General features: G+C 60.3%; 42 protein-coding genes and 3 tRNA genes (2 of these 45 running past the window's edge). 33 read left to right on the forward strand and 12 right to left on the reverse strand.

What is annotated here, in order from left to right; all coding sequences use genetic code 11:
* From rluD to clpB, 3 genes are all read left to right on the forward strand, one after another.
* Positions 1-454 carry the 3' portion of a 23S rRNA pseudouridine(1911/1915/1917) synthase RluD gene (rluD, locus tag D0544_RS15650; protein ID WP_125017794.1) on the forward strand. 509 nt of this gene lie to the left of the window's left edge, so 454 of the gene's 963 nt are visible here — the last part of the coding sequence; the start codon falls outside the window, past its left edge; it ends in the stop codon at positions 452-454.
* Positions 444-1,199 (forward strand): peptidoglycan editing factor PgeF, encoded by a 756-nt coding sequence (pgeF, locus tag D0544_RS15655; RefSeq protein WP_125017796.1) that lies wholly within the window; start codon positions 444-446, stop codon positions 1,197-1,199. Before rluD ends, pgeF begins: the two co-directional genes overlap by 11 nt.
* 221 nt (positions 1,200-1,420) lie before the next feature.
* On the forward strand, positions 1,421-3,988 hold the full coding sequence (gene clpB, locus D0544_RS15660) for an ATP-dependent chaperone ClpB (protein ID WP_125017798.1): 2,568 nt from the start codon (positions 1,421-1,423) through the stop codon (positions 3,986-3,988).
* A 104-nt stretch (positions 3,989-4,092) separates the two neighbouring features.
* On the opposite strand, the gene D0544_RS15665 is transcribed toward clpB, so the two are convergent.
* Together D0544_RS15665 and D0544_RS15670 are read right to left on the reverse strand one after the other, a co-directional pair.
* On the reverse strand, positions 4,093-4,485 hold the full coding sequence (locus tag D0544_RS15665; protein WP_125017800.1) for a PilZ domain-containing protein: 393 nt from the start codon (positions 4,483-4,485) through the stop codon (positions 4,093-4,095).
* Positions 4,485-6,953 (reverse strand): DUF1631 domain-containing protein, encoded by a 2,469-nt coding sequence (locus D0544_RS15670; protein ID WP_125017802.1) that lies wholly within the window; start codon positions 6,951-6,953, stop codon positions 4,485-4,487. The genes D0544_RS15665 and D0544_RS15670 overlap by 1 nt, the downstream gene beginning before the upstream one ends.
* A 295-nt stretch (positions 6,954-7,248) precedes the next feature.
* On the opposite strand from D0544_RS15670, the gene D0544_RS15675 reads away from it, so the two are divergent.
* The 6 genes from D0544_RS15675 (at position 7,249) to D0544_RS15700 (ending at position 11,590) form a co-directional block, all read left to right on the forward strand.
* Positions 7,249-7,324 (forward strand) — tRNA-Asn (locus tag D0544_RS15675).
* 3 nt (positions 7,325-7,327) lie between these two features.
* Positions 7,328-7,404: transfer RNA gene (locus tag D0544_RS15680), tRNA-Pro, on the forward strand.
* Between the two features lie 5 nt (positions 7,405-7,409).
* Positions 7,410-7,485 (forward strand) — tRNA-Lys (locus D0544_RS15685).
* Positions 7,486-7,663: 178 nt separating this feature from the next.
* Positions 7,664-8,470, forward strand: coding sequence for a helix-turn-helix transcriptional regulator (locus tag D0544_RS15690; protein ID WP_164880948.1), 807 nt, complete (start codon positions 7,664-7,666; stop codon positions 8,468-8,470).
* 531 nt (positions 8,471-9,001) lie between these two features.
* Positions 9,002-10,648, forward strand: a complete 1,647-nt coding sequence (ilvD, locus tag D0544_RS15695; RefSeq protein ID WP_125017806.1) for a dihydroxy-acid dehydratase — start codon at positions 9,002-9,004, stop codon at positions 10,646-10,648.
* A 129-nt stretch (positions 10,649-10,777) separates the two neighbouring features.
* On the forward strand, positions 10,778-11,590 hold the full coding sequence (locus D0544_RS15700) for an HpcH/HpaI aldolase family protein (RefSeq protein WP_125017808.1): 813 nt from the start codon (positions 10,778-10,780) through the stop codon (positions 11,588-11,590).
* 96 nt (positions 11,591-11,686) lie between these two features.
* Here the strand turns inward: D0544_RS15700 and D0544_RS15705 are convergent, their stop codons facing one another.
* The gene (locus D0544_RS15705) at positions 11,687-12,868 is read right to left on the reverse strand and encodes an acetyl-CoA C-acyltransferase (protein WP_125017810.1); all 1,182 of its coding nucleotides are present in this window, start codon (positions 12,866-12,868) and stop codon (positions 11,687-11,689) included.
* Positions 12,869-13,264: 396 nt separating this feature from the next.
* Here D0544_RS15705 and D0544_RS15710 point away from each other — a divergent pair, with 396 nt between their 5' ends.
* The 10 genes from D0544_RS15710 (at position 13,265) to can (ending at position 28,346) form a co-directional block, all read left to right on the forward strand.
* Positions 13,265-14,953 (forward strand): fatty acid--CoA ligase, encoded by a 1,689-nt coding sequence (locus D0544_RS15710; protein ID WP_125017812.1) that lies wholly within the window; start codon positions 13,265-13,267, stop codon positions 14,951-14,953.
* Positions 14,954-15,132: 179 nt separating this feature from the next.
* Positions 15,133-16,899, forward strand: a complete 1,767-nt coding sequence (locus D0544_RS15715; RefSeq protein WP_207905905.1) for a DUF1302 domain-containing protein — start codon at positions 15,133-15,135, stop codon at positions 16,897-16,899.
* Positions 16,900-16,925: 26 nt separating this feature from the next.
* A complete protein-coding gene (locus D0544_RS15720; RefSeq protein WP_125017813.1) occupies positions 16,926-18,296 on the forward strand; it encodes a DUF1329 domain-containing protein in 1,371 nt (456 codons plus the stop codon).
* Between the two features lie 735 nt (positions 18,297-19,031).
* Positions 19,032-21,701 (forward strand): winged helix-turn-helix domain-containing protein, encoded by a 2,670-nt coding sequence (locus tag D0544_RS15725; RefSeq protein WP_164880949.1) that lies wholly within the window; start codon positions 19,032-19,034, stop codon positions 21,699-21,701.
* A gap of 167 nt (positions 21,702-21,868) precedes the next feature.
* Positions 21,869-22,516: a YiaD family glycine zipper/OmpA-like lipoprotein gene (locus tag D0544_RS15730; RefSeq protein ID WP_125017817.1), complete on the forward strand. Its 648-nt coding sequence runs from the start codon at positions 21,869-21,871 to the stop codon at positions 22,514-22,516.
* 142 nt (positions 22,517-22,658) lie between these two features.
* Positions 22,659-24,206, forward strand: a complete 1,548-nt coding sequence (locus D0544_RS15735) for a 2-isopropylmalate synthase (RefSeq protein ID WP_125017819.1) — start codon at positions 22,659-22,661, stop codon at positions 24,204-24,206.
* Positions 24,207-24,221: 15 nt separating this feature from the next.
* Positions 24,222-25,115 carry a hypothetical protein gene (locus D0544_RS15740; protein ID WP_125017822.1) on the forward strand — a complete coding sequence of 298 codons (894 nt, stop codon included), beginning with the start codon at positions 24,222-24,224 and terminating at the stop codon, positions 25,113-25,115.
* A gap of 4 nt (positions 25,116-25,119) precedes the next feature.
* On the forward strand, positions 25,120-25,596 hold the full coding sequence (rimI, locus tag D0544_RS15745) for a ribosomal protein S18-alanine N-acetyltransferase (protein WP_125017824.1): 477 nt from the start codon (positions 25,120-25,122) through the stop codon (positions 25,594-25,596).
* Between the two features lie 149 nt (positions 25,597-25,745).
* Positions 25,746-27,659, forward strand: a complete 1,914-nt coding sequence (locus D0544_RS15750) for a bifunctional metallophosphatase/5'-nucleotidase (RefSeq protein ID WP_207905906.1) — start codon at positions 25,746-25,748, stop codon at positions 27,657-27,659.
* 45 nt (positions 27,660-27,704) lie between these two features.
* The gene (can, locus tag D0544_RS15755; protein WP_125017826.1) at positions 27,705-28,346 is read left to right on the forward strand and encodes a carbonate dehydratase; all 642 of its coding nucleotides are present in this window, start codon (positions 27,705-27,707) and stop codon (positions 28,344-28,346) included.
* Here the strand turns inward: can and D0544_RS15760 are convergent.
* Positions 28,343-29,722 (reverse strand): phenylacetate--CoA ligase family protein, encoded by a 1,380-nt coding sequence (locus D0544_RS15760; protein ID WP_125017828.1) that lies wholly within the window; start codon positions 29,720-29,722, stop codon positions 28,343-28,345. The two genes, can and D0544_RS15760, sit on opposite strands and share 4 nt — an antisense overlap.
* 103 nt (positions 29,723-29,825) lie before the next feature.
* On the reverse strand, positions 29,826-32,228 hold the full coding sequence (locus D0544_RS15765; RefSeq protein ID WP_164880950.1) for a penicillin acylase family protein: 2,403 nt from the start codon (positions 32,226-32,228) through the stop codon (positions 29,826-29,828).
* A gap of 311 nt (positions 32,229-32,539) precedes the next feature.
* On the opposite strand from D0544_RS15765, the gene D0544_RS15770 reads away from it, so the two are divergent.
* Complete coding sequence (locus D0544_RS15770) at positions 32,540-34,528, forward strand: methyl-accepting chemotaxis protein (protein ID WP_125017832.1); 1,989 nt, start codon at positions 32,540-32,542, stop codon at positions 34,526-34,528.
* A 7-nt stretch (positions 34,529-34,535) separates the two neighbouring features.
* Here the strand turns inward: D0544_RS15770 and D0544_RS15775 are convergent, their stop codons facing one another.
* Genes D0544_RS15775 through D0544_RS15785 form a run of 3 tightly spaced genes read right to left on the reverse strand, consistent with a single transcriptional unit; the run spans position 34,536 to position 37,705 of the window.
* Entirely contained in the window at positions 34,536-35,102 is a 567-nt protein-coding gene (locus D0544_RS15775; protein WP_125017834.1) for a response regulator transcription factor, read from the reverse strand.
* Positions 35,103-35,106: 4 nt separating this feature from the next.
* On the reverse strand, positions 35,107-36,363 hold the full coding sequence (locus D0544_RS15780) for an ATP-binding protein (RefSeq protein ID WP_125017836.1): 1,257 nt from the start codon (positions 36,361-36,363) through the stop codon (positions 35,107-35,109).
* Between the two features lie 16 nt (positions 36,364-36,379).
* Positions 36,380-37,705: an amino acid permease gene (locus tag D0544_RS15785; protein ID WP_125017838.1), complete on the reverse strand. Its 1,326-nt coding sequence runs from the start codon at positions 37,703-37,705 to the stop codon at positions 36,380-36,382.
* A gap of 283 nt (positions 37,706-37,988) precedes the next feature.
* On the opposite strand from D0544_RS15785, the gene prfC reads away from it, so the two are divergent.
* Positions 37,989-39,578, forward strand: coding sequence for a peptide chain release factor 3 (gene prfC / locus D0544_RS15790; RefSeq protein WP_125017840.1), 1,590 nt, complete (start codon positions 37,989-37,991; stop codon positions 39,576-39,578).
* Between the two features lie 44 nt (positions 39,579-39,622).
* Complete coding sequence (locus D0544_RS15795) at positions 39,623-40,345, forward strand: ABC transporter permease (protein WP_207905907.1); 723 nt, start codon at positions 39,623-39,625, stop codon at positions 40,343-40,345.
* Between the two features lie 50 nt (positions 40,346-40,395).
* Here the strand turns inward: D0544_RS15795 and D0544_RS15800 are convergent, their stop codons facing one another.
* Together D0544_RS15800 and D0544_RS15805 are read right to left on the reverse strand one after the other, a co-directional pair.
* Complete coding sequence (locus tag D0544_RS15800) at positions 40,396-41,547, reverse strand: L-lactate dehydrogenase (RefSeq protein ID WP_125017844.1); 1,152 nt, start codon at positions 41,545-41,547, stop codon at positions 40,396-40,398.
* Between the two features lie 27 nt (positions 41,548-41,574).
* Complete coding sequence (locus D0544_RS15805; protein ID WP_125017846.1) at positions 41,575-42,945, reverse strand: GntP family permease; 1,371 nt, start codon at positions 42,943-42,945, stop codon at positions 41,575-41,577.
* Between the two features lie 211 nt (positions 42,946-43,156).
* On the opposite strand from D0544_RS15805, the gene D0544_RS15810 reads away from it, so the two are divergent.
* The 8 genes from D0544_RS15810 (at position 43,157) to D0544_RS15845 (ending at position 51,238) form a co-directional block, all read left to right on the forward strand.
* A complete protein-coding gene (locus D0544_RS15810; RefSeq protein ID WP_164880951.1) occupies positions 43,157-43,864 on the forward strand; it encodes a Crp/Fnr family transcriptional regulator in 708 nt (235 codons plus the stop codon).
* Between the two features lie 8 nt (positions 43,865-43,872).
* Positions 43,873-44,640 carry a substrate-binding periplasmic protein gene (locus D0544_RS15815; protein WP_125017850.1) on the forward strand — a complete coding sequence of 256 codons (768 nt, stop codon included), beginning with the start codon at positions 43,873-43,875 and terminating at the stop codon, positions 44,638-44,640.
* Positions 44,641-44,801: 161 nt separating this feature from the next.
* On the forward strand, positions 44,802-45,446 hold the full coding sequence (locus D0544_RS15820) for a substrate-binding periplasmic protein (protein WP_125017852.1): 645 nt from the start codon (positions 44,802-44,804) through the stop codon (positions 45,444-45,446).
* A gap of 123 nt (positions 45,447-45,569) precedes the next feature.
* Positions 45,570-46,118, forward strand: coding sequence for a hypothetical protein (locus D0544_RS15825; RefSeq protein ID WP_125017854.1), 549 nt, complete (start codon positions 45,570-45,572; stop codon positions 46,116-46,118).
* A 104-nt stretch (positions 46,119-46,222) separates the two neighbouring features.
* Positions 46,223-46,930: a response regulator gene (locus D0544_RS15830; protein WP_125017856.1), complete on the forward strand. Its 708-nt coding sequence runs from the start codon at positions 46,223-46,225 to the stop codon at positions 46,928-46,930.
* Between the two features lies 1 nt (position 46,931).
* The gene (locus D0544_RS15835) at positions 46,932-48,395 is read left to right on the forward strand and encodes an ATP-binding protein (RefSeq protein WP_164880952.1); all 1,464 of its coding nucleotides are present in this window, start codon (positions 46,932-46,934) and stop codon (positions 48,393-48,395) included.
* A gap of 167 nt (positions 48,396-48,562) precedes the next feature.
* Positions 48,563-48,892: a hypothetical protein gene (locus D0544_RS15840; RefSeq protein WP_125017859.1), complete on the forward strand. Its 330-nt coding sequence runs from the start codon at positions 48,563-48,565 to the stop codon at positions 48,890-48,892.
* 87 nt (positions 48,893-48,979) lie between these two features.
* Entirely contained in the window at positions 48,980-51,238 is a 2,259-nt protein-coding gene (locus tag D0544_RS15845; RefSeq protein WP_125017861.1) for a mechanosensitive ion channel family protein, read from the forward strand.
* Positions 51,239-51,242: 4 nt separating this feature from the next.
* Here the strand turns inward: D0544_RS15845 and nadC are convergent, their stop codons facing one another.
* Together nadC and D0544_RS15855 are read right to left on the reverse strand one after the other, a co-directional pair.
* Positions 51,243-52,118, reverse strand: a complete 876-nt coding sequence (gene nadC, locus D0544_RS15850) for a carboxylating nicotinate-nucleotide diphosphorylase (protein WP_125017863.1) — start codon at positions 52,116-52,118, stop codon at positions 51,243-51,245.
* 97 nt (positions 52,119-52,215) lie between these two features.
* On the reverse strand, positions 52,216-52,743 hold the full coding sequence (locus D0544_RS15855) for a retropepsin-like aspartic protease family protein (RefSeq protein ID WP_207905908.1): 528 nt from the start codon (positions 52,741-52,743) through the stop codon (positions 52,216-52,218).
* 340 nt (positions 52,744-53,083) lie between these two features.
* Between D0544_RS15855 and D0544_RS15860 the strand changes: the two genes are divergently transcribed.
* The 3 genes from D0544_RS15860 to D0544_RS15870 all read left to right on the forward strand — a co-directional run.
* Positions 53,084-55,372, forward strand: coding sequence for a DUF1631 domain-containing protein (locus D0544_RS15860; protein ID WP_125017865.1), 2,289 nt, complete (start codon positions 53,084-53,086; stop codon positions 55,370-55,372).
* An 88-nt stretch (positions 55,373-55,460) separates the two neighbouring features.
* Entirely contained in the window at positions 55,461-56,018 is a 558-nt protein-coding gene (ampD, locus tag D0544_RS15865; protein WP_125017867.1) for a 1,6-anhydro-N-acetylmuramyl-L-alanine amidase AmpD, read from the forward strand.
* Positions 56,019-56,133: 115 nt separating this feature from the next.
* Positions 56,134-57,671, forward strand: the 5' portion of a protein-coding gene (locus D0544_RS15870) for a methyl-accepting chemotaxis protein (RefSeq protein ID WP_125017869.1). It continues 472 nt past the right edge of the window; 1,538 of the gene's 2,010 nt are visible here — the first part of the coding sequence; its start codon is at positions 56,134-56,136; the stop codon falls past the right edge of the window.

The raw sequence follows: 57,671 nt of genomic DNA on the forward strand, positions 1-57,671 counted from the left end.
CGAGGCGGTGACCATCGGCGTAATGACGGCCGGTGGTACGGTCGATAAGCCGATCGGGCGACACTCGACCCAACGCACCCGCATGGCGGTGACCGCCACCGGCAAGCCGGCGGTGACCCACTACCGGGTGCTCGACAAGTTCCGCCACCATACCCATATCCGGGTCGGGTTGGAGACCGGCCGTACCCACCAGATCCGTGTGCACATGAGCCATATACACTTTCCGCTGGTGGGCGACCCCCTTTATGCGGGGCGCCTGCGCCTGCCTCCCGGTGCGACCGATGCGCTGAAAACGACGCTACAGGGCTTTCATCGGCAGGCGCTGCATGCCTGCCAGCTGGGGCTCTACCACCCTAAACGGGATGAGTACATGGAGTGGCAGGTGCCGCTGCCCGCAGACTTCCTGCACCTGCTCTCCGTGCTGGAGGAGGATCTTCGAGCCCATGCCGACTGAGTTGCTGCACGGACGTTACCTTGAGGCCTCCTGGGAGGCGCCGGCACGGGTGCGTGCGCTGGTGACGACCCGGGTTCGGGGCGATAGCCAGCCGCCCTTTGACCGCTTCAATATTGCCGACCATGTGGGCGATGACCCCCTGCAGGTGGCGCGCCAGCGTGAACGCTTGTGCCGCGAGCTTGGATTGCAGCGCCTTCCCCAGTGGTTGCGCCAGGTGCATGGGACCCAGGTGGTTAAAGCCCAACCGGATGGTATCGTGCGGGAGGCCGATGCGGTGTTCAGCGATGAACCGGGGCAGGCCTGTGTGGTGATGACTGCCGACTGTCTGCCGGTGTTTCTCTGCTCCGGGCAGGGGGATCGTGTCGCGGTCGCCCACGCCGGTTGGCGTGGGTTGCTGGCCGGGGTGGTAGAGCGGACGGTGGAGTGCATGGGGGTGGCCCCTGACACACTTTACTGCTGGCTGGGTCCCGCCATTGGTCCGCAGCGTTTTGAGGTGGGGGCCGAAGTGCGCAGCGCCTTTTGCGACCAGTACCCGCAAGCAGCCAGCGCCTTCGTGGCCAGCGACGCCCCGGAGGAACGCTATTTCGCCGATATCTACCGGCTCGCCCGACAGCGGCTAGAGGCGTTGGGTGTCTCACGGATCAGTGGTGGAGACTACTGCACGCTGTCGCAACCCGACCTCTTCTACTCCTATCGGCACGCCCCCCAAACCGGCCGCATGGCCAATATCATCTGGTTCGACTGAGTCCAGGGGCTCGCGCCAGGCGCTTGCTATCGGCGTAGACGCTTCGCCGTCAATCCTTTCGCACCCATTGTGTGCCTTGCCCCGGTTACCGACTTGAAAAGTGCGCCGGTGGCTACCATATAGTCTCTAGAATACAGCGGGCTAGGGTGCCGCTCGTCAGGACTTGAGTGGTAACAAGATCGGTAAGGCGCCCACGCCATCGGTGATATATGGTGAGGAATATGAGAATCGATCGACTAACCAGTAAATTACAAAGTGCCCTGTCCGACGCCCAGTCGATTGCGGTGGGGCGTGACCATAACTACATCGAGCCGGTGCACCTGATGGTGGCGATGCTGGACCAGCAGGGCGGCTCGATCCGACCGCTGCTGCGCCAGGTGGGCTTCGATGTCGACAGCGTTCGCAAGCAGCTGGAGCAGCAGCTGGAGCGGCTGCCCCAGGTGCAGCAACACGACGGCGATGTGCAGATGTCCGCCAACGTGGGGCGCCTGCTCAATATTGCCGACAAACTGGCGCAGAAGAATCAGGATCAGTTTATCTCCAGCGAAACCGTGCTGCTGGCGGCAATGGAGGACAAGGGCCCCCTGGGGGAGCTGCTGAATGGCCAGGGGGTCAGCCGCCAGGCCCTGGAGAACGCCATCACTAATATGCGCGGAGGGGAATCGGTCAACGATCCCAATGCCGAGGACAACCGCAAGGCGCTCGACAAATACACGATTGATCTGACTGCACGGGCTGAACAGAGCAAACTGGACCCGGTGATCGGCCGTGACGATGAGATCCGGCGCACTGTGCAGGTGCTGCAGCGCCGCACCAAGAACAACCCCGTTATCATCGGCGAGCCCGGTGTGGGTAAAACCGCTATTGTGGAGGGACTGGCCCAGCGTATCGTCAATGGCGAGGTGCCTGAGGGACTGCGCGACAAGCGCATACTGGCGCTCGATATGGGCTCCCTGCTGGCGGGCGCCAAATACCGTGGCGAATTTGAGGAGCGACTCAAATCGGTGCTCAACGAACTCGCCAAACAGGAGGGGCGTATCATCCTGTTTGTGGACGAGCTGCACACCATGGTGGGAGCCGGCAAGGCGGATGGTGCCATGGACGCCGGTAATATGCTCAAACCTGCCCTGGCGCGGGGCGAGCTCCACTGTGTGGGGGCCACCACCCTGGATGAGTACCGCAAATACATCGAGAAGGATGCGGCGCTGGAGCGGCGCTTCCAGAAGGTGCTGGTGAATGAGCCCACCGAAGAGGACACCATTGCCATTTTGCGGGGCCTCAAGGAGCGTTACGAGGTGCACCACGGGGTCGATATTACGGACCCGGCGATCATCGCCGCCGCCAAACTCTCCCACCGTTACATCACCGACCGGCAGCTGCCCGACAAGGCGATCGATCTGGTGGATGAAGCCGCCAGCCGTATCCGTATGGAGATGGACTCCAAGCCGGAGAGCATGGATCGGCTCGAGCGGCGCCTGATCCAGTTCAAGATCGAGCGTGAGGCGCTGAAGAAGGAGGAGGATGCCGCCTCCCGCAAGCGGCTCGACAAGCTCGATGGGGAGATTGAACGCCTGGAGCGGGAGTATGCGGACCTTGATGAGGTCTGGAAGTCGGAAAAGGCCGCCCTGCACGGTTCCCAAAAGATCAAGGAGGAGCTGGAGAAGGCGCGGGTCGAGCTGGAAGCCGCCCGCCGCAACGGCGATTTGGGTGCCATGTCTGAACTCCAGTACGGTCGTATTCCGGCCCTGGAGAAGCAGTTGGATCTGGCCAGCCAGGCCGAGATGAACGAGATGCAACTGCTGCGCAACAAGGTAACGGAGGAGGAGATCGCCGAAGTAGTCTCAAAGTGGACCGGCATACCGGTGTCCAAGATGCTCGAAGGTGAACGTGACAAACTCTTGCGAATGGAGGATGCGCTGCATAAACGCGTTATCGGTCAGGATGAGGCCGTGGTCGCGGTTTCCAATGCGGTGCGACGTTCGCGGGCCGGCTTGTCCGACCCCAACCGGCCGAATGGATCCTTTATGTTCCTCGGCCCCACCGGGGTGGGTAAAACCGAGCTCTGTAAGGCGTTGGCGGAGTTCCTGTTCGATACCGAAGAGGCGATCGTGCGCATCGACATGTCCGAGTTTATGGAGAAGCACTCGGTGGCGCGGTTGGTGGGAGCGCCTCCCGGTTATGTCGGCTACGAAGAGGGGGGCTACCTGACCGAAGCGGTACGGCGACGTCCCTACTCCGTGGTGCTGCTCGATGAGGTCGAAAAAGCCCACCCCGATGTTTTCAATATCCTCCTGCAGGTGCTCGACGATGGTCGTTTGACCGACGGTCAGGGGCGCACCGTTGACTTCCGTAATACGGTGGTGGTGATGACCTCGAACCTCGGCTCCGACCTGATCTACAACCTGGAGGACAGCAACTTCGAGACCATCAAGTCCACGCTGATGGAGGTGGTTGGCCAGCACTTCAGGCCCGAGTTTGTTAACCGGGTGGATGAGCTGGTGGTGTTCCATCCGCTGGCCAACGAGCAGATCGCCGGCATCGCCGAAATCCAGCTCGACCTGCTGCGCGATCGTCTCAGGGAGAAGGAGCTTGGCCTTGAGGTCCATGAGGATGCGATCAAGCGGCTGGTGGAGATCGGCTTCGATCCGGTGTACGGTGCTCGCCCCCTTAAGCGGGCGATCCAGCAGTGGATCGAAAACCCCCTGGCTCAGCAGCTGCTGGCCGGGAAGTTTGAGCCGGGTAAAACCATACATGTGTCGGCAGAGAACGACGGCATGAATTTTTACTGATCGAGCAGCCCCCGCAATGGGGAGTGCATAAAAAAAGGGAGCCCCGAGAGGCTCCCTTTTTTTATGCTTTAACCCCTGCTGCAGCGGTCTATGGTGATCGCAGGTTAGTCCAGGGGGGTGCCGGAGAAGGACATGATCTTATGGATGATGGCTCGATCCTTGTCGCTGATCTCGATCAGGTGGAAGCCGGTCCAGTAGTGGGAGGGGGTGCTGCTCTGCTTGCACCAAAGGCTGTCGACCCCCATGTGGATCACGTCGGTCTCCTCGACGGTCTCCTGCAGGTTGATGCGGCACTGGTAGATGGTATTGGTTTTAATCGGCTCGCTGCTCATCAGCATAAAACCTTCGCTGGAGATATCCACCAGGCTCCCCATATAGAGCTCGGTGTTGCAGTCGTACACATCCAGACTGTTTTGTAGCTTGATGCGGCTTTCTTTACGGTTTTCCTGCATGCCATCTGTCTCGCTGTCGTTATCGGTGCGGGGGGCTTGCGCCACTATTTACCCATAAAGAGCTTCAGAATGTTGTGGATCTTCTCCATCGCCCGGTCCATCAGTGGCGCCCGCTCGATGCTGGCAAAGCGGGCGCTACCAATAGTGATCTCGGTGGCGAGGGTGAAGATCGGTTTGACGGCCGCCTTGTTGCCTGCGCTGTCCACAAACATGTAATTCAGGGTGGTGGGGCTGAACCAGCTGAGCTTCAGGCGCTGTAGGCTCTGGTCGGGCTGGACGAAGTCAAACCAGGTACCAAACTCCACCTGCTTGAGTCGACTGATCAGGGCTGGGTCTACATCGACATCCTCAAGGACCTCGATATCCTCCGCCTCCTCCTCATCGAGGGGGAGCCCTCCCAGGGAGGCGACCGCAGCCGCCTCAAGTTGCTCTTCAACCGGCGGCGGCTCGGGGGCTTCCACCTCTTTGCCCTGCTCGGCCCTGAGTGCGGCCCGCTGACAGAGCACCAGGGGTTTGACCAGCCCCTTGATGTCCTCCTCCTGATGACCTCCGAGGTTGATCAGGTGCTGCTTGATATTGGTGATCAGGTGCGGCTGTGTCTCCTTTAGCCGATCCTTATCCTCTACGTTGAATTTAGGGGCAACGCTCCAGAAGATGTCGTCGGTGATATTGAGCGCCCGCTGCCAGGCTTCGCTCTCCTCACCGTGGCGCAGCAACAAAAAGACCAGTACATCGTTCCAGGCCGACAGTAAAAAATGCACCGTGGCCTTGGGTGGCTGCTGCTCCCGGATCCTCTCTTCCAGGGTGGCGCGCGCTTTTTTACGAGCCGCCAGCAAACGGTCGCGCCCCTTGGTGGCCTCCACCGCCCGGCGCTCGATGATTTCAGATTGCCGTTTGAGCAGGTTAATGAAACTGTTGAAGTCCTTGATCAGCTCGTCAAAGAGGCCGATCTCCCCCGCGTAATCGTTGATCACCCGCTGCACCACGTACTGGATCTTGGCCAGCACACCGCGGTCGTTCTGCTCATCCGGTGCCCAGAGTACGGCGGCCTGAGCCATGCTATTGAGCAGGCGCCGCGCCGGGTGCTGGTGGCGGACGAACATCTCCTTGTCGGTGAGTGCAATCTTGAGATAGGGGGTGTGCAGGTGGCTAAGTGCGGTTTTGCAGATATCCGGCAGGTTTTCGTCGTCGAGAATGAAGTCGAACAGCATCCCCACCAGGTCGATGATGTCGGCATCTTCCGGTGAGATGTTGCGGTTGGCCTTGCCGTCGGAACCGAGGTGCTTGACCAGACTGTCCTTGAAGGCGTTAACGGTCTGGGGGGTGGTAAAGGGGGTGCCGTCGGATTCGATATTTTGCTTTTGCAGTGCGGTCAGGGCGTTGAGCAGGTCATCGGTGGTGTAGGGGGCCAGCCCCTCTTCCGGTGGAGAAAATGCGTGGACGCTACGGAAGTTGGCCTCCGGGATCTCCAGCGGCATCTTGTTTTCACGGCGGTTGGAGATCAGGTCGCTGATGGCACTGAACAGCTGGTCACTCACCGCGGGGTCCATATAGCTGGCCCCCTCCATCGCGGCATCCTGCGGAGTGCTGTCATCGTAATTGTGCGGGATGTTGCTCGCCAGTGGGCCGCGGTTGGGTGGGGCCGGTTGGCCGGCTCCCGCAGGAGTAGCGCCAGGGTTAGGGTACAGCCTGGAGGGGCTGCTCTGTGCCTGCGCGGGTGGCCGCTCCTTCCCGGGAGCGTCCCCCTTGCCCGCCTCAGCAATATCCAGATGGCGTTTGGCCCCCTGACTCTCGGCGTACTGGCGCGCCGAAAACTTGAGGTTGGGCAGTACGTCGGCCTGTATCAGGCGCTTGTTGAGGTCGTCGTAGATTTTATCCAGCTCGCTCATGACGTATTCGTCAAACAGGCGGAACAGAATCTCCTGGATGCGCTTGTGGGTCTGGAGCGCCTCCAGTGCCCGGCAAAAACTGGTGGCAATCTTTTTGGGGGCGACCGGGTTGGTCTGTTCGGTGACTTTAACACCGTTGATGATGATCGCCAGGCGTTGGTTGAGGGCGTAGAGGGATTCGGTGCAGCGACCATTCACCTTGGTCGCCATATTGGTGACCACCAGAGACTCCTCGTACACCTCATTCTGGACCAGCGACATCTCGTCGGCATCCAGCTCGGGAGCCGGGCCGGGTTGCTTGCCCTGGGGTTTGAGCTCGATAAAGTCGCTGAACAGCTGGGAGATCTCCTGATGGAAGACCCGTTCTGCCTGGGGGCGCTTGAGGCGGATCTCACGCATGCTGTCGAAAAACAGGGTTTGAATGGAGTTGTTCTCCGCCTTTTCGGCGGCATCGAACAGCGCGTCGTCGATGTGCTCGAACATCTCTGCCAGGGCACTGGCCGTGCTGTTCATGGTGATCTTGCGGCAAGCCTGAATGAGTTGCTGAAAGCGTGGCTGGATATGATCCAGGTTTTCCATGCGGCTTTGCAGACTGACTACCTTGGGAGGCTCAGTTTTGCTCATAGTGTTCCCTGTTGCATTACCGGACTCTCTCTATAAAAGTCTCTTTTTTATCGTAGTCCATTATATGGTCGCCAAAGGCGATGAGCCCGTGACGGCCAATACCCCAGTGATTGAGTATATGCCTTAATAACTTTGGGCTCTAGCGCTCTTTAGGGCGGCAATAGCCGGCTTTCCGGTGGCTTAATAAATGGAGGGGGAAGGAGAAAAAGGGGGTTGACTATCGGACTGGCTCAGGTAATATGCGCGCTCCAAGGTTGAGGGGCCTCGAAAACGCGCCCTAAATCCTGGAAATCGTTCCCTGATAGCTCAGTTGGTAGAGCAAATGACTGTTAATCATTGGGTCGCTGGTTCGAGTCCAGCTCAGGGAGCCACTTCGGGGTATAGCGCAGTCTGGTAGCGCGCCTGCTTTGGGAGCAGGATGTCGGGAGTTCGAATCTCTCTACCCCGACCATCTATGGGTCGTTAGCTCAGTCGGTAGAGCAGTTGGCTTTTAACCAATTGGTCGGGCGTTCGAGCCGCCCACGACCCACCATATTAAAAAGGGGAATCGCACCGCGGTTCCCCTTTTTCTTTTGCGCGACAGTCTCACCCTTTCCCTCACTGCCCTCCCGGTTTGTCAGAGCCGCACGGCACACGCCCGCTGCTGGCCCGACACGCGGATAATCACTACACTGGCCTCTCTTATAGGGGCTGAGCTTAAGTGAGAGATGATGACGGAGGCCTTTTTACACGACTGGTCCAGCAGCCGTAACGAGCAGGATGCCCTGGATGCGATGATCGAAGTTTCCCGGGTCCTCGACTGCTCGGGTGTAATGATCACCTACTCTCCGACGGGCTGGTTGCCCTCGAATGAGCCTGGGCTGATTCACCGGATACTGCAGTCGGGCATGGATGAGCGCCAGCTTCAGCACTGGATGGGCCCCGCCGCAGGCCAGCGTCTGCAGGTCAGCCCGTTCCATCGTAAATTTGACCCCATCCGCCGGCGGATGGTGAAGCAAACACTGCCGCGCTGCTTTGATCTTAGGGCCTTGATGGAGGGCGATTGGGGACCGCTGACGGCTCGCCAGCAGTTGTGGTGCAAGCACTTGCTTAGCCATGGGATCAGGGAGGTGATCTCGGTGCCGGTGCAGATACCGCCGACCGAGTACTGGAATATGACCCTGATCTCCAACAGCCCGCATCAGGGCAGCCAGGCGGTCAGTGCGCTGCAGCGGGCGGGACTGACCTACTTTACCCACGGCCTGGTCCAGTTCTGTATCGAGCAATTGCACTGGCGTGAGTCCGGCTCCCGGGACCGGCAGATGTCGCTGCGTCCTCGCGAGCGTGACTGCCTCTACTGGGCGGCCATGGGCAAGTCGGCCGCCGAAACCGCCGAGATCCTCGACCTGAGGACCGAGACAGTGCGTAAATACCTCAAGGCGGCACTTTCCCGGCTGGATGCCCGTAACAAGGTGCAGGCGGTTACCAAGGCGGTCCAGTGGGGGCTCCTGGCGCTGAGCGGTGACGAGCCGAGCTAGCCCCCCCGCTCTGCATTTTCCCTTCGATCCCTTCCCCGGCGTAAACCCCTGAGAGTTGTCGTGCTTCTGTTTCCTGTACCCCCATATAGGGGTGCGAAGAATCCGGGGCGGCTCATTAGTATGTTGGTCACTGATCATGCGCCTGCATTATCCAGGGAGCAGACCAACATGCTTAGCCGTTGCCTCAATAGTGAAGATCGCCACCCCCAGGCGAACAAACGCCATCAACGCGTAGATGGCCGATGGGCGGGCAGAGTGGAGACAACGCTTGAGACCCTGCGCAGGAGATGGTGCGGGATATGGCCCTGGGTAACTCGCCGCGGTGGCAGAGATGACCCCCGACCGGGTTCGGGGCCGTCTCAGGAGCGTTGCAGGCTAAGGGAAACGGTTGTAGAGAGATAAACCAGGGAGTGAGGGGGTTGCGACCTGGGCTTCCTCCCCCCGGAGGCCTGGGCGAAAGCCCTGCACAATAACCCTAACAAAACGGCCGCCATGCCCATCCGCTGGGGGCGCACAAAACGGGAGATACCCATGTCCAAAAAAAACAGTGACATTATCCACTCCAGCCCTAACCAGCTGGTGAACGCCTTTCGTAAGGGGTTGATGTCGGGCGCCGGCTACGACACCGACAACCTGAAGAAAAAGCCCCTGATCGCCATCGCCAACTCCCATACTGAGATGACCGCTGGTCATAATCACCTGGGCCGGCTGGCGGACAAGGTAAAGGAGGGCATCCTGATCGAGGGGGGGGAGTACGCCGAATTCAATGTCCCGGCCCCCTGCGATGGCATCGCCATGGCCCACGATGGTATGCGCTACGTACTGGCCCAGCGTGACCTGATCGCCGATATCGTGGAGACCCATGTGCGCTCGCAGGCCTTTGATGCGGTGGTCTTTATCGCCGGTTGCGACAAGATCAACCCCGGTATGATGATGGCCATGGGGCGGCTGGACCTGCCGAGCATCTACCTGGCCGGCGGGCCTGGCCAGATGAATATCCGTAACGTACCGCGCTTCAGCTCCTCCATCGACCACAACGACTTCCACAATGACCCGGAGCTGTTGCTGGAGACCTTTAATTGCAGCACCTGCGGTGCCTGCGAAATCATGGGCACCGCCAACACCTTCCAGTGCCTGGCCGAAGCCATGGGCATCTGCTTGCCCGGTAGCTCCAATATTCCCGGCTGGCACTCGGACAAGCTCAAGGCGGCCCGTCATACCGGCCAGCGTGTGGTGCAGATGTACCGCGAGGGGCTCAACGCACGCCAGCTGCTGACCCAGGCCTCACTGGAGAACGCCGCCAGGATGCTGATGGCGATTGGCGGCTCAACCAACGGTACCCTGCACCTGCCTGCCATTGCCCACTCCGCCGGTGTTGAATTGACCCTCGAACATTTCAAGCAGGCCAGTGAGCAGATTCCTACCCTGTTGGCGATTAGCCCCAACGGCCCCTGGGGAGTGCAGGACCTGTGGGCTGCCGGCGGAATGCCTGCGGTGCTCAAGGTGATGCAGGCGGACCTGGATACCAGCACCAAAACGGTGACCGGCGGCACCCTGCAGGAGGTGATTGATGGTGCCCGTGTATTGAACTCCAAGGTGATCCCGCCACGGGAAACCCCCCATCGTCCGACCGGTGGCATCAGTGTGCTGCATGGCAACCTCGCTGAAGGGGGCGCGGTGGTGAAGCAGGCGGGGGTGATCGAGAGTATGCTCAAGTGCACCGGTCCTGCGGTCTGCTTTGATTCCGAGGATGAGGCGCTGGCGGCGGTTCAGCAGGGGCAGGTGAAGGAGGGAGATATCATGGTGCTGCGCTATCAGGGGCCCAAGGGGGGACCCGGTATGCCGGAGATGCTGGGGGTTACAGTTGCCCTCAAGGCCGCGGGCCTGTCCAAGACCGCGCTGGTGACCGATGGCCGCTTTTCGGGGGCCACCTGTGGACCCTGCATCGGCCATATCTGCCCGGAGGCCTCCGATGGCGGCCTGATCGGCGTGGTCAAGGATGGTGACCTCATCGAGATCGATATCCTCGGTGGTAAGCTCAATGTCGAGCTGAGCGATGAGGAGATCGCCCGCCGCCGGGAGGGATGGCAGCCGCTGGTGAAAGAAGTTGGGTATGGCTTTATGGACCGTTATCGCCGCCACGTTCGCCCCGCCAGCGAGGGTGCGATTCTGGATTAAGGCGCCCCGTGGGAGCCTGTTTGGGCCGTCGTGGTAACGATCTGACGGCCTGACCGGGCTTCTCTATACAGACAACGAATTACGTATCTTGTATCCAGTGTACCGGATCTGCTGGGCAGAGGAGGAATGATGACCCGTTTGCATAAAAGTATCGTTAAGCGCCTGCAACACCAGGAGACCCTGCTGGGTGGCTGGGGCGCGATCCCCAGTGCCCTGTCGGCGGAGATTATGTCGCGTCTCGGCTTCGATTTTGTCTGCATCGATATGCAGCATGGCCTGCTGGACTACCAGACCGCCCTCAGCCTGCTGCAGGCGGTGGATGTCGCCGGCGCCTGTCCGGTGGTGAGGGTGCCCTGCAACGACAGCGCCGCCATTGGCAAGGCGCTGGATGCTGGCGCCCTGGGGATCATAGTCCCGATGACCAATAGCGCCGCAGAGGTGGAGGCGGTGGTACGCGCCGCGCGCTATGCCCCTGAGGGGGAGCGCAGCTTTGGTCCCATGCGGGCCGCCCTGGTCCATGGGCCGGAGTACGCGTTGGCGGCCAACCGCGATATCGCCATCTTTCCCATGATTGAAACCGCCGAGGCGTTGGATAACCTGGAGGCGATCGCTTCCGTCGAGGGGATTTCGGGGTTGTTTGTTGGCCCCTACGACCTCTCCCTCAGTTTGGGTCTGGAGCCCGGAAACAATGATGGCACCCCCGAATTTGACCAGGCGCTTGCGCGGGTTCTGGAGGTCTGCCAGCGTAAGGGAATCGCCCCGGGGGTGATGGGTAACGAGCAGCTGGCGGCCATGCGCGCCAGGCAGGGGTTCCGGTTTGTGGTGGTGTCCACGGATGTCACTGCCCTGGCCACCGCACTGGCCACCGCGCTGGGCAAGGTACGCGCGGAGCTGGCGGGGGAAGAGGCCGTCAGTGCGGATGCGTCCAAAGGGGTCTATTAGCGCGGTGCGCTGCAACGGCCGATGGAGTGCGCGGTCGGCACAATAAAAAAGGGGCATATGCCCCTTTTTTATTGGTCATGGTGTCGACCGGGGTGCTTACACCAGCTCGATCGCCATCGCGGTGGCCTCTCCGCCGCCGATGCACAGGGAAGCGACGCCGCGCTTCAGGCCGCGCTGCTTGAGGGCGTAGATGAGGCTGATGAGAATGCGTGAGCCGGTAGAGCCGACCGGGTGGCCCTGGGCGCAGGCACCGCCGTGCACGTTGACCTTGCTGTGGTCCAGGCCGTGCTCGCGCATCGCCAGCATGGTGACCATGGCGAAGGCCTCGTTGATCTCGTACAGATCCACCTCATCCTTGCTCCAGCCGGTATTGTCGAACAGCTTCTTCATGGCGCCGACCGGCGCGATGGTGAATTCGGAGGGGTGCTGGGAGTGGGTGCTGTGGCCAACAATGCGCGCCAGCGGCTGGAGGCCGCGTTTGGCGGCTTCGGACTCGGTCATCAGTACCAGCGCAGAGGCGCCATCGGAGATGGAGCTGGCGTTGGCCGCCGTAATGGTCCCCTCCTTGGCAAAGGCGGGACGCAGTCCGGGGATCTTGTCGATGTTGGCGTTGTGGGGTTGTTCGTCGTCCACCACCAGGGTTTCGCCGGCGCGGCTTTTCACGCTGACCGGAACGGTTTCATCCTTGAGGGCGCCGCTGTCGATGGCGCGCTGGGCACGGCGCAGGGACTCGATAGCGAAGGCATCCATCTCTTCCCGGGTAATGCCATAGCGATCAGCAACTTCCTGGGCGAAGGAGCCCATCAGGCGACCGGTTTCAGCGTCCTCGAGACCGTCCAGGAACATGTGGTCCTTGACCTCGCCGTGGCCCATGCGCAGACCCTGGCGAACCTTGGGGAGTATATAGGGAGCATTGCTCATGCTCTCCATACCGCCGGCGACCATCACGCGGTTACTACCGGCTTTGATCAGGTCGTGGGCCAGCATTGTGGCCTTCATACCGGAGCCGCACAGCTTGTTAATGGTGGTGCAACCGGTGGCATCGGGCAGCCCCGCTGCTCGTGAAGCCTGGCGTGCGGGGCCCTGCTTGAGGCCAGCGGGCAGTACGCAGCCCATGATGACCTCTTCCACATCAGACGCCTCAATTCCGGCACGTTGCACGGCTTGGCGAATGGCGATAGCGCCCAGCTCCGGTGCGCCAACGCTGGCGAGGCTACCCTGGAAGCCGCCCATGGGTGTGCGTGCACCGCTGACAATAACTACCTTATCTTCTGACATCTTACTCGCTCCTGTATATCAAGGCTCGTCACGGCTCTGGGCCGCGCGGGCTCTAACGTTTCGGGCTGACTCCAGAGCAGCGCTCGAATGATCTAGGCAACCCGCAGCGGGCCTGGGCCGCTGGAAGGGGTGGCTGATTCTAGCAGATCCCTCAAAGGCGTCTGCTTTGTGGTAGCCGGACACTAGCCACTATGGCTGGAGGCGGCAATCCCATGTCGCGCATAGTAACAAAGTCGAAGCATTCGGGGCCCTGAATCCTCCTTCCCAGGCTCAAAATCATACTTTATGGCGATAGGGTCGGTTGATGGGCGAGGGCTATAGTGACCCTCTAAGAGCAGATTCCAGTCCGGCCCCAGCGGGGGTCGGGCAAAATAACAACAAGATAGAGTTGATCCTATGTCACAGACTCGAGTGTTGGCGCCGACTCCCTCGGCCTATCCCTTCCCCTTACTTATCAAGCAGTTACTGCTGTCTGGCCGTCGTTATGAGTCAGGCAGAGAGATCGTCTACCGTGACCGTGTCCGCTACGATTACAATCAGCTAAACGAGCGCATCTGTCGCCTTGCCAACGCCCTCAAGGCGTCCGGTATTGGTCCGGGCGACGTGGTAGCGGTGATGGAGTGGGACAGCCATCGCTATCTGGAAGCCATGTTTGCCATCCCCATGATTGGCGCGATTATCCACACCATTAATGTGCGCCTTTCCCCTGACCAGATTATCTACACGGTCAATCACGCTGAAGACAAACTGATCCTGGTGAACGATGAGTTCCTGCCCCTGCTCAAGGGGATGCACGATCAGTTCACCACGGTGGAAAACTACCTGTTGATCAGCGATAACGATGACGCCCAGGTGCCATCGGATCTTCCTTTTGTGGGTGAATACGAAGCCTTGCTGGCGGCGCAGCCGGCCGAGTGTGAGTTTCCCGATTTTGATGAAAACAGCGTCGCCACCACCTTCTATACCACCGGCACCACCGGTAACCCCAAAGGGGTTTATTTCACCCACCGCCAGCTGGTGCTGCACACCCTGGTTGAGACGGCGGTGATGGGCGGCCTTGGCAGTACGCCCTTGATGAACTCCGATGACGTCTACATGCCGGTAACACCGATGTTCCATGTGCACGCCTGGGGGGTTCCCTATGTGGCCACCATGATGGGGATCAAACAGGTCTATCCGGGGCGCTACGAGCCGGATCTGCTGGTGGACCTGCAGCAGCGGGAAGGGGTCACCTACTCCCACTGTGTGCCGGCGATCATTCAGATGATCATGGGCTGCAAGCGCGCGCAGGAGGTCAATTTCAGCGGTTGGAAGGTGTTGATTGGCGGGTCGGCCCTCAACAAGGGATTGGCGCTGGCGGCTTTGGAGAAGGGGATCAAGCTATCAGCCGCTTACGGTATGTCGGAGACCTGCCCGCTGCTGAGCGCTGCCTATGTCACCGAGGTGATGCGTGATCAGCTCTCCGATGAGGAGCAGATGGATTACCGGATTGCCGCCGGAGTCCCGGTGCCGCTGGTGCAGCTTGAGGTGGTTGATGGCGATGGGAAATTCCAGCCCCACGACGGAGAAACCGTCGGCGAAGTGGTTGTTCGTGCGCCCTGGTTGACCCAGGCTTACTTCAAGGAGCCCGAGAAAAGCGAAGAGCTATGGGCCAATGGCTGGTTGCATACCGGCGATGTGGCCACCATTGATGAACTGGGTATCGTCAGGATTCGCGACCGTATCAAGGATGTGATCAAGACCGGCGGCGAGTGGATCTCATCCCTTGAGCTGGAAGGGCTGATGAGCCTGCATCCGGCCATCGCCGAAGTGGCGGTGGTGGGGGTGCCCGATCCGCAATGGGATGAGCGTCCCTTTGCGTTGGTGGTGGTCAAGCCGGGTGAAGATGTGGATGCCGCCAGCATCAAGAAGCATCTAAAGCAGTATGTGGATGAAGGACGAATCAATAAGTGGGCGATTCCTACCCAGATTGCTGTGGTGGAGTCGATTCCCAAAACCAGTGTGGGCAAGCTCAATAAAAAGCAAATACGGGCTGACTACGCTGATTCACTGAATGGAGGAGGGGCTTTTCTCTCCTCCGTATGATGCCCCGCGGCGCTGGGTGATTATCACTCCTTAGGATGATTAATCGTGTAATCCCCAGCGTTTATAGTGGGACTGTAGTTTAGCTGAGACCTAAAACCTGGCTAAAACACAATAATAAGAGGGGCGATCAACGTCCCCTCACAACACAAAAAACGATAATAACAACGGAGTAGTGTCCAATGAGTATGCGTAATTCCTCACGCACCTGGCACCAGTTTACCCGTCTGCCACTGGCAGCTGCGGTAACCGCTGCAGTGCTTTCCTCTCAGGCCCAGGCCATCAGTTTCGAGCTGATGGATGGGGAGATCAGGGGTAACTTCGATTCCACCCTCTCTTACGGCGTCAGCTGGGCAGCGGCAGACGCTGACAAGGACTATTACAGCAACAACAGTAAGACCGGGGGGCGGGCGTTCAGTAGCACCACCGACGACGGCAAGCTGAACTACAAAAAGGGGCAGCGTTTCTCTGAGGTGGTGAAGGGTATTCACGACCTGGAGTTGACCTACGGCGATAGCGGTGTCTTTGTTCGCGGCAAGTACTGGTACGACTTTGAGCAGCGCCGCGAGACGGAATTTATCCAGCTGAGCGACAAAGGGAAGCCTGCCCTGTCCCAGAGCAAGGGCGCCGAGCTGCTCGACTACTACGTATGGCACAACTATGAGCTGTTTGACCAGCCCGGTACGGTTCGCCTCGGCAGCCAGGTGGTCAGCTGGGGTGAGTCCACCTTTATCCAGAACAGCATCAACTCCGCCAACCCGATCGATGTCTCCGCCTTCCGCAAGCCGGGTGCCGAGATCAAGGAAGGCCTGATGCCGTTGGAGATGCTCTACGTGCAGCAGGGCCTGTCCGATACCCTCTCCCTCGAAGCCTTCTACCAGTTCGAGTGGAAGCCCACGACCCTGGACAACTGCGGCACCTTCTTCGGTACCGATACCGTTACCGAGGGCTGTAATGACCGTATGACGGTAGCTGTGCAGTCCCAGGGGCTGAAGCGCGCCAAAGACGACGAGCCCAGCGATGACGGCCAGTGGGGTGCGGCCATTCGTTGGTACGCCGAGGAGCTGGGTGAGACCGAGTTCGGCGCCTACTTTATGAACTATCACAGCCGCTTGCCCAGCCTTGGTTTTGGTGAGTCCGGTGATAAAGCTGACATCCTTGGAGACCCGGTTTTTGATGCGCTGTTCTTCAGTCAGTATCAAGTGCAGTACCCGGAGGATATTCGCCTCTACGGTTTGAGTTTTGCCACGACCCTGGGTCAAACCGCTGTCAGCGGTGAGGTGAGCTACCGTCCCAACCAGCCACTGACCACCAATACCGTCGACTCGCTGCTGGCACTGGTAGAGCCTTTCACTCAGCTTGGAGTGACAGGTTTGCCCTATTCCGGTGAAGGGTTTAATGCCTATCGCCGTAAAGAGGTGACCCAGGCCCAGGTAACCGCTATCCATTTCTTTGACCAGGTGTTGGGCGCCAGCCGTGTGTCGCTGGTGGCCGAAGCCGGCGCCAACTGGATCGGCGGTCTGGATGACCCTGACAAGGGCGGTGAGCGCTTAGGTCGTCACCCCGTTTATGGCCCGGGGGCTGATAAAGCCGGCGCCTGTTTAGGGTTGGCGGCACAGTTCGGCTCGCCTGCCGGTGACAGTAAGGCGCAGTGTCATGGCGACGGTTACTACAGCGACTTCTCCTGGGGTTATCGTGCACGCGTGAGTGCCAAGTACAACGACGTCTTTGCCGGTATCAACATGACACCCAGTGTGGCCTTTTCCCACGATGTGGATGGCTGGGGCCAGAACTTCAATGAGGGGCGCAAGGCGGTTTCTGTTGGCCTGACCGGTGAGTACCTCAATACCTACAAGGCGTCAGTGTCCTACACCGACTTTTTCGGTGGCGACTACAACACCAGTACCGATCGTGACTTCTTTGCTGCCAGCGTTAGCGCCAGCTTCTAAGCGACAGATTACGGAGAGAATTATAAATGAATATGCATAAGAAACTGATCGGTGCCGGCGCCATGGCGCTGACCCTGATGAGCGCCAGTGTGATGGCAGCCGTTTCTCCCGAGGAAGCGGCCCGACTGAACAAGGACCTGACTCCGTTGGGCGCCGAGCGTGCAGGTAATGCCGATGGCACCATTCCCGAGTGGACCGGCGGTTTGACCAAGGCTTACGCACCCTTTGACGAAAACGGTAGCCTGGCCGATCCCTTTGCGGACGAGAAGCCTCTGTTCACCATCACGGCTCAAAACTATGAGCAGTATGCGGACAAGCTGAGCGAAGGCCAGAAGGCCATGTTCAAGCTGTACCCTGAAACCTACAGCATGCCGGTTTACCCCACCCATCGTACGGCGACGGTGCCCCAGGAGGTGCAGGAGCAGACCTTTGCCAACGCGACCTCTGTGGACACGGTTCGTGGCGGCAATGGCCTGAAGAACTACAAGCACATTGGATCTACCCCCTTCCCGATCCCCCAGGCCGGTGTTGAGGCGGTATGGAACCATACGGTTCGCTATCGCGGTGGTAGTACCAAACGTACCATTATCCAGGCCACCCCGACGACCTCTGGCTCGTTCTCTGCGGTGAAGTTCCAGGATGAGTTTACCTTCAGTGACAAGGTGACCGACTTCGATGGTAACCTCAACAACCTGCTGTTCTATTTCAAGCAGCGCGTACTGGAGCCGGCGCGTCTGGCGGGTAATGTTCTGCTGGTCCACGAGACCATCGACCAGGTTGAGCAGCCGCGTATGGCCTGGGTTTACAATGCCGGTCAGCGCCGGGTGCGTCGTGCGCCTCAGGTAGCCTACGATGGCCCGGGTACTGCTTCCGACGGTCTGCGCACCTCAGACAACTTCGATATGTATAACGGAGCCCCCGATCGTTACGACTGGAAGCTGGTGGGTAAAAAGGAGATGTACATCCCCTACAACAGCTACAACCTCTACTCTAACGAGCATACCTACGAAGACATCATCAAGGCGGGCCATATCGACCCCCAGTACACTCGTTACGAGCTGCACCGTGTGTGGGAAGTTGTGGGTACGCTGAAAGAGGGTGAGCGTCATATCTATGCCAAGCGGGTGATGTTCCTCGACGAGGACAGCTGGCAGGCATCGGTGATTGACCACTTCGATGGCCGTGGACAGCTGTGGCGTGTCGCTCAGGCGTACAATATGCACTTCTACCCCATCGGTACTCCATGGTACGCCGCTGAGACCCTCAATGATCTGCTTGCCGGCCGCTATCTCGTGCTGGGCCTGCAAAACGAAGAGAAAATTGGCTATCAGTTCGGCTTTGAAGCCACCACTAAGGACTATACGCCTGCGGCCCTGCGCCGTTCCGGTGTACGCTAAACCTCATAGACGGCCAGCCTGACTGGCCGTCAACCTACTCTTGATTTAGCCGGGCTTTGCCCGGCTTTTTTATGCCCAGGGAAGGGCGGTATGCCGCGAGAGCCAGGGAGGGCGTTAGCGGCTTATGCCCAGGGAAGGGCGGTATGCCGCGAGAGCCAGGGAGGGCGTTAGCGGCTTATGCCCAGGGAAAGGTGGTATGCCGCGAGAGCCAGGGAGGGCGTTAGCGGCTTATGCCCAGGGAGAGTCGGTATGCCGATAGCGATCCTTGGGGTAACAGGTCGTTTTTTTTCCTGCAAAAACGACACTCCAGACATCCCTGTCAGTCGTATGCCGCAGCCGTTTTTTGCTCCTGTGGCTATCTATCGTCAATACAGACACTCCCGACATCTCTTTGGGTCGAGAGCCAGGAACGGCGGCAGCGCCTGATGCCGTAAGCTTCCGGTTGAAGGTCGGCTAACGCAGGGTCGGGAGGCGATCCAAGCAGGCCCCATCGGCTCGACCCCAATCGGGGAATTTCATGACCTGGGTTAGTGTTGACCGCTGAGTCCGAATTGATTTGCTCTTGCCCGACACTGCATAATGCAACTGATAATCACGAGATGCGGCGATGTACTGCATCTCGAACAGCAGAGAAGCAGGGCGAGAATGGTAGTGAGTCGAGAGATAGATCCCCCCTCGTTAACCAACGTTCGGGCGAGTAGGGGCGAGTCAACGCTTCCCGGAACAATTCTGGGGATGAAGCTTTATCGCCCGCCTCTGCCACAGGGGCATATTCCTCGGCCTCGACTGATCGAGCTGTTAGACCGGTCAAACTGTCGGCTGGCGGTAATCAGCGCCCCGGCCGGTTTTGGTAAATCGACCCTGGCCATTGAGTGGCTGCAACGACTGTCTGAAACCCACCGGGTTGCCTGGTTGTCTCTTGATGAGCGCGACAATAACCTTCAGCGCTTCCTCACCTATCTTGTTCACGCATTCGGCCGTTGCCTCGACGAGGGAGCCAGCGAGGCCTCTCTGGAGCAGTTGAGCGTTCATCAGGCGCACCAACCCCTCTCTTTTGAGTCGGTACTCACTCCCTTGCTGGAGGAGTTATGGCAGCTAAAGCAGCCGCTGGTGTTGGCCCTCGATGACTATCACGTGATAAACCGGGAGGCGGTGCATCAGTGTATGCACTTTCTCTTCGACCATTTACCCCCCAATGTTCGCCTGCTGTTAACCAGTCGTTACCAAATGGGGGTGGCGATCTCAAAATTGCGCCTCAATCGCCAGCTGGCTGAGATCGGGCAGGAGGAGCTGCGCTTTACCCACGAGGAGATCGAAAGCTATCTTCTCGGGGAAGGCTTCAACGGTCTCACTTCCGGTGATATTTCGTTGGTTGAGCGGCGCAGTGAGGGGTGGATTACCGGCTTGCGTCTTTTTGTCATGGCGCTCAGTCGTGAATCCGACCCTTGCCAGCATATCAGGGCCTTGAAAGGTACCGAGCAGTTTATCGCCAACTATCTGCTGGAGGAGGTGTTTGTCCGCCTGGGTAGGGAAGTTCAGGAGTTTTTGCTCGATACGGCCCTGCTCGATAGTTTTAGCGCCAAGCTCTGTGATGCGGTGGGGCATCGCCAGAACAGCCTGGAGCTGCTGGAGCTGCTCCGCAGTAAGGGGGTATTTCTGGTGCCCCTTAACCATGAAGGTACCTGGTATCGCTACCACCACCTGTTTGCCGAATTCCTACAGGAACAGAGCGTGCAGCGCGGCAATCTGCGAACAACCCTCGTGTGGGAGCGGGCGAGTCGCTGGTTCCATGAACGTGGCCAGATGCCGCAAGCGGTGGACTATGCATTGCGAGCCAATGATGTCGACGGCGCATCCCGCCTTGTGCAGGGCTTATCGGAGGAGCAGCTGCTGGCAGAGCAGAATCTGTCGCAGCTACTCAGCTGGCGGGCGGAGCTGCCGGAACAGCTGATCACAGGACGCCCCCGCCTGGTGGTGATCTACAGTTGGGCGTTGGCTCTCAGCTGCCAGTTGGCGGAAGCTGAGCGCCTGCTTGCCACGCTTTCAAAATTCGGAGAGAAGGAGCATGCCTTTTATCGGGGGCAGGAGCTCGCGATCCGGGCGGTGATTTTGCGGGGGCGCTCTGACCTTAAAGGTGCGGAAGAATCTGCCCAGGCGGCGTTGGAGCAACTCCCCCCAGAGTCTTATGGCGCGCGTATTATTGCACTGTCGGTGCTTTGTAATTGCCACCTCAGCCGGGGGCAGATAGAGCCTGCACGGGACTATAACCGGATGTCAGTCGAGGAGGCTCAGCGCTCGGGGCATAGCCTGTTTGAGCTGCTTATGTGCTTTGATCAGGCCTCCCTGATGATGGATCGGGGGCACCTGGATATTGCTGTGCGCCATATCGATGAGCATACCAAGCGGATCTATTGCGATGCCGATACCACCAGCCTGGGTCGCCTCTACATGCTCAAGGGGTTTGCCCTGTGGAAGCAGCAGAATCTCGACGAAGCGGAGAGCTGGGCCCGCAGGGGCATTCCCATCGCCGAACGGGCCCGGGACGTCTCCGTGGTATTGGGGTATACGGTCCGTATCCTGATCTACCGCAACCGTAAGGATATTGGGGCGGCCTTTAACATGCTCGCCGAGGTCGAGCGCTTGATGAACCTGTGGGATATTCCCCAGGTGTTCTACCTGGCCTGGCTGACGGTGCTGAAGTGTGACCTCTGGATCTACCAGGGCAAACTCGAGCAGGCCCGGGGCTGGCTCGAGCGGTTGGTTGAGCTCTATGACAGCGAACAGGTGTGGCCCCCGCCCTACCTGCACTTTTTGCCGGGCCTGACCAAGCTGATCTATTGTCGGCTGCTGCTGGCCGATGGCAATCCCCAGGGGGCGGCTGAGGTGGCGGCCGTCAGTGCGGACAAGTACCGCCGACAGCAGCTTTACAATTATCAGGGGGTTGCCCTGCTCTACGAGGCGGCCGCCCGTAATCTGGCTGGTCAGGTGACTGAGGCGCAAGAGCGCCTGCGGGAGGCGCTTGAACTGCTGGAGGGGTCGGGGATGATCTACCCCTTCAGAGAGCTGGGCGATGCCATTGTTGCCCCTCTGCAGCAGCTGGGGGAGAACGAGTTTGCGCGGCGGATGCTGGCCATGATCTGCGCGAAGGCACCCAGCAGCCCGGAAAAGGAGAGCGCGGAAAACCGCCTTCTGGAAATTAACCGCCAGTTGAATGAGCCGATCAGCAAACGGGAGATGGCGGTACTCAAGCTGATCGCCAGCGGGCTCTCGAACCAGCAGATCGCCGACAAGCTCTTTATTTCGCTGCACACCGTGAAGACCCACGCCCGCCGCATCAACAACAAGCTGGAAGTAAGAAGCCGGACCCAGGCAGCTGCCAAAGCGCGGGAGCTGGGGTTGGTGTAACCGATGCCCGGGAAGGGTAAAGGCGGGCGGAGAATACGCAAAGCTGTGATCCTCCTTACCCTTCCTTTACCCTTTTTCTGCTAGATTGTTGGAAACGGCCGTGACGGCGCTGCTCCTTCAGCGGTACTGTCGGGCGAAAAGACCCATAGAACACAGGAATAGCACCTATGATCAAACAGTTAACTGCAATCAGTCTCAGCGCCCTTTTGCTGGCCGGTTGCCAGACCACGAACCCCTATACCGGCGAGCAGGAGATCAACAAAACCACCAAATATGGTGGCATTGGTGCCTTGGCAGGGGCTGTGGTCGGTGGCCTGGCTAATGGTAAGGATGGGGCACTGGCGGGTGCGGCCCTGGGCGGTGCGGCCGGTGCCGGGTATGGGTATTACACCGACCGGCAGGAGGCGGCCCTGCGCCAGCGCCTGCAGGGTACCGGCGTGCAGGTACAGCGCAACGGCAATGATCTCAAGCTGATCATGCCGGGTAACATCACTTTTGCGACCAACTCCTATAACATCCAGGCAAGCTTCTACAGTGTGTTGGGGTCGGTTGCACTGGTGCTTCAGGAGTTCGACAAGAACACCGTCGAGGTCGTAGGCCACACCGACAGCACAGGGAGCCGCCAGTACAATATGAGCCTCTCGGAAAAGCGCGCCCAGAGCGTTGCCAGCTACCTGGTTAACCAGGGCGTGGCCGGCCCGCGGATCTCCTATTTTGGCGCCGGCCCCGACCAGCCTATCGCCAGTAACGACAGTACCAGTGGCCGCGCCCTGAACCGTCGAGTCGAGATCAACCTTCGTCCCCCCGTGCAATAAGTTCGGCGCTCAACCGGCGGCCAATCGAGTCGCCGGTTGAGGCTTTGCTGGCATATTCTCCCGCTCTGTTAACTGATAAACTGGCCGCAATTCGCGGGCGGCTGGCTTGCCCTGCGCGTATGGAATGAGAGGGGGTTGAGGCATGAGTAACGATCGGGTTGTGATCTTTGATACTACGCTGCGCGACGGCGAGCAGAGTCCGGGTGCTTCCATGACCCGCGAGGAGAAACTGCGCATTGCCCGGGCTCTGGAGATGATGCGGGTGGATGTGATCGAAGCGGGTTTCCCGGTCGCCAGCCCCGGTGACTTTGAGGCGGTTAAAGCGGTCGCCGAAACCATCCGTGAGAGTACGGTCTGCGGCCTGGCGCGGGCGCTGGATAACGACATCGATCGCGCGGGTGAGGCCCTCAGGGGAGCGGCATCCGGCCGTATCCACACTTTTATTGCCACCTCCCCCATCCATATGCAGCACAAGCTGCGGATGCAGCCCGAGCAGGTGGTGGAGCAGGCGGTTTATGCGGTCAAGCGGGCCCGTAACCTGATCGCCGATGTGGAGTTTTCCTGCGAGGATGCGGGGCGCTCCGAGATCGACTTTCTGTGCCGCATCATCGAGGCGGCGATCGATGCTGGTGCTCGCACCATCAACATTCCCGACACGGTCGGCTATGCCATTCCCCACCAGTTTGGGGAGACCATTGCCCAGTTGATCGCTCGTATCCCCAATGCCGACAAGGCGATCTTCTCGGTGCACTGCCACAATGATCTCGGTCTGGCCGTGGCCAACTCGCTGGCATCGGTGGTGCAGGGGGCGCGGCAGGTGGAGTGCACCATCAACGGACTCGGTGAGCGGGCGGGAAACGCCTCGCTGGAGGAGTTTGTGATGGCGCTCAAAACCCGCAAGGACCTGCTGGGGCTGGAGACCAATATCGACACCCGTCACATCGTCGCCACCTCCAAGCTGGTGTCCGGTATTACCGGTTTCCCGGTACAACCCAACAAGGCGATCGTGGGGGCCAATGCGTTTGCCCATGAGTCCGGGATTCACCAGGACGGGGTGCTCAAGCACCGCGAAACCTACGAGATCATGAGTGCCGAAAGCGTCGGCTGGACCACCAACAAAATGGTGCTGGGCAAACACTCCGGTCGCGCGGCCTTCAAGAGTCGACTTGAGGAGTTGGGGATCGGATTCAACACCGAGTCCGAGCTCAATACAGCCTTTGCCCGCTTCAAGGAGCTGGCGGATAAGAAGCACGAAATTTTCGACGAGGATCTGCAGGCGCTGGTCAGCGATACGTTGGCGGCCGACGTCCCCGAAACCTATAAGCTGGTCTGCTCCGAGGTATGCTCGCGTACCGGCGAGACCCCCATGGCCCGGGTTACCCTCAATGTGGATGGTCAGGAGCAGAGCGTTGAGTGCGTCGGCGACGGGCCTGTGGACGCGGTCTTCAAGGCGATCGAAAAGATCGCCCAGTCGGACGCTACACTGGTGCTCTACTCCGTTAACGCCATCACCAAGGGAACTGACTCCCAGGGCGAGGTGACCGTACGGCTTGAGAAGGGGGGCCGGATCGTCAACGGCAACGGTGCCGACACCGATATCATCGTGGCCTCGGAAAAGGCCTATATCAACGCCCTCAACCTGCTGTGCAAGGGCGTTGATCGGGCCCACCCGCAGATTGCGGATGTCTGACCGGAAGCCTTCGCCGTGCTAGAGCAGCAGCGCCAGCAGTACCTCAGTGCCATGGGTGTCCAGCCCTGGTTTGCCCGTAAGCGGCTGCCCTGTGCCAAGCCCTCGACCCGCTGTGCCTGGATCTGGGATCAGTCGTCCCGGCCGCAGCCCCAGGCCGGGGCGACGGCCAGTCCGCTGCCAAACCCCATGCCCGACACGGCCGCTGAGCCGCGCTATGCGCCACAACTGAGCGCCCCCGCCGGTGCTCCCCAGGCGCGCCCCCCGGCCAGCCCTCGGGGAGGGAAGGAAGCCCTGGCCGCGCTCAAACAATCGGCGCAGGCGCCGGTGGCGCCCAAGCCCAAGGTCGCTCCACCGCTGGTGGTGGCACCGCCGGACGCTGATGCGCCGAGGGTGGAGACGGAGGGGGTGGCCACGGACCTGGAGCCCCCTGCCGCGGTCGAAGTGCCCCGCTGCCGACTGGAGATCATTGCCCTCAGCGACCGCCACTGGGTGATCGCCGACCTCCCCCATTCGGAGGTGGGTGGCTTTACCCGCTTCCATCAGCAGCTGTTGCAGGATATCGCCCGCAGCATCGGCTGGCCCCTTGACCCCCAGGAGCGCAAAGGCTTTCACTGGCCCCTGGTGGACAACGGTGCCATCGACCAGGGCATAGGGGTGGCCCGGGACACCCTGGTGCACTGGCTGCAGCAGGATGAGCGCTGGAATCGCTGTACCCGGTTGATGCTGCTCGGCCCGCAGGCGATCTCGCTGCTGCTCGACGAGCATCAGGAGCCGGGCCAGGTGGTCACACAAGGGGAGCGTACCCTGCTGCTGTGCCACAGCCTAAACGCCCTGATGAAGTTACCCGAATTGAAACGGGAAACCTGGCACGCTTTGCGTGGCTACCTGCAAACCACCAGGGAGTCCTAGGGCAATGGTCGAGCGGGATTATCGGTTTAGGCCGATGGTGGAGGCCGACCTGGATGCGGTGATGGCGGTCGAGGTGCGCGCTTTCAGCCACCCCTGGACCCGGGGAATCTTCGCCGGCTGCCTGAAACCCGGCTACAGCTGCTGGGTGATCGAGAAGGGCTCGCGGCTGATTGGTCATGGTGTGCTCAGTGCCGCCGCCGGCGAGGCCCACCTGCTCAATATTACGGTGAGCCCGGAGACCCAGGGGTTGGGGATCGGGCGCGACTTTTTACAGCACTTCCTGGATATTGCCCTGGGGGTGAAGGCCGAAACCCTGTTTCTTGAGGTGCGTCCTTCCAACCTGGCGGCGATCCGCTTGTACGAATCGATGGGGTTCAATGAGCTGGGGCGGCGCAAGAACTACTACCCGGCCGTCGGTGGGCGGGAGGATTGCCTGATCATGGCCTACAGCTTTGAGGGGGCGGGGCCCTGGGAGGAGTAGCGTTCCCCTTGCAGCGCCTAGGCCTGGCTTGAAGTGAACCCATTTGCCCCCGGTGTGTCGCCATTGTTGGCTTTATGCCACCCCGGGCGGGGACTACACTGCTGTCGTTACCACCACAAGATCACCCGCGATGCAAAGGAGGGGCCTTGATGTTTAAGACCCTGCGGCTGTGGGCCGCGCTGACCACCCTAGTGACTGTCCTGCCGGCGATGGCCCAGACCATTACGGTGCTCCACACCAACGACTGGCAATCGCGCCTGCTGGGGTTTGGCCCCAATCTGGAGTACAGCCCCCAGAGTATCAATGACGACGATACCCGCGGCGGCATTGCTCGCCTGGCCACCCTCATTAATGAACGGCGCCAGGCCGCCGGATCCCAGGGGCCGGTGTTGCTGCTTGACGGCGGCGACTTCAGCATGGGTACCCTGTTCCATACCCTCACTCGCGAGACCGGGGCCGAGCTGCAGCTGCTCACCCAACTGGGGTACGATGCCGTCACCCTGGGCAACCACGAGTTCGATTTTCGCCCCGATGGGCTGGCCAGGATGTTTCGCGCCGCCCAGCAACACACCCCCGGACTGGTGCCTGTATTGGCTTCCAACCTGGTGTTCGATGCCGACGACCCGGCCGATGACAGCCTGCAGGCGGTGGTCGAGGCGGGTCTGATCCGGGAGGGAATGTTGCTGGAGCGAGGGGGCGTCACCTTTGGCTTGTTCGGCCTGATGGGGGTGGATGCCGGTGAGGTGGCCCCCAACAAGGCGCCGGTGACCCTCGCTGAGCAGGTGGACAGTGCGCAACGGATGGTCGCCACCCTGCGCGAGCAGGGGGCAGAGCTGGTGATCCTGCTCTCCCATATGGGGGTGATTGCGGGCAAGGATGGCCAGTGGGAAGGGGAGGAGGTGACCCTGGTCCAGCAGGTGCCGGGTATCGACCTGGTGATCGGTGGCCACTCACACACCCCGCTTTCGCGCCCCATTATGGTGGGTGACACCCCTATTGTGCAGGCGGGTTCCGAGGGACAGTACCTGGGTGAGCTGGTGCTGTCGCGGGAGGCGGGCCGGGTGCGGGTGGTGGACTATCAGCTGCATCCGGTGGATGACCGTACTCCGGGCGACCCGGCGATCACTGCCCGTATTGAGGCCCTCAAGGCGCAGGTTACCGCGCAGGTGCTGCAGGACTTCGGCTACCGTTTCGATCAGCCGCTGGTCACCACACCCCGCACCCTGACCCGTGAATACGGGGATCCGGTGCTGGGTAACCTGGTCACCGATGCCCTGCGCGCCGCCACCGGGGCCGATATTGCCCTGACCGGCAACGGCACCATTCGCGACGACCTCTGGCGAGGGCGAAGCGGGGTGCAGGCGGTCTCCGATCTCTATCGGCTGGAGCCTCTGGGCATCGGCGAACTCAACGATGAACCCGGTTACCCCCTGATGAAGGTGTGGTTTCGGCCCCCCGACCTGAAGAGCATCTTCGAGGTATTGTTGCTGGGCTACCAGCTGCGGGGGGACTCCTACTTTCCCCGCTTATCGGGTGTGCGGGTTACCTACAATAACTATCGTCCCCCCTTCGACCGGGTTACCCGGGTGGAGCTGGGGGATTCGCAGCGGGGCTATCGGGAGCTCGATCTGTCGGCGGATAATCCCGAGCTCTTCAGCATTGGCGGCACCACCTACGTGGGCGGCTTTACCTGGCTGATCGGGGATATCAGCTACGGACTTCTGTCGGCTACCCCGCGGGATGCCTCCGGTCGGCCGCTGGCGGATATTCGCGCGACCATTGTGGACGGCGATGAAACACGAGCCGGGGTACAGGAGATCAAGGCCTGGAAAGCGCTACTCGACTACTTCAGTGCGCTGCCCGATACCAGCGGTGATGGTATCGCTGATATCGCCCTCGATGGAGTCAGCGGGGAGCAGCGCATGGTTGAGCGCTCCAGCCTGTCACCAGGGGCGATGCTGGCTAATACGGGGGGGATCGCGTGGACGCTATACTCGCTGGTGGCGCTGCTGCTGATACTCAGTCTCTGGCTGCTGTTACGTTTCTTAAAAAAGAGGCGCTGACACAGCTGGTATACTGCGTGGATCTTATCCCAGGTATCCCATCACATGACCGATCTCACTAACCTGTTAAACAACAATCGCGAGTGGGCCGAGAAGATCCTTCAGGAAGACCCGGATTTTTTCAACAAGCTCAGCCAGCAACAGTCCCCCCAATACCTCTGGATCGGTTGTTCCGACAGCCGGGTGCCGGCCAATGAGATTGTTGGCCTGCTTCCCGGCGAGCTGTTCGTGCATCGTAACGTAGCCAATGTGGTGATCCATACTGACCTCAACTGCCTTGCGGTACTTCAGTACGCGGTTGAGGTGTTAAAGGTCAAGCACATCATCGTTACCGGCCACTATGGCTGTGGCGGCGTCAAGGCGGCACTGGGGCAGGCGGAGCTGGGGCTGATCGACAACTGGCTGCGGGTGATTCGTGATATCTACCACCAGCACCAGGACCGTTTCAACATGCTGACGGACGAAGAGGCTCGGGCGGACCTGTTGTGTGAACTCAATGTGATCGAGCAGGTGGGTAATGTATGCCACACCAATATTGTCCAGAACGCCTGGCGTCGAGGACAGGATCTCTCCGTGCATGGTTGGGTCTATTCGGTCAAGGATGGCATCGTCAAGGATCTGGGGGTGCGGGTCGATGGCATCAAGCAGGTGCCCGAGGCTTACCGGGTTGGCAACGACGAGGACTAAAGCGGTCCGCTCAAGGGCTGCGCGGCCGAGCTCCAGTCGACCGCCAGTTTGCTGCTGACGTAGCGAAACTTGCCTGAGCGCTCGCGGGGAAGCTCCTCCAGACGCTCGACCACCACCCGAACCTCCCCCAGTCGCTGGCGCACCCCGGCAATGATCTGCTGCTCCAGTGCAGGGTCATACTCATCGCCGACCACCAGTTGCAGGCGAATCTCCTCCAGACTCTCCTGCACTATCCGAAACTCGCGTACCGCCTCCAGGTCCCGCAGGATATAGATCAGCGACAGGGCGTGAAGCACGGTGCCATCGCGGGCCAGCAGAAAGTCGGTGGTCCGCCCCTCGATACGCTCCAGCAGGGGAAGCCCCCGGCCGCAGGGACAGCAGGCGGTACTGAGGCTGGCCAGGTCGCCGGTGCGGTAACGTACAAAGGGAAATTCGTGGGTGGCGGTGTGGGTCACCACCACCTCCCCGCGCTCGCCGGCCGGGAGGGGGTTGCCATCGGCATCAAGGATCTCGACAACCAGGTCTTCAGCGCTGATGTGCATGCCGCCAGCGGGACACTGGTGGGCGATAAAACCGGCGTCCCGGCCGCCATAGCCGTTGGCTGTGGGAGCACCGAATACCCGCTCGATGGTCGCTTTCTGGTTCTCGTAGAGACGCTCGGAGGTGACAAACACCACTTTGATGCCGAGCCGGTCGAGGGGGACGTTGCGGCGCTCTGCAAAGCTGGCGATCAGGGCCAGCGCCGAGGGATACCCAAACAGCATGCGGGGGCGGCGCTGGACGATGGTGTCTACGTAACGCTGAACATTGGCTTCGCTCATTTCGAAGGCCGGTAGCAGGTGGCTGCGCAGCATACGGTCGCGTAACAGGCGCAGTCGATCCTGACTGCCCAGCTCCACCGGAGAGCCCCAGACCACCAGCTCCGGATCGCCAATATCCACTCCCCACCAACGGGTGGCTCGCCACTTGGCCGCGATGTCGTGGCTTTTTCGTGCCTTGCCTACCAGGAACCTGAGCGGCTCACCACTGGAGCCTCCGGTATTAAACGGGGCCAGTGGGCCGGCGTCGCGGGCGATCAGCTCTTCACGATGGGCACGGATAACGGCCTTATCCATCAACGGCAGCTGCCGCAGGGCCGCCATGGAGTCCTCCTGGGCGGGATCAAATCCGAGGCGGGCAAAGAGCTCAGTGTACCAGGGCACCTGCTCGGCGATGCGGCACAGGAAACGGCGCAGGTTATCCCGTTGCAGTTGCTCTAGCTCCTCCCGGCTTAGCCATTGGGAGGCTTCGAGTTGGCGATGGCGGGCGACGCTACTATGGCGTTTAAGGGACTCGTGGAGAGGGAATAGAAGGCGGGAGACCAGGGTGGTGTACATAGCGATCCATCGCGTTGGCTCGGGGTGCCTAAGAGTATGGATCAAAAAACGCAGATCGGCTGGTCGGCGGCAGAAGGCGGGCACCCTCTGCCTGGCGCCCCTCTTAGGGAATCAACTCCAGGCGCTCGTCCGCGGCCTGCTCGATCTGCTGGCGGTTCATCAGTTGGGGCCGGTAGCCGCCCCGATTGTAGAGCGGGGCCTGGTCATCGAAGTGGCGATCGAAAGGGTTCCCCGACTGGCCGACCGGGTTGATCCCCTGGGCCTGTTCGACATCGGCCAACGGGATAATCCGGCGGGTCGAGGGGTTGCTGCTGACCCGGTAATGGTACTCGTCGTAGCTGTAGCCCATTTTGCTAAGTGAGCGCTTACTGCTGTCGATGGGGAAGGGGCCCACATTGAAGAGTCGGTTGAGGGGCCTGATCTTGCCCAGGGGGTGGGGGTGCTCAATGCTGTGCACCCTGCCCCAGACCCACTCGTTCGGCGCATCACCAAACTGGCTGCGCAGCGAGGCGAGTGCCTGCGACCAGGACTCGGCCAGAATCTGCTCTCGGCGCTCCACCGCTTCGGTTCCTGATTTGTCCCACCAGGGGGAGTCGGCGTTGGCCAGTACCTGCTGGAAGCTGTTTTCCGCCATAAAGGTGGCCATGAAGAGCTCCAGTCGATCCCCCAGTTCGTCGCCAAAGGTGTTTTTGAGGGCGAAGTAGTAGGCCCGCTCGAAGAGGGTGGCGCCTACGCTGTCGAGTGGGTAGCGGAGGTCCCAGTTGGCCAGCTGGCTGAGGGCCTGCTGGGCGAGGGGCTCCTGCTGGGGAGGGAGGCTGGCCAACAGTCGATCACGGAAATGGTCGTTGAGGGCGCCCTCGGTGTCGAGCTGAAGTGCTTTCATCTCCTCCAGGGTCCAGTCCCGGCGGTCGCCGTTGTTCTCCGGGCTAAGCAGCTGGTGCAGCCGCTCGGCACGGTCGGCAGGGGCGTAGTAGCCGGGAATCATCGGTTGTCCGGGCTGCGAGTAGGCGTGGTTGGCGGAGAAGATCACCCCATTGTCGGGGTTGACCCGCCGGGGGTTGTGGCTGAAGTCGAGATAGCCGTCGATATCCTGCTCGCCGCTGGCACCGTCGAGCAGGGTCATGCTGTGAACCCCGGGCGCTCGGTTGGGCAGGCGACCGGTGGCCCACATGGCGATGTTGCCCTGGGTGTCGGCGTAGTTGATGTTCAGGCCGGGGGCCCAGATATCGGCCACCGCCGCCTCGAACTGCTCGATTCCGCGGGCGCTATTGACCCGGTAGAGAGCATCAACCGTGTTGTTGGCCGGGTCGGTGAAGGTCCAGAAGATCGACACCGGCTGGCTGCTGTCGTCGAGGCGGATGGCCGCTTTGCTGAGGTCGCTGATGACGGGGCCGTGCCCGGATTCACGCACGATGAGGGTAACCGGCTCTGCCCCCTTGATGCGGATCAGCTCCTGCCGGGTGCTCAGGTCCTGCCACTGGTCACGGTGCCATACCTGCTGCGGGTTATCGGGGTTGGCCCGCTCCTGGTAGAAGTCGATGTCATCGTTTTCGAACATGGTCAGTCCCCAGGCGTGGTACCGGCTGTTGCCCAGCACCGCAAAGGGGATGCCCGCGAGGTAGTGGCCGTAGAGTTCGAAGTCGGGGGTGCTGATATGGGCTTCGTACCAGACCGCAGGCACAGCGATCCCAATATGGGGGTCGTTGGCCAGGATCGGCTTGCCGCTGGCGGTGCGCTCGGGGGCCAGTACCCAGGAGTTGCTGCCGATGAAGTGGCCGGCGGGGAAGAGGTCGCGGTTGATACGCAGAACCTGCTCGCTGAGACTCAGCAAGGCGTCGCTGCCCGCTGCCGGGCGGGTGGTGACGCGGTGCGCTTCAGTGGTAAAGGCGCCCTCAAGATAAACGGGGGCCAGATCGGCGAGGTAGCGCTCCCCCAGCTGCTGGCCGATCCAGTGGTAGAGCGGGTCGGTTTTAAAGGCGCCGGCAAAACTGTAGGCCATGTAGCCCATGGTGTGGCCTATATCCTCGAGTCGGAAGGGTTCGGGGTCGACCCGCAGGATCTGGTACTCCAGGGGCTTGGCGCGGGTAGCGATGTAATGGTTGATGCCATCCTGGTAGGCCCTGGCCAGGCGGTTTTGCGGCAGCTCGGGTGCCTGGCGCATGCGTCCGGCCAGCTGTGCGGCGTAGCGGTTGACCCCCAGGGTACGGAAAAAGCGATCGGTATCGACCATGGTTTCGCCAAACAACTCCGCCAGGGTTCCTGCGCCTATACGGCGAAGCAGGTCCATCTGGAACAGGCGGTCCTGGGCGTGCAGGTAGCCCAGGGCGCGCTGCGCATCCTCTCTGGTGTGGGCGTAGATATGGGGAATTCCGAAGTCGTCGAAGAGCACCTCAACGGGACCCCCCAGCCCTGTTAAATGAAGTTGTCCGCTGCGTACCGGTTGGGTCTGCTGGTCGGTATAGACCAGCCACAGGAGAGGAAGGGTTGCGAGGATGATAAAAATCAAAATCACTCTTCTGAGGGAGTGGCTCATGAAGGGGGCCCGAGTTTATTATTGTGACTTGATGGTGAAACAGACGTTTGTTTTAGTCAAGCTGCTGGCGGTTGAGGTGGTTTGGAGAGTCAATAACGCTAAAGTTTTCACCCATCAGGGCCGACACACCCTGTGCGCCGATATGGAGTGTTGTTCCCCTGCCGGGCAATCGGTTGACGCGATCAACCCGCCGGCGAGGGAAGGTTGCAGGCAGTGCAATAAAATAATACCCCCCCAGGGGACCCGTCGCTCGTCAGTTGCGTCGGTATCAAAAGGAGAGCGGAATGAGCTTAAAAGTAACCCAGCGAATCGGGTTGGGGTTCGCTGTGCTGGTGGTTTTGCTGATGGTGACCGGGGGTGCCGGCCTGCAAAGCATTCTGACATTGAGCGATAGCCTCGACGTGACGACCCAGGAGACAACGCCCCTGCTGATCAGTAGCAGTGAGCTGGCGGTGGGCCTGCTGGCCTCCAATCGGGCGGTGATGGCGTACCGGATCGAGACCAATCCTGCCGAGCTCCCCAAGCATCGCAGCAACCTGGACCGCCATGCCGAGCACTATCACCACCAGCGCATGCAGATCAACGAACTGGCCACTGCCGCTGGCGAAGGCGAGCTGCTCAAGGAGCTGGATGCGTCCACGTCCGAGTTTTTTTCCCGGGCGGATAGCCTGCTGGCCGAACACGCCGCCTATCTCGACGTCACCCGCGCGCGCAAGCTGGCGGAGCAGGACTACCTGTACGAGATCGATTTTGTCGCCTCCGAGCTGGGGATGATGGTGGCCGAACAACGGGGAAGCGAGCTGGGACGTAAGTTGCAGGAGATGATGTCGCTGATCGGCGCCATGCGAAACTACGTGGATGAGGTGATCGCGGCCCAGGACAGCGAAACAGCAGCCCTGGCGGTCGACAAAGCTCTCGAAATGATGACCGAGTTGGAGGGCTACCGGGAGTGGCTCATCGCCAATGAGCCCGATGTGTTTGGCATCGTCGAAGATTCCTTCGCCATTGTTAATAAGCAGATGAGGGGTGAGAACGGCCTTCTTCAGCTCCACCTTAAACTGGTGTCCGGGAGTGAGCGCACGGCAGAGTTGATGCAACAGCAATCGGCGGCACTCGACCACTCGATCGATGCCCTCAATCGCGTGATGGAGGATGTGCGGGCGATCGCCGCCACTGCCCAGGAGTCCGCGAGTGCGACTGTGAGGCTGGATAAAACCCTGATTCTGGTGATCTGCCTGGCGTCGGTCGTCTGTGCCGTCGCGGTAGCGGTATGGGTCGGGCGCAGCATCCACGGTCCCCTCAACCGGGTAAACCGAATCCTCTCCCAGATCGCTGCCGGCGACCTGACCCACAAACTGGATGCCAGCGGTCAGGATGAGTTTGGCGTGTTGGCCACCCAGGTCAACCAGTTGGTGGGCCGCCTGCATAGTCTGATCTCGCAAATCAACGCCAGCTCGGAGCAGGTATCCGATGCCGCAGCCAAGGCACGCAAGGTGAGTGAGGACTCGCTACAAGCGATTGAGTCGCAACGTGAGCAGACCACCCAGGTGGCCTCGGCGGTGACCCAGATGGGGGCAACGGCGCACGAGGTGGCCGGGAGTGTGGAGCACTCGCTGCAGGAGGTGGAATCCCTCAATGAGGTGGCCGGGGAGAGCCAGCGGGTGATTCTGGAAACCATCGCCGACATTCAAAACCTGCAAAAAAGTGTGCTGAGCTCCACTGACACCATCCACCGCCTGAACGATTTCAGCTCGGAGATCGGGTCGGTACTGGATGTGATTCGCACCATTGCCGAGCAGACCAACCTGTTGGCTCTCAATGCGGCTATTGAGGCGGCCCGGGCCGGTGAACAGGGGCGTGGATTTGCGGTAGTGGCCGATGAGGTGCGGGCCCTGGCGAGCCGTACCCAGCAGTCGACCCAGGATATCCAGGCCACGGTAGAGAAGCTGCAGACCCAGGCGTCCCAGGCGGCGTCCATGATGTCCTCCAGTTCGGAGCAGGCCTCCAGCTGTGTGGAGAGCACCCAGCACACCGAGGATGCGCTGGAGGCGATCGTTGAGGGGCTGAGTCGTATCAAGGATATGAGCGCCCAGATAGCGACCGCGGCGGAGGAGCAGAGTGTGGTGAGCCAGCAGGTGACCCAGAGTGTGACCAGCATTGCTGAAATGGCGGAGATGGCCTCCGACAATGCCCAGCAGACCGCCAATGAAAGTGATTCCCTGCAGCATATGGTGGAGCAGCAAAACACTCTGATTCGGCAGTTCCGAATCTGATAACGGGCTAGCCCTCCTCCCTGTTGCCGTCACCCGTCGCTGCGGGGGGCGGCTTCTGCAGCTTTCTTTGCAGGGTTCGTCGATGCATCCCCAACACCCGGGCGGTGGCGGAGATGTTACCGCCCTGTTCCTGCAGAATGCGCTGGATATGCTCCCACTCCAGCTGGTCTACCGAGAGCGGCGCACTCGGCTCCAGGCGTCCGGGATCGGCGGGCTGGCACAGCAGGGCGCTGGCAACCTCATCGGCATCGGCGGGCTTGCACAGGTAGTTGCTGGCACCGAGTTTGACGGCCTCCACGGCGGTGGCGATGCTGGCGTAACCGGTCAGCAGTACAACCTCCATTGCCGGGTTGACCGCTTTGAGCTCAGGCAACAGTGCCAACCCGCTGGTATCGAGGAGCTTCAGGTCGAGCACCGCGTAATCCGGTTTTATGCGCTGGAGCAGCTGTCGCGCGGTGGTTCCGCTGTCGGCGGTAAAGACGTCGAAGCCCCGGCGACGCATGGCCCTTGCCATCACCTGCAAGAAGGTGGTGTCGTCGTCGATCAGTAGCAGTAGGGGCAGGTTTTCGCTCATCCGTTTATTGGGCTCCAGGGGTAAGGGGGAGGATAATCTCGGTGAGCGTTCCCTGCTCCGGATGACGGTAGAGTCGCACCTGGCCGCCGAGGCGCTCAATGGTGGCCTGGCTGAGGCTGAAGCCAATGCCCATGCCGTCACGCTTCCCGGAGAAGAACAGCTCTCCCAGGTGCTCCGCAGTGCGCGCCGATATTCCCTTACCGTAATCACGCACACGGAGTTGCAGCTGCGCACCATCGCGGCGGGCCTGAAGCGCGATTCGGGGGCTTTGGTCGGCGGCATTGTTAAGCAAGTTGAGCAGGGCCTGATCGAGGGAGGGGTCCCACAGGGTATGGTGGGCATCGAGGCCCGGCTCCAGCGCCAGATCGATCTCCGCTTCAGGGCGCATGAGGCGCCAGCGGTCCAGCAAGCGTTCGAGCAGCGCTGTCACCTCGACCGGTTGTGGCTGCCCGTCCCGGCTGCGGCTAACCAGCGTATTGAGTGAATCACGGCAGAGGTTGACCTGCTCCAGCAGGCATTGGATATCCCGGCTGAGGTCGGGGTTAGAGGCGTAATCCAGTTGCATTTCACGGAGCAGGGTTTTGAGGGTCGACAGGGGAGTGCCGAGCTCATGGGCGGTGCCGGCCGCCAGAGTGGCGATCGCCATCAGCTGTTCGTTGCGCAGCTGGCGCTCACGGTTGGCGGCGAGCTCCTGCTGCTTGCGCCTCAGGGCGCTGGCCATACGCACCACAAAAAGCGTGATCAGAAGGGCGCTCACCACGAAGGTCAGCCACATTCCCATGACGTGCATCTGCGCCATGCGCGTGCTGTCTCCCACAACCCGTACTTGCGGGTAGAGCTCGGCCAGGGGGACGTAGAAAAACAGCAGAACTCCGTAGCTAAGCACGCACAGTAGCAGCATCGCCCAGGCGTAGGGCCAGGCCAGGGTGGCCGCGGCAATACTCAGGGGGACCAGATAGAGGGCAAGGAAGGGGTTGGTAGCGCCGCCACTGAAAAAAAACACCAGGCTTAGGCTGCACAGGTCAAACAGAAGCTGGCCAAACAGCTCTGGCTGGGTGACAGGCGTGGTAGCGCGCAGCCGCCAGAGGGTGACCAGGGTGAGCAGGGCGCTGACCAAAAGAATCGAGCCCAGGGCGGGCAAATTGAGTAGCAGGTTGAGGCTCTTGTGGGCCCAGATAAGCGCCAGCAACAGGGCTCCCACAATCAACGCGCGAATGATGCACAGCAGGCGAAGGTTTTCGCGGGGTGCAAAGCTGATCATGGGCGGCCGGTTCAGGTCAGCCGTCGGCGGGGGGGGTGCTGCTTTGCCACTTCACATAACTGTAGACCGGCAACCCCAGCATCAGGAGCAGAAACCCCCAGTAGACGGTGTCCTGCCCCGACCCGGCGATCGCCCACAGGCTATAGAGAAATCCCAGCATGGCGATCACGCTGTGGCCCAGTAGTCGCTCGGTGTTGGCTGAGCCGCGCCGTTTGCTGAGGATCATCAGCTCGGCAATGGCGGAGAAGCTGTAGGGGACCAGCGAGGTCAGGGTGGCGAGCAGAATAATAAAGGTGAAAGCCGCTACCAGTCCGCGGGTATAGTTCATCACCATCAGCACGGTAATCAGGACGCTGGAGATCAGAATACCCATGTAGGGGACACCGTTGCGGTTAACACGCTTGAAGATCTCGGGAAAGAGTCCGTCGCGGGCGGCTGCGTGGGGCACCTGTCCCTGCAGGATCATCCAGCCGTTGAGGGCGCCAAAGCAGGAGATCACGGCACCCAGTCCGACCGCGTAGTAACCGATGTCGCCCCACATCAGCCGTGCCGCATCGGCGAAGGGGGCGTTGGAGGTGGCCAGTTGGTCGGGGTCGATCAGCCCCATCAGGGAAACGGTCGAGAGGATATAGATGAGGGCACAAAACAGGGTGCCCAGAATGGTGGCGCGGGGGATGGTCACCCGCGGGTTTTCAACATCATCGGCCGGTACCGTGGCCGACTCCAGACCCAGGTAGGCCCACAGGGTCAGCGCTGCGCAGGCGGTGATGGCGGAAAAATTGGAGTCCCCGCTGCGGTTGACCGGGGTGAAGTGCTCGGGGTTAAGGTAAAACAGGCCCACCAGCGAGACCGCAATCAGGGGCAGAACCTTGAGCACAGTGGTTACCAGCTGCACCAAGCCGGCGGTATGGATGCCGCGGATGTTTACGAGGGAGAGGCCCCACAGGGCGGCCAGCCCGGTCAGGATGGAGGCGACAGGGCTGCTGCCCAGCACCGGGAAAAACACCGTCAGGTAACTGACAAAGGCCACACAGATGGCCGCGTTGCCGGCCCATACCGCGATCCAGTGCCCCCAGGCGATCAGGAAGCCGGCGAAGTCACCCAGCCCCTCCCGGGAGTAGGCATAGGGTCCCCCGGCACGAGGTACCAGCACCGACAGACGGGCAAAAACCAGAGCCAGCAGCAGGGCCCCGATGGAGGTGAAGACCCAGCCGACCAGGCTGATGGCACCATAGGAGGCGAGAGAGGCCGGCAGGAGAAAAATGCCGGAGCCGATCACGTTGCCGACCACCAGCGATGTACAGATCCAAAGTCCCAGTCCCTTCTTCGTCGATGCGCTCATTCAACCTATTCCCTGTTAAGTGCCTGCTATTATAGAAGAGCACCGCTCCCCGGGATAGCGTGTTTCGTCTTGATCTGGGGCGGTGCTAGCGGAACCCGGTGCTGGTCATGAGCCCGTGGTGCCCACGCGGCAGCTTCATTGAACGTTTGTGTCTGTCGCCAAGATCGGTGAAAATAGCGCCCATTTCCCAACCACCTATCGATCCAATCCCGTACCCTGGTTACCACAGGTCAGCCTGACTGTCGTCGCCTGTGCGGGGTAGCCATAGCAGAAGACCCTACTGATGTCCGATTCCCGATTTCTTGAGCAGGTAGCCAAACGGCGCACCTTCGCCATCATCTCTCACCCTGATGCGGGTAAGACCACCATTACCGAAAAGCTGCTGCTGCTTGGCCAGGCGATTCAGGTCGCCGGCTCAGTGAAGGGTAAAAAGGGGGACCGTGCCGCGACCTCCGACTGGATGACCATGGAGCAGCAGCGCGGGATCTCGATCACCTCATCGGTGATGCAGTTTCCCTACAAGGGGCGGGTGGTGAACCTGTTGGACACCCCCGGTCACGAGGATTTTTCCGAGGACACCTACCGCACCCTGACGGCGGTAGACTCCTGCCTGATGGTGATCGATGCCGCCAAGGGGGTGGAGGATCGTACCCGCAAACTGATGGAGGTCACCCGGCTCAGGGATACCCCGATCATCACCTTTATGAACAAGCTTGACCGCGAAGTGCGCGACCCCATGGAGCTGCTTGACGAGGTGGAGGATGAGCTGGGCATGATGTGTGCGCCGGTCAGCTGGCCGATCGGCTGCGGCAAGGCGTTCAAGGGGGTCTACCATATCGGTCGAGACGAAACCCTGCTTTACCAGTCAGGGATGGGGCATACCATTCAGGAGGTGCGTTCGATCAAGGGGCTGGATAACCCGCAGCTGGATGAGGCCGTGGGCCGCGAGCTTGCCGCGCAGCTGCGTGAGGAGATGGAACTGGTCACCGGTGCTTCCAATGAGTTTGACCTGGAGCTGTTCCTGCAGGGCCAGCTGACCCCGGTGTTTTTTGGCACTGCGCTGGGAAATTTTGGTGTCGACCATATGCTCGATGGCCTGGCGGAGTGGGCGCCCGCCCCCATTGCCCGGGATACCGATGTCCGCAAGGTCGACCCCACCGAGGAGCGCTTCTCCGGCTTTGTATTTAAGATCCAGGCCAACATGGACCCCAAACATCGAGACCGTATCGCCTTTATGCGTGTCTGTTCCGGTAAGTACAGCCGCGGAATGAAGATGAAACATGTTCGTATTGGCAAGGATATCAAGGTGGCCGATGCCGTTACCTTTTTGGCGGGTGATCGCGCCAACGTGGAGGAGGCTGTCTCCGGCGATATTATTGGCCTGCATAACCACGGCACTATCCAGATCGGTGATACCTTCACCGAGGGGGAAAGCCTTAAGTACACCGGCATTCCCCACTTTGCGCCAGAGTTGTTCCAGCGGGTGCGCCTAAAGGACCCCCTGAAGATGAAACAGCTGCAGAAGGGGCTGCAACAGCTCTCGGAGGAGGGTTCAACCCAGCTCTTTATGCCGCGCAAAAACAACGACCTGATCGTCGGGGCCGTGGGTGTGCTGCAGTTTGAGGTGGTTGCCTACCGGCTTAAGGATGAATACAAGGTCGACTGCATCTACGAGCCGATCAGTGTCAACACGGCTCGCTGGGTGGAGTGCGATGACCCCAGAATGCTGGAGGAATTCAAGCGCAAGGCCCACGATAATTTGGCGATCGACGGCGGTGGCCATCTTACCTATTTGGCCCCGACGCGGGTCAACCTGAGCCTGACGGAAGAGCGCTGGCCGGATATCCGCTTCCGCTCCACACGCGAACATTAACCTGAGGCGGACTCTCCGCCTCCCGATCCTCAGGGGCCCTGCCAATGAGCATTGAAACCATACCCTTCGAACGGTTGGCCATTGCGGCCATCCCTGTGGCGGCGCTGGTTCTCCTGCTGTTTTACTGGTCGCTGTCCTGGAAGAATGCATTGTATGCGCTGTCGCGCATGCTGGTGCAGCTACTGTTGATCGGCTATGCCCTGAGCTTCCTGTTTTTGTCGGACTCCTCACTGCTGGTGCTGGGGGTGCTGATGGTGATGCTGGTCGCATCCGCCTGGATCTCGCTGCGCACAGTGCCGACCGAACGTGGACGTCTGTTCGGGCAGGCGCTGCTATCGATCGGCCTGATGGGTGGACTGACCCTGGCTCTGGTCACCCAGGGAGTGCTGCAGCTGGATCCCTGGTATGACCCCCAGCGGATGATCCCGATCGCCGGCATGATCTTCTCCAATGCACTGAACGCGGTCAGCCTGGCGGCGGAGCGCATGGGGGCGGAACGGGAGCGTGGTTGTGGGGCTCGCAAGGCCCGTGGGATTGCGCTCAACGCCTCCCTGATCCCGATGACCAATGCGCTCTTTGCCGTTGGTTTGGTGGCCCTGCCGGGGATGATGACCGGCCAGATCCTCTCGGGCGTATCGCCGTTGATCGCGGTTCGCTACCAGATTATGGTGATGTTGATGACCTACGCCGCGGCTGGGCTTTCGGCTGCGTTTTTCCTCTACCGGGTCTGGCCTGCCCGGGCGTCGGATGCGGAGGATCGCCCGTAAAAAAAAACGGCGCCCTGGGCGCCGTTTTTTGGGTTCTAGCAAGGGGCCCGCTATTGCACGTGATCGCGTTGAAGGGCACTGATGCTGTCGATACCGATCAGGGCCAGGGTGGCCTCCACCTCTTTCTGGAAGCTGTCGAGGTAGGCCCGCAGCCCCGCCTCTCCGCCACCGGCGATGGCCCAGATCCAGGGACGGCCGATAAGCACCCCCCTGGCTCCCAGGGCGACCGCCTTGACCAGGTCTACCCCGTTGCGCACGCCGCCGTCCAGCAGTACTTCCAGGTCACTGCCCACCGCTTCGGCGATGGCCGGTAGCTTGGAGATACTCGAAGCGGCCCCATCCAGCTGTCGGCCGCCGTGGTTGGAAACGACGATCCCTTCGGCGCCCAGTGCCTGGCAGCGCTTGGCGTCGTCGACTTCGAGGATGCCCTTGATCACCAGCTTGCCCTTCCAGTGATCCCTTAGCCACTGGATATCATCCCAGGTCACGCTGGCGTCAAACTGGGAGCTGGCAAAGATCTTGTAATCGGTAAAATCTTCCGACCCATTGAGCAACTCGCTGAGATTCCCCAGGGTATGGGGCTTGCCCTTGACCCCGACGTCGAACAGCCAGCCCGGCCGTGTGCCGAGCTGGTAGGCACGGCTGAGCTTGCCCTTCAGGCTTTGCGATTCGAGAGCGTTGCGGGCGTCCCTGTGGCGCAGGCCGGGAACCGCCAGGTCGACGGTAAACAGCAGGGTGTCGCAGCCGGCGCGGCGAGCACGTTCGAGGATCGAGACTACCGCCTGGCGGTCACGCAGCATATAGAGCTGGAACCAGAAGGGTTGCTGGCTAGCCGCCTTCACCTCTTCTACCGGACAGACCCCCACGGTGGAGAGAGTGAAGGGAACCCCGGCGGCCGCAGCGGCACGCACCGCCTGTACCTCACCCCGGCGGCGCATCATGCCGGCCATGCCCACCGGCGCCAATGCCAGAGGCATATCTACCTCCTGACCGAGCAGGGTACTGCGGGTATTCACCTTGCTAACATCCCGCAATACCCGCTGGCTCAGGTGCAGGCGGGTAAAGTCCTGCACGTTCTCCTTCAGGGTCTGCTCGGCGTTGGCTCCTCCGTCAATGTAATCAAACAGGAAGCGGGGCAGCTTCTGTGCGGCCAGTCGACGGAAGTCGTCGGCGGTGACCGGAATGCTCAATGGATCAATCATGTAAAAGGTCTCCTGCATTGCCTTGTTTTACAGAACGGTGGAGAGGGCCATGGTGCTGAGGGTGGCGATCACCGGTATCACCACGGTTACCACGCCAACATCCTTATAGGCCTGTTTGTGGGTCAACTGGGTGACGGTGAGCATAGCCACCACGGCACCGCAATGGGGGAGGGAGTCGAATCCACCGCTGGCCATGGTGGCGATACGGTGTAGCACTTCTGAATCGATGCCCATCTCCAGATAGGCCGGCGCCATCGTCTGCATAAAGATCTGCAGGCCACCGGAGGCGGAGCCGGTGATGGCGGAGACCAGGCTGACGGAGCCGAACAGGGAGAGCAGAGGCGGCAGGTCGGAGTTGAGTATCACAGAGACAAAGGCTTCAAAGCCGGAGGTGTGCGTTACGACTCCTCCAAAACCGATCACGGCAGCCGTGTTGATCAGTGGCATGATCGAATCCTGTGCCCCTCGGCCCATCACCATCATCCCCTGATTGCGCACGGCTTTAAACAGGATCACGGCCAGGACACTGCCCACGAACAGCGCAATGCTGGGCCAGACAATCGGCTGGCTGTTGGCAAAACGTAACAGGTCCATTAGCGCGCCTTCGCCTTGAAGCGTTTCAGGGGAGAGCGTCATGCTGAGCAGGCGGGGAAGGATGATGGTACCCAGTACTGCAACCAGGGGCAGACAGGCGCTCTGCCAGCGGGGGTATTCGCTGCTGTCAAGATCGACAATCAGGTCCCGTGGCCCCGGCTCGAATCCTTCTCCATTAGCGATCGAAAGTTTGCGCTGACGCTCAAGGTACCAGAGTCCCAGCACCAGCATGATGGTGCCGCCAAAGAGGCCGAGGGTAGCGCCCGCGAAGAGGTCTGTTTTGAGAGCAACCGCTGAGATCACGTTATGGATGGAGGGGGTGCCGGGGATCGCTGTTAGAGTGAAGGTTCCCGCTCCCAGGGCCATAGCGGCACAGAACAGCCGTTTAGGAATGTTGGCCTCCTGGATCAGGCGCAGGCCCAGGGGGTACATGGCGAAGATCACCACAAATACCACTACACCACCGTAGGTCAGGAGAGCACAGAAAAGAACGGTAACCAGCAGGGTACGCTGTGGACCCAGAGCCCTGGTCAAAGCCATCGCCAGGCTGGAGGCTGCGTGGCTCTCACCCATGACGCGGCCAAAGACCGCGCCGGCGGCAAACAGCAGGAAAAACTTACCTGCAAAGGTAAACGCGCCAAGAGGGCCGAAGGAGAAATACTCCGTCACCCCCTTGGCGACAGGCAGGTCGTTGGTCAGGATGACAACCAACGAACAGGCCAGGGCGGCAAAGACGATATCCACGCCGCGAAGAGCCAGCCAGATAAGCAGGGCAACGCTGCCGATTAAACCAAAATATTCCATAGGGATCTCCACGAAGATTTTATTGTTGTTGTATGGGCGGCGCTTTATGAGGTGCGCTGCGCCAACGGCCTGGTCGGCTATCAGGATACTGACCCGGCGAAGATTAACAAGCCATTATAAACCGGGGGAATGTTCAGGATTGCAACCTGCATTGCAAATTTCCGGAGGGGTAGATTGTCTGTGGCATCCCGATGGGATACCTTCACCCCTCATGAAACGGCTGATCGACTTTCACAACTGGATTAACGGCTTGAGCGACCCCGTCAGGGCGGCAGTGCAGGCTTCTATGCGTCAACGGGATGTGGTCCAGGGTGGGGCCATCTTTCGTTTTGGTGAGCCCGCCAGTGAGTGCTATCAGGTAGAGCAGGGCCGGGTGGTCATTTATGCGATCTCCCGTGAGGGTAAAGAGTTGCAGCTGATGGAGCTGCGCGAAGGGGACTGTTTCGGGGAGATGGGGCTGATCGATGACCTGCCGCGTTTTAACCATGCCTATGCCGGTACCGACACCCGCCTGTGGGTGCTCAAACGCGCTGACTTTGAACAACTCTATAATGAATATCCCGAGATCCCTCGCCAGCTGAACCGTTACTTCTGCTATCGCCTCAGGGTGACTGCGAACAACCTCGAAGAGGCCAGTGTGCTGAGCTTGCGAGAGCGTCTGGCGCGCCTGATTACCCGCCTCGCCTTCAGTGTTGGGGCCAGCGATCAGGGGGTCAGCAATATTGAGCACCTGAGCCACCAGAGCCTTTCGCGCATGCTGGGAGTGACTCGCCAGAGCGTCAGCCGTGAACTCAAGGCGATGGAGCGAGAGGGTTTGCTAAAGTGTCACTATAATCGCATCGAGGTGCTCGACTATGGGCGTCTGAGCCGGGAGGGCGGCAACAGCAGTGTCGACTGTGTACCGGCCTACGATGAGTGAGGTTGAGGATGGGGCTATTAAGCAAGAGCTTGGCGGTGATGGGGGGCGCTGCTCTGCTGTTCTCGTCGGCCTTATGGGGTTCGCCTCCCACGCCGCCGTTATCGATGATGCGTCAGGACTCGCCCCCCAAGTATTTTCCGGTCGATGCAGGAACGCTGGGACTTTGTGATCAACTGTACCTGCGCTTGCAAGAGCGCCTTAAAGACCTGGGTGTTGAGAGCCGGATAGAGGCGGGGTTTACCCCCATCAAGCGCATTCTTTACCAGGTGGAGCATGAGGGGGATCGCATCTTTTGCGGGGCCGGCCGTAATGCAGAACGTGAGCAGCGCTTTATCTACTCTGAAATACCGCTTTATGAGGTATCCAATGTGATTGCGGTCCATAAGGATAATCCATGGAACCCGAAAACCCTGTCTGATCTCGCCAATGGAAGCACACTGGTAGCGCTGTACGGAACCTCGTCGGCGCGGTTTTTGAAAACAGAGTCCGGGGCAGAGGTTTATGACCGCTTCCATACGCCAATGGAGGCGTTGAGTGCAGTGGCACATCCCGATCGGGACATGGCATTTTATTACCACGATCTGGGGATCAATTACCTGATCCGGGAGAGCGGTTTACCCCTGCGCAGGGTGTCGACTCGCTTTCGCACGGTTCCCCAGTGGATGATCTATGGACGGCAGATGGATCCTCGCCTGATCGAGACGGTGGAACAGGTGCTCAGGGAGATGCAGGACTCCGGCGAGTTGGACGAGATGGGGCGGCGTTTTCTGGATTAGGCTGACCGAGGGCAAGCCGGTGGGGAGGGTGGCTGTTGAAACGGCATAGCGGGGTTATTAGAGGGGTGTTGGGCGCCTGGTTACTCTGCGCCAGCTCGCTCCTGTGGGGCCAAGGCTCCTATGATGTCAGGCTACTCCGCCAGGATAGCGAGCCCAAGTACATGGCTGACAGCAAATGGTCGCCCGGTCTCTGTGACCGAATCTATGCCGGCCTGCAAGCACGTCTCGCCGACAAGGGGGTTCGGGTCGAGATCGATAGGGGTTTCACCCCGATTAAGCGCATCCTGTTGATGGTGGAGGAGGAGCCGGGTTTCGTTTTCTGTGGTACGGAGCGTAATGCGGAGCGGGAAAAGCGCTTTGTCTATGCCAAAACACCTCTCTACCGCTTATCCAATGTGGTCGCCGTCCATAAAAACGACCCCTGGAACCCTCGCACAATGGCAGAGCTGGGCACGGGAAAGCCGATTGCGGCCCTCTATGGCAGTGCCTCCGCCCGTTTCTTGCAAAGCACCCCGGGTGTGAGCGTATATGCTCGCTACCACTCTCCCCTGGAGGCACTCAAGGCGGTTGCCCAATCGGATCGGGGGATGGCCTTTTTTTATTATGACCTGGGGGTCGCCTACATGATCCGTGAGCGGAGTCTACCGGTGCGCATGGTGCCCCACCGATTACGCACCGTTGACCAGTGGATGATCTATAACCGCCAAACCAGCCCTGTCCTGCAGGCTATGATCGAAGAGACGCTGGAGGCGATGTCGGCCAGTGGCGAGCTGGATGAAATTCAGCGCCTCTACACTGACCCCTGAAGGCGGCGCCGGCTCAGGCCTGATACTTACAAAACCCTTACCAACCCCATAACCACGCTATAGGGATCAGCCACTAGAATCTGTATCGAAAGCGGTACGATTTATTAGTTAAGGAGAAGGATCATGAAAATGCGTTGGTTGTTAGTGCCGGCCCTGCTTGGGGGCGCAGCCATAGCGGTTGCCCAGCCCGGCGGCTTCGGTGGTGGAATGATGGGTGGTTATGGTGCTCATCATATGGGTGAGTTTTACCAGGCGCTTGACCTGAGCGATGAGCAGAAAGACAAAGCCGAGCAGTTTATGCGCGAGCGTCGCGTGGAGCGTATGGCGCAGCGGATGGGGCTGGACGCTGAACAGCAGGAGCAGGTGCTTAAGCTGATGGATAGTCATCAGGCCGAGCGCGATGCCCTGCTCAAAAAATACGGGCTGACGCCGGACAAGCAGGCTGAGTTCGCCACTGAGATGCAGGCGATGCGTGCCGCGCATCATGCCGCGATGGAGGGCCTGCTGACCGATGAGCAGCGCGCCGGAATGCATGGGCGTGGACACCCCTACGGATACGGCAAACACCACCGCGGATTGGGTTCCGGCGGCATGGGTGGCTATGGTATGCACCCGGGTTATGGTAAGGGCTTCGGTATGGGACCCGGATGCGATGGCCCCGTGGAGCGCTAGGAGGCCATTCCCCCCGGGCCGCAAGGGTGCGACACTGAGCAGCCAGAGCACGGCAGAAGCCCTCCGGGGCTTCTGTCGTTTTATGTTCTTGAACAGGAGAGAGAATGAGCCGATTGCTGCTGGTCGACGATGACCGTGAGCTTTGCGAACTGTTGGTGGAGTATCTGGCCATCGAGGGCTTTGAGGTCGAGGCGGTTCACGATGGCGAATCCGGTGCCGAGGCGGCACTGCAAGGCGGCTACTCCCTGGTCCTGCTCGATGTAACCCTGCCCAAACTCAATGGCTTTGAGGTGCTGAAGCGGATCCGCAAACAATCGGAGATTCCGGTGTTGATGTTGACCGCTCGGGGTGATGATGTGGACCGCATCATCGGTCTTGAGATCGGGGCGGATGACTATCTGCCCAAGCCCTATAATCACCGTGAGCTGGTGGCGCGTATCAAGGCGATTTTACGGCGTGCTGAACAGTTCGGGGAGTCGCTGGCCGCGGATGACAGCCATCGCCTGCAACTGGACGATATAGAGCTGAATCTCGCCAACCACGAGGTGACCTGTAATGGTCAACCCATCGAGCTGACCGCCACGGAGTTTATTGTTCTGAGGGTGTTGCTGGAGCGGGCCGGAGAGTTGATCTCGCGGGCGGAACTCACAGAGCTGGCGCTGGAACGACGCCTGGTGCAGTACGACCGGGCCATCGATATGCATGTCAGCAATGTTCGCCGTAAACTGGGTGCCAAGCCAGACGGCTCTCCTCGGTTCAAAACCGTGCGCGGCTCAGGTTACTATTACATCGCTACCGGGGCGGGACATTAAGGTGTTACAGCGGCTATCGGCGGTTCTCGTTCAGCGGCTTTTCTGGAGGATATTCCTCTGGTTCTGGCTGGCCATGGTTGTGATCATCTGTGCCGTGGCGATCAGTATTGTTGTCAGTCTCGATCCCGATGCCCTGCGAGAGGAACGCCAGGGGCTTCTCGCCAAACTAGATAACGCCGCCGAGCGGATAGAGCGTTTTTCATCCCACTCTCGCAGGCATGCTCCTCCCTCTTTTCCGTCCTCCCCCACGAACCAGCACCACCCCATGTTGCCCCGGGGCGAGCTGGCCGTTCCCTCCAGGGAGCGACTTCGTTTCGTGGCCGAGCGAATGAACCAGACCCGGTTGCTTGATCACTACCTGTTTGATCTCCAGGACAAACCACTGCTCCAGGACACCCCCCCGGAGGTGGTGCGCTTTATGGCGCTGCACGGTGGTAGCACGGAACCCATCATTCGCCGGCTTGAGGGTCGACTACTGGTAGGGCCCCGACTCTTTTCCGTTGGTGAAGAAAGTTACCGCATGGTGATGAGTATGGAGCCTCCCTGGCAGGGAACCCGAATCCTCTATGCGAGTAGTACTCATATCAGTGCGGTGCTGATTGCGATAGTAGTATCGGGGGTGTTCAGTGGCCTGATGTCGGCATCACTGATCCGTCCGTTACGCCACCTGCAACTGGCGGCGCAGAAGATAGCGGGAGGGGATCTAAGTTCCCGCGCCGGAGAGCCCTTTATCGACAGGCGTGATGAGATTGGAGAGCTGGGGAGGGACTTCGATGTGATGGCTGACCAGCTGGAACGCCTTGTCAGCGGTCAGCAGCGGTTGTTGCGGGATGTCTCCCACGAGTTGAGGTCACCACTCACCCGTCTCCAGATATCCCTGGCACTGGCCCGCAACAAAAGCGATGGTGTTATCGACCCTCAGCTGGACCGCTCCGAGCGCGAGATTCAGCGCTTGAACCAGTTGATCGGGCAGGTAATCGAGTGGTCTCGCATCGATAGCAGTCCCCGTCCCTATCAAACACTTGATCTTGATGCGTTGCTGCGAACGGTCGTTGATGATTGCAACTTCGAGGCGCAGTCTCGAGGTTGTGAGGTGTTGCTGGGCGGTGAAAAAGCCAGCAGTGTCGAGGGGGATGGTGAAGCACTGCGCAGTGCGTTGGAGAATATTATTCGCAATGCGATCCGTTTTTCCCCGGCGGGCCAGAGCATCGATGTCCGGGTCAGTCATCTTGATGCCTGGGTGATTCTCGATATTGAAGATAGGGGGCCGGGTGTGCCTGACGAATCTCTGGAAGCGATGTTCCAGCCCTTCTATCGGGTGGATGAAACCCGCGGAGAGGAGAATAGCGGGTCCGGTTTGGGAACCGCGATTGCCCGTCGGGCCATCGAGCGTCATGGTGGCAACGTGGTGGCCACCAACCTGAATCCGGGACTCCGGGTTCGGGTCAAGATCCCTGCTTGCTAGGTGTCGAGGCCTTTTATATGCCCTGGAGCCCTGAGTTGATGCGGTAATTAAGCCAGCCTATGACACTGTTGTAGGCACCCCGGGTAATGTCGATTAAAATGAGCATCAAAGGGCGTCAGGGACAGGGCGCTGATAACGAATCAATAGTTTTCTATGGAGACCCCCCTATGTTGAAACCAATGCGTTGCCTGGCGGCTGTGGCCATCAGTGTATCGAGTACGGTTATTGCTGCCGAAGTGGCAACGATCGATCACGAGTTTTTGGCAAAGATGAAAGCGCAGTTTGAAGCCCTCGATAGCCAGAACCTGGGGTATCTCGACTACCAGCAAACCGCCGAGCTGATGCCCTCTATTGCTGACCAGGTCACCAAGATCGATATCAATGGCGATCAAAAGGTCACCTGGCACGAGCTGGAGTTTACGATTCGATCATTCAACAATGTGCTCGATTCTCGGGCCGCACAGGAGATTCGCAGCCTGGATCCTGTCCAGCAGTAAAGGCTGCTTTGACGTTAAGCCAGCGGGAGCCTCAGGCTTCCGACCCTTCCCGGTCGGCGGTGGTTCACTCCAGGATGAGGATTAATTATGAATACCCTTAGGCGAGCGCTGGCGATCGGGACGCTGGCGATCTTTGGCCTGCTGGCCATTTCATCCCACGCGGCTCAAGAGACCCCGGCCAACGCACCGGCAGCGCCAACGGCTCAGGAGGAGAGTGCCGGGGGGTACGCCATGGGAGGGATGGTCGGTTCGGTTCAGGACCGCATGGACCGGTTCGCACAGGAGCTGACCGACCTGCGGCAGGGGTTGCAGGGACTTCCCCAGCAGCTGGCCGAAGCGAAAGCCAGCCTCTTTAACGGCGAGGAAACGGCGACGGATCTGCTGGGGCTGTTGCTGCTGATGTTTGCGCTGGGGGCCGTCTGTGAGAAGCTGGCGACCCTGAGGCTGGATCCGCTGCGTCGACGGATGGAGCAGCAGCAAGAGTCTCGCTGGTATGTGCGCCTGGGTTATCTGGTGCTCGGGAGCCTCTTTAGCCTGGTGGCCTTGCTGGTGTTTACCCTGCCGGCGCTGTTGGTGCCGGTGATCGCATTTGATGCAGGCGAGCCGCCGCGCCTGCTATTGGTGAGCCTGCTGGCGGTGGTGGTGACCCTGCGGTTTGTTGCGGTACTGGCCCGTGTCATACTGGCCCCCTGGGCGCGGGGAATTCGCCCGCTGCCACTCGAGTGTGAGCAGGCGAGGTGCTTTTATCGTTGGACGCTCGCCTTTGCGCTGGTGTACGCATTGATGGTGCACGGGTCCGAGATGCTGCTGGCGCTTGGCCTGCAACGTGAGCTGGTGCTGGCGGCGGTCGTTGTGTGCGGATTGCTGCTGACCCTGTTTGTGGTGGCGGTGATCTGGTTAGAGCGGCGGGCCATCAACCAGATGTTTGCCGAAGGCTTGAGTGAAGCCTCATCGGCCTCCCCTATTCGCCAGATGGTAGCGCAGTCCTGGCCTTTTCTGGCCACCGCATGGATCCTCCTGTTGTGGGGTATCTGGGCCTTCAATCGCTTTATTGATAACGACCTGCTGGCGGGCAAGGTAAGTCTCGCCTGGTGGGCTACCTTGCTGTTCCCGGCCCTGGATCGCCTGGTATACGCATTGCTTTCGCGGATTGCGGCACTGCCTGTCTTGCAGGTGGGCAGCTTTCCGCAACGGGCCCCGCGGGTGGTGTCGATCATCCTTAATGGGTTCAGGGTGCTGCTGGCGGCGGGTGCGCTGATCGCCCTCAGCGAAGCCTGGGGGATGGGCTCCTTCGATATGATGCAGAGCCGTGGCGGCCAGCAGGTGCTGGGTCGGCTGGGGGATGTGCTGGTGATCCTGCTGTTGGCTTATGTGGTGTGGGAGGTGGTGCGCACTTTGATCGAACAGCATATGCCGGAGACGCAGGAGGACGCAGATGCCGCCCCCGAAGGGGAAGGCGGAGCGGGCGGGGCCACCCGCACCGAAACGCTTCTGCCGCTGCTGCGTAGCTTCATCCTGGTGGTGTTGGTGGTGGTCGTGGTACTTACCCTGCTGCACAGTTTGGGGATTGAGATCGGCCCCCTGATCGCGGGGGCGGGTGTGGTCGGTATCGCAGTGGGCTTTGGCGCCCAAAAGCTGGTGCAGGATGTGATTTCGGGTATCTTTTTCCTGCTCGATGATGCCTTCAGGCGTGGAGAATACATAGAAACCGGAGGGCTGAGGGGGACGGTAGAAAAGATCTCGATGCGATCCATGCGGCTTCGCCATCACCTGGGCGCGGTGCAAACCATCCCCTACGGCGAGATCGCCACGGTGAAAAACCTGAGCCGGGACTGGATCACCATGAAGCTTGAGCTGCGCCTTCCCTACGATACCGATATAGAGAAGGTGCGCAAAACCATCAAGAAAGTGGGGCAGGAGATGCTCGAGGATGAGGAGATGGGCCCCAGCTTTATTCTGCCCCTCAAGTCCCAGGGGGTGATGCGGGTGGAGGAGTCGGCGTTGATCGTGCGTATGAAATTCACCAGCAAGCCGGGTGAGCAGTGGATCATCCGGCGCGAGGCGTTTCGCCGGGTGCGGGATGCCCTGCAGCAGCAGGGCATCACCTTCGCGCACCGGGAGGTGCGGGTTCGGCTACCCGAAGAACTCGAACATGGGCATCCGGCGGAGCCGGCAGCGGCAGTAGCCGGTGGCCCGTCAGCGACGGCGGTAGGCGGCCCCGACCCGCAGCGGGAAAAGTTGGTCGAGCAGGCCACCGCCGCCGCGACCACCGCGGTGATCGCGGCTGAGCTGGCCCGTCAGCAGAAGCTTGATGGGGCCGAAGAGGGGGACGGTGAGGAGATGTAGCAGGCTAGCTTTCGCTCCCGCCCTTGAGCTCCTCGAATCGCATTGACAGGTCAATGGCCCGGCAATCCTTGGTCAGGGCACCGATCGAGATATAGTCCACGCCGGTTTGTGCGATCGGCAGCAGGGTGTCACGGGTGATGCCGCCCGAGGCTTCCAGCTTGGCCTTCCCCTGATTGCGGGCGACCGCTTCACGCATCTCCTCCAGGCTGAAGTTATCCAGCATGATGATGTCGGCGCCGGCGGTTAAGGCCAGCTCCAGCTCTGCCAGCGACTCCACCTCCACTTCCACCGGCTTGCCGGGTGCCTGGCGCTGGGCGGTGGCGATCGCCTGGGGGATTCCGCCGCAGGCGTTGATGTGGTTCTCCTTGATCAGGAACGCATCAAACAGCCCGATACGGTGGTTGAAGCAGCCCCCCTGGGTGACGGCGTATTTCTGCGCACTGCGAAGCCCCGGAATGGTTTTGCGTGTATCAAGCAGGCGCACCGGGGTGTCGGCCACCTGCAGGGCATACCGGTGGCACAGGGTGGCTGTGCCGGACAGCGTCTGCAGGAAGTTGAGGGCGCAGCGCTCTCCGGTGAGCAGACTGCGGGCGTTGCCCTGAAGCAGGAACAGCTCGGCGTTGGGCTCGACCCGGTCCCCATCCGTTACCCGCCACTGGATCTCGACACTGGGGTCGAGTTGGCGAAACACCTCGTTGACCCAGTCAACGCCACAGATCACGGCGGCTTCCCGGGTAATAATGCGGGCGCGGGCCTGCTGCTCAGCCGGTATCAGGGCTGCTGTAATATCTCCACTGCCGATATCCTCCTGCAGGGCCCAGCGGACAGTGTGTTCGATATCCCGGGCCAGTGCCGGGTTGCTGTTTGGGGTAGAGGTCATCGAAGGGGCCTAATCATCAGTAGTGGCGCCGGATTATAGGGGGGATTGGCGGTGCTGTTAAGTCACTATCCCCCGTGCCCTGGTGGTTGAGGAGCGGTTAGCCCGGGGGGAGCGGCCTCAGGGTGAGCTCCTGGCCGCGCTGGGTAAACTCCAGCTGCCGCAGGGCGCTCATGCCGAGCAAGACCTCGTCCCCCTGCATGGCGGGATTAATGCTGGCAGGGACGTCGTACAGCACAATCTCGCCCATCTGCAGGCTGGCAATGCGGGTGCTGAATACCCGCACCCGGCCGTTGGCTGTATTGGCATACCCGGCGACACCCCTTTGCAGTCCTGCCTTGCGGGCCAGGCTTTCGGCGACCACAACCGCCGTGGCACCGGTATCCAGTAGCAGGGTGGCGGGTTGACCGTTGATGGCGCCTGTCAGCAGGTAGTGGCCGAAGCGGTTTTGCCGGAGCACCAGCTCCGGCAGGCCATCGGCATCGAGTCGACTTTGGGGGGTGCTATTGGGGTTGTATTGCTGCTCCTCGACCCCGGCAAAGTAACGGGTCAGCAGCGCCAGGCCGATGATCCAGGCGATCGCGATCATCCAGTGCCCGCGGCGTTTATGGGGGTTTTCTGCGGCCATGGTCAATTATAGGCGGACTCGGTTGTGGGGGTACAGTCCGGGGGGCGAGGTCTCTTATAAATCAAAGGAGCAAAATAGAGCTGTTTACTTACTATCGTCATTAAAAAGATGGAAATTTGACGCAGTTCTGGGGTCGATGTGACATGCCTCCCTAACCCGCGAAATTGTTGGGCTAGGGGCTACCTTATCGTTTTATACTGGCTTTCAGGATAGCGCCAGCCGTCCCCGGGAAGTGGGGGCGCAGGCACTCAGGTGAAGCAGCAGATCAGGGAGTGAGGCTGACGGGGGCGACCCCGGTGCGGGAGGGAATGGTTGACCCGCAAAGAGTGGAGAGAGGGCGATGAACAGAGATTCAAAAGTTGTATCCCTGACACCGGTCAGCGGTAGCAACGCGCCCGGATTAAAGCTAGCCAGGCCGCTACAGAAAATCCGTCAGCTTGCGATCAGGCAGCTGGCGGTACTCCTGCGGGGATTGTTTGATAACGCAGATGATACCCTGTTTGATATGGCCGATAAGGCGGGCTCGAACTCCGAGCAAAACATCTATTTCGAAGCGATGCGTGACCTGCGTTTGAAGCGCCGGGTCATGGAATCGCGTTTCTACCGTACTATCGATGAAGGGTTTCAAAGCTTGTCCCAGGCAGAAGCCAGTGAGGTTAAACTGGGAGCGGTCTCTATTGAGGGCCTCAGTATTCTGCAGAACGATGAGCTGGAGCAGTCGGTCGCCATCGAGGGTATGGTGTCCCGGGTGCTTAACCGTGATCAGGGTATGTCACTGAGCCACCTCAGTACCCGTATCGACTCGCTGGTGTCCCGCAACATCACCACGGTTAACAACCCGATGGGCCCCAAGCTATTGTGCGAAGCCTTCAACATAGCCTGCAAAGAGCTGGACGTCGATATCAAGGTCAAGCTGATCGTTTTTAAGCTGTTTGAAAAGTACGTACTTAACCAGATTGAAAAACTCTATCTGGAGCTCAACCACACGCTGGTGGCTGATGGGGTGTTGCCGGGCCTGTCCCATGTGCAGTCCCGCAAACCGTCACCGGCGCCTCGCCAGCCAACGCCTGAAACCGCAGCCAAGGAAGCGGAAAGCCCGGTAGAAGTTCAGCTGGCCCAGCAGATGTTTGGCGCACTGCGTGGCCTGATGGCCAAATCCAGTGTGGTGCAGCGCGCGGGAAGTCGTGCAGCGGCCGGTTACTCGGGAGTTGCCAGTCAGCAGGAGCTGATGGGGTTGTTGTCCCAGCTGCAGCAGACGACCCAGGAGGTCTCTGGGGCCGAGGATGTGCGAGGCGCGCTGCAGGACCTGATGGTGACCCAGCAGCGCAACCGGGCCTTGAGCAGTGTTGATGACGATGCGATCAACCTGGTCTCCATGCTGTTTGAGTTCATCCTCGATGACAGCAACATTCCCGAGGGGGTCAAGGCGTTGCTGGGCCGAATGCAGATCCCGATTCTCAAAGTCGCCATCATCGACAAGGCGTTCTTTAGCAAGGCCTCCCATCCTGCTCGCAAATTATTGAATGAGATGGCCTCGGCTGCCCTGGGTTGGAGCGACCAGGATAGCCAGACCCAGGACCGGTTGCTGCAGAAGATGGAGCAGCTGGTGTTCCGCATTTTGCGCGAGTTTGAGGACAACATTAGTATCTTCTCCGACTGCCTCGACGATTTCATGGGCTTTGTCGCCCGCGAGCGTCGCCGCAGTGAGTTGATGGAGCAGCGGGTTCGTGATGCCGAGGAGGGGCGGGCAAAGACCGAAACCGCCCGCGATGCGGTTCAGTCTGCGTTAGCTGAAAAGATGGTGGGCAAAACCCTGCCAGCGGTGGTGGTTGATCTTCTCGAGGATGCCTGGAGTCGGGTCCTGCTGTTGATTCAGCTTAAAGAGGGCGAGTCCTCTCCGAGGTGGCAGGAGGCTCTGGACACCGTTGATGATCTGATCTGGAGTGTCAGGCCGATGGCCGATGCGGCCGACCGTAAACGGTTGCTGAAAATGGTGCCCGGGTTGTTGAAAGCGTTGCGAGTTGGGCTGACGGAGGTCGCCTACGACTCCTTCGCAATGAATAAACTGTTTGCCGATCTGGAAGCGATCCACCTGAGCAGCTTTAAACCCAAGCAGCTTGTTGAGCCCAGGGCAGACAGGCCGGTCGCTGCCGGGAAGATCGCCGTCCCCCATCTTGCTGAGGAGAAGGCGCAGCCGGATACACCCGCCGCCCCCCCGGCCTCGGTGGCGGAAGTTATGCCAGAACCGGTGCAAACGGTAGAGGTTCGGGTTAAAGGGATCGATCCTGCGACCCCCGAGTCCGCCGAGGAGATCTCCTCTCCGGTTGAGCTGACTGAGGATGATCCCAGCTTCCGCCTGATCGACAATCTCAAGGTGGGGGCCTGGGTTGAGTTTGCTGAAAGTGATGTACGTTCATTTCGTTGCAAGCTGGCGGCCGTGATTAAAGCGACCGGTAAGTATGTGTTCGTTAACCGGACCGGCGTCAAGGTTGCCGAGAGAACCCGAAGCCGTTTGGCGCTGGAGCTGCGTGATGGCAGTATGCGCCTGCTGGACGATGCGCTTCTGTTTGATCGGGCACTGGAGTCGGTTATTGGTAACCTGCGGAAGATGAACCAGGCGGAGGGTTAACCACCACGGTGAGGCCGCCGGCCGATGCTGTAATGGTCCGGGTCAGCTGCTAAGATGCGGGCATCATACAGGCTTCAGGTTGTTGTCGATGTTGCAGCTAACGGATCAAGGGTTGATCAGCGGGGTACCTTTTCTGGACTCGCCCAATTGCGAGGATCGTCCAGAGGGGAGTGAGGTATCCCTGTTGGTTGTTCACAACATCAGTTTACCGCCCGGCCAGTTCGGCTCCGGCGATATCACGGATTTTTTTCTCAACCGCCTCGATGTGGAGCGCCACCCCTATTTTCATAGCATCGCCGGATTGCGGGTTTCGGCGCACCTGTTGATTGATCGGCAAGGAGCGATCACTCAGTTCGTACCCTTCCACAGGCGGGCCTGGCATGCGGGCAAATCCTGCTATGCATCCCGTGAAAACTGCAACGACTTTTCCATTGGCATCGAGCTGGAAGGCTGCGATGACCTGGCCTATACCGACCCCCAGTACCAGGCGCTGGCGGCTGTGACCCGCGCCCTCATGGCCCGTTACCCCGCCCTTACCCGCGAGCGAATTTGTGGCCATTCGGATATCGCGCCGGGACGCAAAACGGATCCCGGCCCTGCGTTTAGTTGGGACTATTTCTACGCGCAGCTGGATCTGCTTTTTTAGTATTTGACGCAAAGATCTCTATAAGGTGCCATTGAGCTGGCGCTGTTGTAAGGTGGGAGTCAAAGGCCCATGAGTTGGCCTGGATGCCATACAGTGATAATAGGGAGACTGTTCTATGTCGTCGGTTTTTGTTCCTGCCATCAAATTGATGGGGCGCCTCTCCTTCGCGCTCAAGTTCAGTTTGATCAGCGCGTTGTTCCTCGTGCCTCTACTGGTGACCAGCTACAAGGTGATTGATAGCTCGTTGCAGTCGATAGCCACGACCCAGCAGGAGCAGAACGGGATAGAAGCCATGCGAGTGGGATTGCAGTTGCACCGGGCCGGTGCCGAGCAGCTGCAGCTGGTCGAGGTGGTTAATATTGTTGGCAAGACCAATGAGGACACCCCCTGGAAGCCGCGTATGGAGGCGCAGGCTCAGGCGCTGGCCGCCGAACTCGCAGGTGCCCGTGAGCTGGCGCCGATGGCCCCCTTCACAGAGGCCCTGGAGCGGGTCGCGCAGCGCCTGGACGGGTTGCAGGGGGTCAACGGGGTGGAGCGCCAAAAAGCGGCCGAGTCCCTGCGCAACAGTACCGCCCAGCTACTGGATGCGATTGAGGACGGCAGCGGCCTGTCGCAGGATGATAGTCGTGATGTGCGACGGCTACTGAAGTTTGCCGGCGAGCAGCTACGCCCGCTGCTGGGTCTGCTGGGCAGTGGCCAGGCAGTGGGTAGCTACTCCCTGGAACAACGTTACCTGAGCGAATTTTTCAGCAACAAACTCTATGACCAGGTGGAGAGTCTCAAGCTTGGTGCCGGGCTTTACGATGAGCGGGTCAAGGAGTTGCTGGGCCCTCTTGAGGTTCCCGAAGTGGAGGCTTCAGCGGCAGCGTTGTCGGGAGAGCTGAACGCCCTGGCGGATCGGCTGGAGAATGGCATCTTGCTGGCCGACAGTTATGCGGTGGACAGCACCACCTTCTTTGACCAGACCGCCAGCCAGATAGGCGAGGTGTATCGGGTGGTCGATGCTGTACTGGCTGAGATCGAACACCAGCTGACGGAACGCCAGGCCGTTGAGCGCCGCGCACTTTGGGTCATGGTGGGCGTGCTGTTGCTGGTGCTGCTGGTCATTACCTATCTCTACGGTGGCTTTTTCCTGTCGATGCGTGAAGGGATGAAATCCTTCACCCGGGCGGTTCACCGGGTCGCTGAGGGGGATATGACTACCGAGGTGGCCATCCACAGCCGTGACGAGCTGGGTGCGCTGGGAGAAGAGTTCAACACCATGACGCGACAGATTCAGGAGCTGCTGGCATCGGTTGATGCCACCGTCAGCCAGGTGCAGGGGCAGGCTGAAGTGGTCAGTGGCAGTGCCGAGCGGAATCACCAGTTGATCAGCGAGCAACGCTCACAGGTTGAGCAGGTGGCGGCCGCCATGAACCAGATGACCGCCACCGTACAGGAGGTAGCCAGTAACTGTGTTAACAGCGCCGACTCGGCCAGCCGTGCAAATAGTCGCACCGTAGAAGGGCAGGCCCTGGTGGAGCAAAGCTGCACCGGCATTCGCTCCCTTGCGGAGGGGATCAACAGCGCAGCGGCCACCATCAACCGCCTTGCCGAGGACAGCAAGAGCATCAGCCAGATGCTGGATACGATCAAAGGGGTCGCTGAACAGAC

Origin of the sequence: Aestuariirhabdus litorea (assembly GCF_003864255.1) — a bacterium.
GTDB classification, from domain to species: domain Bacteria; phylum Pseudomonadota; class Gammaproteobacteria; order Pseudomonadales; family Aestuariirhabdaceae; genus Aestuariirhabdus; species Aestuariirhabdus litorea.

Bases quoted from the DNA above. Each gene is read 5' to 3' on its own strand.
- D0544_RS15760 (WP_125017828.1), bottom strand. From the start codon at position 29,722: ATGTACACCACCCTGGTCTCCCGCCTTCTATTCCCTCTCCACGAGTCC.
- D0544_RS15780 (WP_125017836.1), bottom strand. From the start codon at position 36,363: ATGATCAGCTTTGCACCCCGCGAAAACCTTCGCCTGCTGTGCATCATT.
- D0544_RS15700 (WP_125017808.1), top strand. From the start codon at position 10,778: ATGACCCGTTTGCATAAAAGTATCGTTAAGCGCCTGCAACACCAGGAG.
- D0544_RS15785 (WP_125017838.1), bottom strand. From the start codon at position 37,705: ATGAGCGCATCGACGAAGAAGGGACTGGGACTTTGGATCTGTACATCG.
- clpB (WP_125017798.1), top strand. From the start codon at position 1,421: ATGAGAATCGATCGACTAACCAGTAAATTACAAAGTGCCCTGTCCGAC.
- D0544_RS15735 (WP_125017819.1), top strand. From the start codon at position 22,659: ATGAGTAACGATCGGGTTGTGATCTTTGATACTACGCTGCGCGACGGC.
- D0544_RS15725 (WP_164880949.1), top strand. From the start codon at position 19,032: ATGAAGCTTTATCGCCCGCCTCTGCCACAGGGGCATATTCCTCGGCCT.
- D0544_RS15720 (WP_125017813.1), top strand. From the start codon at position 16,926: ATGAATATGCATAAGAAACTGATCGGTGCCGGCGCCATGGCGCTGACC.
- D0544_RS15730 (WP_125017817.1), top strand. From the start codon at position 21,869: ATGATCAAACAGTTAACTGCAATCAGTCTCAGCGCCCTTTTGCTGGCC.
- pgeF (WP_125017796.1), top strand. From the start codon at position 444: ATGCCGACTGAGTTGCTGCACGGACGTTACCTTGAGGCCTCCTGGGAG.
- ampD (WP_125017867.1), top strand. From the start codon at position 55,461: ATGTTGCAGCTAACGGATCAAGGGTTGATCAGCGGGGTACCTTTTCTG.
- D0544_RS15795 (WP_207905907.1), top strand. From the start codon at position 39,623: ATGAGCATTGAAACCATACCCTTCGAACGGTTGGCCATTGCGGCCATC.
- can (WP_125017826.1), top strand. From the start codon at position 27,705: ATGACCGATCTCACTAACCTGTTAAACAACAATCGCGAGTGGGCCGAG.
- D0544_RS15805 (WP_125017846.1), bottom strand. From the start codon at position 42,945: ATGGAATATTTTGGTTTAATCGGCAGCGTTGCCCTGCTTATCTGGCTG.
- D0544_RS15705 (WP_125017810.1), bottom strand. From the start codon at position 12,868: ATGTCAGAAGATAAGGTAGTTATTGTCAGCGGTGCACGCACACCCATG.
- D0544_RS15770 (WP_125017832.1), top strand. From the start codon at position 32,540: ATGAGCTTAAAAGTAACCCAGCGAATCGGGTTGGGGTTCGCTGTGCTG.
- prfC (WP_125017840.1), top strand. From the start codon at position 37,989: ATGTCCGATTCCCGATTTCTTGAGCAGGTAGCCAAACGGCGCACCTTC.
- D0544_RS15810 (WP_164880951.1), top strand. From the start codon at position 43,157: ATGAAACGGCTGATCGACTTTCACAACTGGATTAACGGCTTGAGCGAC.
- D0544_RS15830 (WP_125017856.1), top strand. From the start codon at position 46,223: ATGAGCCGATTGCTGCTGGTCGACGATGACCGTGAGCTTTGCGAACTG.
- D0544_RS15845 (WP_125017861.1), top strand. From the start codon at position 48,980: ATGAATACCCTTAGGCGAGCGCTGGCGATCGGGACGCTGGCGATCTTT.
- D0544_RS15860 (WP_125017865.1), top strand. From the start codon at position 53,084: ATGAACAGAGATTCAAAAGTTGTATCCCTGACACCGGTCAGCGGTAGC.
- D0544_RS15820 (WP_125017852.1), top strand. From the start codon at position 44,802: ATGGCTGACAGCAAATGGTCGCCCGGTCTCTGTGACCGAATCTATGCC.
- D0544_RS15750 (WP_207905906.1), top strand. From the start codon at position 25,746: ATGTTTAAGACCCTGCGGCTGTGGGCCGCGCTGACCACCCTAGTGACT.
- D0544_RS15690 (WP_164880948.1), top strand. From the start codon at position 7,664: ATGACGGAGGCCTTTTTACACGACTGGTCCAGCAGCCGTAACGAGCAG.
- D0544_RS15800 (WP_125017844.1), bottom strand. From the start codon at position 41,547: ATGATTGATCCATTGAGCATTCCGGTCACCGCCGACGACTTCCGTCGA.
- D0544_RS15710 (WP_125017812.1), top strand. From the start codon at position 13,265: ATGTCACAGACTCGAGTGTTGGCGCCGACTCCCTCGGCCTATCCCTTC.
- D0544_RS15775 (WP_125017834.1), bottom strand. From the start codon at position 35,102: ATGAGCGAAAACCTGCCCCTACTGCTACTGATCGACGACGACACCACC.
- D0544_RS15715 (WP_207905905.1), top strand. From the start codon at position 15,133: ATGAGTATGCGTAATTCCTCACGCACCTGGCACCAGTTTACCCGTCTG.
- rimI (WP_125017824.1), top strand. From the start codon at position 25,120: ATGGTCGAGCGGGATTATCGGTTTAGGCCGATGGTGGAGGCCGACCTG.
- D0544_RS15825 (WP_125017854.1), top strand. From the start codon at position 45,570: ATGAAAATGCGTTGGTTGTTAGTGCCGGCCCTGCTTGGGGGCGCAGCC.
- D0544_RS15840 (WP_125017859.1), top strand. From the start codon at position 48,563: ATGTTGAAACCAATGCGTTGCCTGGCGGCTGTGGCCATCAGTGTATCG.
- D0544_RS15855 (WP_207905908.1), bottom strand. From the start codon at position 52,743: ATGGCCGCAGAAAACCCCCATAAACGCCGCGGGCACTGGATGATCGCG.
- D0544_RS15670 (WP_125017802.1), bottom strand. From the start codon at position 6,953: ATGAGCAAAACTGAGCCTCCCAAGGTAGTCAGTCTGCAAAGCCGCATG.
- nadC (WP_125017863.1), bottom strand. From the start codon at position 52,118: ATGACCTCTACCCCAAACAGCAACCCGGCACTGGCCCGGGATATCGAA.
- D0544_RS15815 (WP_125017850.1), top strand. From the start codon at position 43,873: ATGGGGCTATTAAGCAAGAGCTTGGCGGTGATGGGGGGCGCTGCTCTG.
- ilvD (WP_125017806.1), top strand. From the start codon at position 9,002: ATGTCCAAAAAAAACAGTGACATTATCCACTCCAGCCCTAACCAGCTG.